Genomic DNA, 49,784 nt, shown 5'->3' with positions numbered 1-49,784 from the left:
AAGATGAGATTTCTTTTAAGGATCGTGGAAGATGACCACGTTGATAGGCTATAGATGTAAAGGCAGTAATGTCATAGTCGAGTAGTACTAATAATCCGTAAGCTTATGTACACCCTTTTCCCCACACTTTTGTGTGGGGAAGAAACTTTCTAAAATAAAATACTTTCTTTATCTCAGTATGTTAAGATATTGTTGCAATTATTTAATTATTAATATTAAATTTTAATTAATTGTACGTTACCTCAAGTAACAACGACCTTAAGGTGGTTATTGCGGCGGGGCTCACCTCTTCCCATCCCGAACAGAGTAGTTAAGCCCGCCTGCGCAGATGGTACTGCAGTTATGTGGGAGAGTATGTCGTCGCCTTTCTTTTTAAAACCCTGTTCTGAAAAACAGGGTTTTTTATTCTTTTTAGAAAATACTACTAATGCTCGGATGGTGAAATTGGTAGACACGCTGGACTTAAAATCCAGTGAACAGCAATGTTCGTGCGGGTTCAAGTCCCGCTCTGAGTACTAAAACTTCAATTGGCTTTTGCTGATTGAAGTTTTTTTTTGGAATAAATTAAAAAATTATTGGCCTCAGGCTCTGCTTCAGAATGGATCAACTCCAAATGTTGTGGAGAAATAAAAATTTTACAACTTTTGGATTTGATTCATTGCAAAATCTCTGGTTTTCTTTGTTACAAAACGGATAATATTTGGTCTATAATCATTAAGAAAAACCATGTACATGGGATCAAGACATATTGTTGTGGGGAAATATTAAAAACTAGATATTTGTATTTTGAAATTATATATAAATGCAAGATTCTTTTATCGACATCCTTAAGTTGTTATTGCCTGAGATAATAGTGGATTATTTTGAACTTACTTCTTATAAAAAGGGAGATGAAATACTTCACTTATATTTAAAAGAGATTAATTCGACACCAAAAGAATACAGAGAGTCAAAATTAAGTTCAAAAGGATTCTTCGAAGAGATAACAGTTCAGGATTTCCCTATCCGTGGACATCAGGTATATCTTCATATCACCCGCAGAAGATGGCTAAATGAAGATAGTGGAAAGATCGTTTTCAGAGATTGGAATTTAGTAGCAGACGGAACTCGTGTAACACAGGAGTTTGCGTCTTTTTTAAAAGAGATCAATAGATTCCAGTCCAAATGATTGTAATACCATTGCTTCTTTTTATGGGGTTTCGGGTAGAAATTTGCAATATCAATACAAAGATTTCTTAAGTGATTTCAAAGTTTGGGATCAAATATCACACGCTAAAAAGTGGGTTCTCTTTCCACAAAATATTGGAAAGCGCTTATCCATAGATAAAACCTCTCTCTCCAATGGTGAACTCTATACTATTTTAACCAACAAATCCGATAAAGGTAGAAAAGGCACTATAATAGCAATGATTGCAGGAACTAAAGCAGAAACAGTTATTGGTGTTATTGGAAAAATCGCTCTTAAACAGCGAAATGTAGTCAAGGAAATCACTCTGGATATGGCTGGTAATATGAGATTAATTGCTAAAAGATGTTTTCCTAATGCTACTCGCGTTACAGATCGATTCCACGTTCAAAAATTAGCGTCAGAGGCTTTACAGGAAATCAGGATTAAGTATCGTTGGGAAGCCATCGATCAGGAAAATGATGCTATTGAAAAAGCCAAAAAGTTAAAAGTAAATTTCGAAGCTATAATACTTTCAAATGGAGATACCCTTAAACAATTACTAGCCATAAGCCGCTATTTCTTGTACAAAACTAAATCGAAATGGACTCAAAATCAAACAGAACGTGCTGCATTACTATTTGAATTATATCCTCATATCCAAAAAGGATATAGTCTAACTCAGGAGCTTCGCAATATCTTCGAGAACACAAAAGATAAAATCATAGGCTTTGCTAAACTAGCCAAATGGCATGAAAAAGTAAATCAATCCGGGTTTAAGTCTTTTGGCACAATCTCTCGCACAATCATGAATCATTATCAAACTATATTGAACTATTTTGACAACAGAAGCACCAACGCTTCGGCAGAATATAAAAGCATTTAGATCAAAATTCAGAGGTTTTAGAAATATAGAATACTTCCTTTTTAGACTCACTAATATTTATGCTTAATTTTTCTACTCCACAGGTTTTATTGTTGATCCTGTACATGGCCGAGAATGATTTAAACATAGACAATAATAGCTCCTCTAGTTTTTTCGGCATACTCGATATCATTATCTGGGGAGCCTGAATTTATAGTTTGTATTGAGCTAGGAACTGTTATTGTACACCCTAGCTTAATGTTTTGAAAGATGGAATTATAAACAGGTGTTCCAATAGCATTAGCTTTGGGAGCATAGATAGTATTTACAGCAAAGTTATTTAGGAATGTATATGTTATTGTCGAAGCAGCTTGTATTGTTAAAAGTTCAGGAAAGTGGTAATCAGTTATTTTGTGGCAGTTATAAAATGCCTGAACACCAATAACAGTTACCTCAGGTGCAAAAATTGGACCTGTTATATTAACACAACCATAAAAAGCAGCTGCTATTATATTTGTTGCTTTAGATAAACCTACAATATCAGTCATTGAAGAGCAATTCTGAAACGCTGCGGAACCTATTTCATTAGCATGATCACAGTTAAAAGCAGTTAATTTTATACAATTAGTAAAACTTCCACTATTTATAGTAGCCACATTTCCAGTAGTTATATTTTCTAATGCTGAACATCCGGAGAAGGACCCATGTTTTATTACGTTTAACAAAGGGAAATCAAAGGAGGAGATTTTATTGCATCCAAAAAACATAAAATTTGCTGTTGACTCTAGTTTTACGGCAGAGAAAGAGACAAGATTTGAGCAATTACAAAAGACTCCTGTTGAAGTATAGTTACCTCCCTGAACAGTAGTTATAGAAGGAAATATTGCAGAAGTAAGATTTTTTGCACCTGAAAAAGCGGAATAACCAATATAGTTAATCTTACCATCTTGGTCGTGAAAATATGTAATGGCTGTATTATTGAAGAAAGCTGCTGCTGTAAGTGTGTACTTTACTTCTCCGGTCACCGAAAATTCAATATCATCTCCAATAATTTTAAAAACTTTGATTCTTGAGTTAGGGATGCCTATTTTACCAGCAACTAAGGCAGGAGTATTTAAATTACCAGAAACCCCGCCAATAAAGGTATTAGCCTTATACTTGGCCTTCCCAAAAACGATATTTTGTAACAAACTTCCCATAATTATATGCTTAATATTAAAATACTGTTTGTAGTTCTTCTTTTTGTAAAAGTGAAGATTTGTTTTTTCGTAATTACGGAGGATATTCCAAATAAATAGGTTTGTGGAGCTGTAATTGCCCGCGTTACTGTTAGTCCAGGCAGTGTAATCCCGTTAAAAATTAAACTTTCTGTTTGAGAGGCAGGAACTGTAATTGTAGAACTGGTATTAAATGCAACTGTTTTTCTTAATGAAGAGGGTGAAATAGTTTGGTCTGTACCTGCTTTGATTTGGTTGGCGATATCCTGTTTTCGGCTAATGTATTGGTTCACTTCTGTACTTGACTGAATTCCTAATAGTTTAGTTACGTCGACAGCGGTTATTGAACGATTTGCGGCAATTTTATCTACTATGTTAGTACCTAATAGGTCAATTAGTTCTTTTAGTATTTTACCTTTTTCGGCTGTTAAAACTTTTGTAGTTCCATCAACAATTAAATCATTAACCAATATTGTGTTAGTGTTATTAAATTTTAATTCTTGGGTAGTATTTGTAGTTAAAATTTTGTTTGGCCCATTTGTTTCTAAATTGGCTACTTTTATTCGGTTATGGTTTCTGTTCAATTTTTTATAGATTTTTTAAACATAAATTATATTAGCCCCTCTTGTGTTGGCAGCATAGATTAAATCTCCATCAGGTTCACCATTATTTGCTGTTTGGAGCGATGCAGCAACTGTTATAGTACAACCCATTTTTATATTATTAAAAATGCCATTGAGTAGAACAGAATTTCCTAATGTATTTAGTAATGGGGCGTGAAAGCTGATAATGGATGAGTTATTACTAAAGGTATTATTAAAAGTATTATTTCCTTTAAGAGAAGTTAGACTATTAAAGTTATAACCTGTTATTCCTGTACAGTTATAAAAAGCATTATCTCCTATCGACTTTATTAAATTAGCAGTTATAGTATTTTTTAATCCAGAACATTGGGAAAATGCTGAACTACCAATAGAGGTGACTGAATTCATATTTGTAATGTTATCTAATGATGTACAATTGTAAAATGCAGCATAATCAATTGAAATTACGGAATTTATATCTACGATATTGATTAATGATTCACATCTTTGGAATGCGGTACTACCAATTGAGGTTGCTTCCGATAAATCAATAGATTTTATTTTGGTACAATTGAAAAAAGTATTAACACCTATACCAGTTGGTCTGCCTATTATAAGCGTTGCTAGGTTATTGCAATTTTCAAAAACACTTTTGTTTAATGCGGTTAGTTTTAATAATGGAGCACTAAAGGACACAAGTGATGAGTTTTTATTAAAAGAATTATTTCCTGCAATGGATGTTAGCGTATCAAAATGATAGGCCGTTATTCCTGTGCAACCATAAAAAGCACTATCACCAATCGACTTCATTAAATTAGCTGTTATAGTGTTTTTTAATCCAGAACATTGATAAAATGCTGAACTAGCAATAGAGATAGCAGAATTCATATTTGTAATGTTGGTTAGTGATGTACAATTGAGAAATGCGGCATAATTAATTGAAATTGTGGCATTGATGTCTACAATATTAACTAATGATTCACATTCTTGGAATGCGGTACTACCAATTGTGGTAGCTTCCGATAAATCAATCGAAGTTAATTTGAGGCAATTGATAAAAGCATTGGAGCCTATACCTGTTGACTTACCTATTGTAAGAGTAGTTAGTTTAATACAATTTTCAAAAACACCTTTATTTAACTCTGTTAGTCTTAGCAATGGAGCATTAAAGGATTCAAGTGATGAGTTTTTATTAAAAGAATTATTTCCTGCAATGGATGTCAGCGTATCAAAATGATAGGCCGTTATTCCTGTGCAACCATAAAAAGCACTATCACCAATCGACTTCATTAAATTAGCTGTTATAGTGTTTTTTAACCCATAACATTGTGAAAATGCTGAACTACCAATGGAAGTAGCTGAATTCATGTTTGTAATATTGGTTAGCGATGTACAATTGAGAAATGCAGCATAATTAATTGAAATTGCGGAATTGATGTCTACAATATTAACTAATGATTCACATCCTTGGAATGCGTTACTACCAATTGAGGTTGCTTCCGATAAATCAATCGAAGTTAATTTGAGGCAATTAATAAAAGCATTGGGTCCTATACCTGTTGACTTTCCTATTGTAAGCGTAGCTAGTTTAATGCAATTTTCAAAAACACTTTTATTTAATGTAGTTAGTTTTAATAATGGAGCATTAAAGTTAACAAGAGATGAATTATTAGTAAAAACATTGCCTCCTGTAATAGAGGTCAGATTGCTAAAATTATATACTGTAATTTCTGTACAGCCACCAAAAGCAGCATCTCCTATCGATGTGACTAGTCCTGATAAATCATTATAACTTGTCAACGATGTATTGTTATAAAAAGCTCCCCATGGAATACTATAAGTACCACCTGTGATTAGACACTCAATATCATTGTTTATAACCCGAAAAAATTTGATCCGATTAGCATTGATTCCAAGTTTAGCAGCTAGTAATACAGGTGTGTTAATGGTAGCCCCAATGCCACCAATATTGGTATTTGCTTTGTATTTTAATTTTCCGAAAACGGTTTTTAGTAATAGACTTCCCATGATTGATTTTTAAATTAAAGATATTTTGTATTTATCAGTATATATTGTGATGATTGTTAAAGAGAGCACTTATTCTGGTGATTGTATTTCATTTTAAAGAATATACAATTTAGGAGGAGTAATAGTGATTTTATGTCGTTTGTAATGAAAGAAGTAGTTCTTCAGGTTAGTAATTTGAAAAAAAATGATCTACTGTTGCTTCAGTTTGAAGAATAATATTTTGTTAGATAAGTGTTTTAAATTAGTACAATGATTTTCTACTATCTTTATACGTAATTAACTATTGCACCTCTTATACCAGTTGCATAGACTAAATCTCCATCAGGTTCACCATTATTTGCTGTACGCAAGGCTAGTGGAAGAGTAATTGTAATCCCTTCTTTTACTAATTCGAAGATTAAATTGTTCGCATTTGTTGCCCCTAGGTTAAGTAAATTAGGTGCGCTGAATGAAGACAAAGAAGTATTTTTAGATAAAGTATATCCTCCATTTATATTTGTTAAATTTGGAAAACTGCATGTTATTAATGAGGTGCAATCTTGAAATGCGGAATTACCTGAAATAGTAGTTAGATTAGGAAAACTTAAAACAGTAAGATTTTTGCAATTTTGAAAAGCTCCTACGGCAATTGTTACTAATGAATTTGCAGAAAAATTTAGTAATGAGTTGCAATTTTTAAATGCATTTGCTCCCATCGAAGTAACTTGATTCATGTTTACAACATTGGACAATAAGGTACAGTTTTGAAATACACTTTCTTCGATAGTTGTACAATCTGATAAATCTATAGATGCAATTTTAGTTCCTGAAAATGTACTATGTCCTAAACTGGTTGGTTTTCCAATTGTCAAAGAGGATAAATTATTAGAATTTAAAAAAGTAAATTTATTAGAAGATGTCAAAATTAAATTAGGCGCACTAAATGAAGTTAAGGAAGTATTTGTGTCAAATGTGTAAGTGTTAGTAAGACTTGTAAGATTTGGAAAATTATATGATACTATTGAAGCACATCCTTGAAACGCAAAAAAACCGGAAATAGTAGTTAGATTAGGAAAACTTAAAGTAGTAAGGCTTTTGCAATTTTGGAATGTTCCTGCCGCAATTGTTAACAATGAATTTGCAGAAAAATTCAATAAGGAACCACAATTACTAAAAGCATTTGCTTCTATTGAAGTAACTTGATTCATGTTTACAACATTGGACAATAAGGTACAGTTTTGAAAGACACTTGCCTCAATAGTTGTACAATCTGATAAATCAATAGATGTGATTTTAGTTCCAGTAAATGTACTATGTCCTAAGCCAGTGGGCTTTCCAAGGATTAATGAAAGGTTTGTGCAGCCATAAAAAACAGCTATATTAGAAGATGTTAGAACTAAATTAGGTGCTGTAAATGAAATCAGGGAAGTTACTGTATAAAACTGTGAACTTCCAGTCATTGTTGTTAGGCGAGGAAAATTACATGTGGTTAATGAAGTACAGCCTAGAAATGCACCATTATTAAAAATACTAGTTAGACTAGAAAAACTTAAAGCAGTAAGGCTTTTGCAATTTTGGAATGTTCCTGCCGCAATTGTTAACAATGAATTTGCAGAAAAATTCAATAAGGAACCACAATTACTAAAAGCATTTGCTCCTATTGAAGTAACTTGATTCATGTTTACAACATTGGACAATAAAGTGCAGTTTGTAAAGACATTTGCCTCTATTGTCGTACAATCAGATAAATCTATAGATGTAATTTTAGTTCCTGAAAATGTACTATCTCCCAAACTGGTTGGTTTTCCAATTGTTAAAAAGGATAAATTGTTGGAATTTAAAAAAGTAAATTTATTAGAAGATGTCAAAATTAAATTAGGTGCACTAAATGAAGTTAGCGAGGTATTTGTGTCAAAAGTGTAATTGCTATCAAGGCTTTTAAGATTTGGAAAATTATATGTTGTTATTGATGTACATCCTTGAAAAGTGTAATTGCCAGAAGTGGTCATTAAATTGGGAAAATTAACAAATGCAAGACTTTTACAACCTTGAAATGAACTTCCTAAAATTGTAAGAACTAAACCGGAATAATCATTGTAATATGTCAAAGTAGAATTAGCAAAAGCTGATTTAGGTATAACATAATTACCGCCAGTAATTAATAGTTGAATATCATTTCCAACAATGGAAAATAATTCAATCCTGTTTATATTTATTTTTAGTTTCGAGGCAATTAAAGCGGGTGTGTTAAGTGTAGCAGAAACCCCACCAATAAAAGTGTTAGCCTTATTTTTGGCGCTTCCAAAAATAGTGTTTTGAAGTAAATTACCCATAATTATATTGATTATAAAATGTTATTTGTTCTCTCACTTTTTTAATAGAAGTATTTGCGGAGAGAATTTAAAGTAGTGATATGTTTTGTAATTGTCAGTTAAAAAGTATACCACTCTATATCAATTAAAGTATTCTTGATTAGAGTGGTATGACTTTTAGGGACTAAAAAAAATCAAGTTGCACGGTCACTAATAGAAAGGATTATGCATAATTAATTATCGCTCCTCTAACATTACCGGCATAAACTAAATCAGCATCAGGTATTCCTGAATTTATAGTTGCCATACTTGCGTGTATATTGATTGTACAGTCCTCCATGTGAAGTGGTTAGGTTACTCTAAATTAATATCATTAACTAAAGGACAATAAGCTAATAAAGAGTGACTTGCTGTTGTTAATTTTGGGACATGGCATTTAGTTAACTTAGAATTACGACTAAATAAATTGTGATTGCATCCCGTAAGCTTGGGGAAATAAAACTCGGTTGCTTGTGTGTTTGAAAGAAAATGATCTTGGTATATGTAAGTTAGCAATCCCTCGGGTCTTTGTAATATGTTAGAGCGGAATTTTTAAAAATTGTTCTGTTATAATGTATTTCATAATTGCCGTCAATGATTGCAAACTCTATATCATTTCCAATTGTTTTAAAAGCTTTTACTCTATTTGATGATACTTTTAAAAAGGTACTCAATGATGAAGTGTCAGGAATTAAATTTGCAACTCCACCAATAAAAGTATTAGCCTTATACTTGGTCTTCCCAAAAACGGTATTTTGAGATAAGCTTCCCATGGTTATACGCCTAATAATAAAATACTGTTTGTAGTTCCTCTTTTTGTAAAAGTGAAGATTTGTTTTTCTGCAGTTGCGGAAGGAGTTCCAAACAACCAGGTATGAGGAGCTGTGATCGTCCAGGTTACTGTTACTCCGGGAAGTGTAATTCCGTTAAAAATAAAACTTTCCGTTAGAGAAGCGGGAACTGCGATGGTACAACTAGTATTAAATACAACCGTTTTTCCTAACCAGGAAGAAGGAATAGTTTGGTTTGTACCTACTTCAATTTGATTAACAATATCCTGTTTTCCGCTAATGTCTGGGTTAACTTCTGCACCAGATTGAATTCCTGATAGTTTAGTGATTTCAGCGGCAGTTATTAAACGATCTCCGGCTATTTTATCTACTTTGTCAGTAACTAAAGAGTCAATTAGGTCTTTTAGAATTTTACCTTGCTCAGCTGTTAAGGCTTTTGAGATTCCGCCTGTAATTAGGTCATTAACCAATATCGAGTTAAGGTCACTAAATTTTAATTCTCCGGTAGTATTTGTAGTTAAAATTTTGTCTGGCCCATTTGTTTCTAAGTCGGCTACTTTTATTCTGTTGTGGTTTGTGTTCATGTTAGTTTGTATTAATGATTTGAATGTTAGAGATCAGGATTTATAATTTGTAATAGAAGTGTAAGGTTTTGTATGATGCTAACAAGAGTGTAGCAGCAGCAAAAGAGCAATTGAAAAATCAATACTGAATTTAATAAGTGGCAGTTTGCGAATTTAACATTGTAGTATTTCTTGCGTTTTCTTCGACTTCGATCAGGATGGCACGCAATACTATTCATTCTGATTTTTACTGCTCCATAAGTTTCAGTCTAGATTCCAATTGGTTTCGGAGCGTTGTTTGTATTTACTATTCCTTCACTAAAAATAGTTAGTGAAGGGAATAGGTTTTTGAATTTTACTAGTAGACTATTTTACGGTCTCCAGTTGTCGTTTTGTATTCGCAACCAACAGGAAGCCCGCCTGCAATGGCAGCAACGTTATCTGCATAAGTGGGCATATTGGCCCAAATCATGTAGCCATTCTCATTTATGTGAGCTCTAAGTGTTTCTGTTTGCATATCTGCGCCTGAAACTGTTTTTTGTCCAGTAAAAAATTGAACTTCAGAAGTTCCTGATCCTTTGCCAGTTCCCCCAATGAGTTTCAATGCACCTCCATTTAAGTTTGGAGCCCCTGTTTGTGATAAATTAAGATGAAATATACCGTCAAAAGTAGCTGCGTAAATATCACCTAAAGAATTAGAGGCGAGTGATCTCCACGATCTAGTTGTCTGGCCTAATGCTATAAAGTCGTTAGTTCCTGCCGTTTTTTTGTATACGTCGCCGCTAGTACCACCAATGTTATTATCACCGGAAATACCGGCATAAACATCGCCATTTGGAGCACATTTTACCGAAAACCAGTTTTTGGCTCCCTGATTAGTAGCACCGAAAGAGGAAGCTCCGTAAACTTTCTTGTGTATATCATTACCAAAGCCAGTCAGGTAAGCGTCGCCATTGCTTGCAAAATCAAGACCAGTAATTATAAAACCAAAACTTTGCCATAAAACAAAATCACCAACACCTGCAGTTTGTTTAAATATTGCACTTGGAAGAGCTAAGCAAACCGCATAAATATCTCCGTTGAGGTCTTGCGAAATAGAATTCCAGGTTCTAACTGCTTGCCCCAAAGGCATAAAGTCACCTGTGCCAGCTGTTTGTTTATAGATATCAGTTCTCCAACCACAAGCATAAACATCACCGTTTTGCATGCATTTTATAGAATGCCATGTTCTAGCTGTTTGGCCCAATGGTATAAAATTGCTGGTTCCAGCTGTTTTTTTATAAATATCACCATTATAAATACAAGCATATGTGTCACCATTTTTGTGGATATCTATACACGACCATCCGTAAGAATGGTCTTGTGTTTTTACAAAATTGGTTGAAGAAAAACTAGTATTAGAAGCTTTTCCTGCTGCTAGAATGAGTGATCTACCTTCTGTTTGGCTTTCTGAATTTTCGATATCTACTCGTCTGTTTTTTAACGACCCGAAAGAAAAATCTGAAAGGATAGGCCATTGATTATCTATTCCTAGATTAGTTCCATCATCGGTGATTCTGCTGTTTCCAATCGTCGATGTGGTTGAAAATTTTGAGATTTTATTTATAACTCCTGATGGAACATTCATCTTTCCTGCCAGATCAGTTAAGTCGGCTACTGTTCCGCTTTTGTCTTGAAATGTGTAAGTTCTGGATGCTGTATTAGTATTTGAAAAAAAAGAGGTGAAAGTATTTGCCGTATTTCTTAAACCTAGTTTACCGGCAAGAAACGTCTTAATTCCGGATACATTTTGATTGTTTGAAATGCCTAAGTAAAGCGTGTCAAAATAAGTTTTAAGCGTATCCTTACTATTGTCAATTAAATCTTTTAAAACCTTGCCTTGTCTGGCGTCCAGTACTTTGCCTTCCTGATTGTAATCTAATGCATTGTAACCATCAACTTTAATAGTATTGATGTTTGTAAACTCTAATTCGCCATTGGTGTTTGTTGTTAAGATCTTGCCGGACTCATTTTTTTCTAAGTCGGAGACTTTTATTCTGTTGTGGTTTGTGTCCATAATGTTGATTTATTAAAAATTGCATTCCAAATACACTTCTTCGGTTGTAGGAATCATAGATAGTGCTGGTATGCTGTTTGTTGTAGAGGCGGAATTATTCCCATCACCATTAGATATAAGAAAAACATAGGGTCTATAATAGTGTAATGAATCTATTTGATTAGTTGTTAATGGTATTTCATCATAGGAAGTCGAATCTATTAAAATGCCATTTTTGTATATCTCATGACCAACAATTCCAGCATTGCCTGTAGATGAAGTCTATGATAATGTCAACGTATAAAGAGTATTCAAAGACGTGTTTAAAGATGGACTTGTTGGTTAGACTTATTGAGGTCTACAGACTCCTGAATTATTTGCATAAATTTGAGCATTATTTTCCAGCCAGGTGGCGGCTTGATTATCTGCATCAGCTTGATTTATGTTTGAAACGAATTGGTTTGCGTAAACAATAAGTTCAACTCCTTCAGTAATTTCTCCTGGATTACAATTATCTTTAAAAACAGTCTTGGTTAATTGCGTGTTGTAATATCTTGCTCCCGAAGGACAGTTTGTTTGGTCTAAAACGGGTGCAATATAATCTGGATCTGTTGCCAAATTTGGTTTTAGAGCTTGTCCGGTTTTACTGAGATCATCTTGATAGTATTCTTCTAACCAAGCGAAAGATTTATATCCTGTATTTGCCATGTTTATAATTTAATAAGTTATTGCAATTTGTGCTTTTTTAGTATGTGTGGTGTAGGTAATGTATCCAATATGTGGTACGTTTTCGATATTATTTGACCATGTTGGTGGGCTTGGAATGTTTTTAGAAAAATTTAATTTTTGTACAATTGCACCTCCTGTATTAATAAAATCATTTCCGGAAGCGCTAATTTCTCCACCTGAATAAATAGCTATTTCGATATCAATATTTCCTGTTCCAATCTGTTTGTACCATGCAGCAGCCATTCTAATTTGTATCGTATTTAGGGATGCGTGGTCGCTAGCCATTTTAGTAAAATTGACAAAACAACTTTCAACCCCCACAGTTTCTTGATTATCTCCTGCCCACATTATATAGGAATCTTTAGCTTCAATAGTGGTAGAAGGCAGTTTGGTACGACCTTGGCCATGACCCAACCATTGTTTGTCATATTGTGTACCGGTATTTACAAATCCGGTAAATGTATCCAAATCCTGACCAGCTCCTAATACCCATTTATACCTGATAATCATATAATCAAAAGGCAGTAGTAATCTTGATGGCTCAATAACACATGAATGATCCACTCCTCTCCAAGCAGTTTGCCTGATAAGGCAGGATCCTGAATTATTCGCATAGGCCTGAGCATTTGCCTTAAGCCATGATTCGGCTTGTTCATTTGCATCAGCAATACTTATTGTCGATACAAATTTATTTGCTTCAGCAGTTAATTCAACTGAATTCCCTGTTGTTCCTCCAATGTGACAGTCATTTTTTTGGGTTGCTAAAGTTTTTTTGGTATTATAATAAACTGTAGTTCCTTCAACAGGAGTATATTGCTCTATAAAAGCAAAAGGTTTATATGCTGTGTTTTCCATATATTGTGTTTTAGTCAGTACTACTGATTTACTCATTAAAGTTGTTTTAAAAAGCAGAAATCAACTTATCGGGATTGCTTTCTGCTTTTTAAAACTGTTAAAGAGATTACATTGAATAATTTTTTATAATGGCTTTGTAGGCCAAATAACAGTTGCCAGGTTATCGAGAGTGGTTAAGTCTCTTAGTTCTTGTCTGTACTTTTGCCATTCTGCTTTTTTCTCTTCAGAAAGAGGAGAGTCGGGCACTTGTGACCAATCACTATCAGTCAATAATGTGTTTCTGGTTAATTTTACATTTTCGAGAATAGCATCATTACTTTTAATGAAAGGAGAGTAAGTATGGACCCCGTCAACTACCTTATAATCTTTTGATAAAGCCTGTTGCCATTCTTCTTTAGTCAGTTCAATATTTGGTTGCGGAATATTTTCATGTACTCCTTCAACATAAAAACCAGTGTACTCTCCTTTTTTGTTGTATGTTCCTTTATACATTATTTTTTATTTTTAAATTTTTAGTATTAATATCCGATTGCAAACATGAACCCATAATCTGAATCAATAATTGCGTTATATCCTGTAGTTGAAAGTCCAAAAACGTGATTATAACCTTTATTTCCTGAGGATTCCCTATGAGTAGACACCACGATACTGCCTATTCTGGTCGGAAAACTGATAGGAAAGTTGTAATAAGTAGAGCCATAAGATAGAAATGCCCATTGTAGTATTAAGCCATTGCTAAGTTTTTGATAACCACTTTCTGTCTCCAGAGTAAAAGGAGAATGCCCGGCATCATAATCAGAAGAAGTAGAGGAAGATACAGATCCGTCTGCCATAAGATATTGGTTGGCTGTTCCTCCGGTTTTAACAAAATTCTTACTTTCTGTAGCTGCGTCAAAAACTTTATTTCCTTTGATAGTTTGATTGGTCGTTAAATCAACATATTTGGTATTAAATTCGGGTTCTGCTATTGCAATTGAGCTTTTAAACCAATAATCTACCTCAATATTGCGACCACTTATCGGGGCAGAAAAGGTAAGTACAGAAGTATCATAATCTTGTACATAATCTTTACCTTCTCGCAGTAATTGACCATTTTTGTATACGATAACGCTCAGTTTAAGAGGAGGGTATTTTAGCGTGATGGTAGAATTGTTAAAGGTTTCTGCGCTAAAAGTCTCCTTGTAAGGGACAGATGAATTCCCAAAGATAGAATCAGAATTAGTTGCGGTAGGATCAAGATTTTGAAACCAATAGTTTATTTCAATATTTCGGTCCATAATGGCTCCTCTAAAACTAATTAAAGCCGTTTTATAATTTAAATCATAATCTTGTTTTTCTTCTAATAATTGTCCGTTTTTAAAAACTTTGACACTGTTTTCAACAGGAGGAAACTCTAATTCTATAGTTGATCCGCTAAAGTTATCCTGATATTCTTTGTAAGGAGCATAACAATTACCGGAAATGATTCCTGAATTTTGAAACACTGTTCTTAAAAGTGCCGGAGTAATATAACTGTCATGATCTGTACCGGTTTCGACCATTTTAAAGTCGGCCTTGTCTTCGTCTTTATGAACGAAACTATTAAAGATTTCTGCGAAGTCTTTTTCTGACGGAACTTCTCCGTTTAGAAATTTGCTGCCAATGTCAATTCTGCTTGTTGCCATGTTGTTTGATTTTATTTCTTGCTATAACTATTTATTTGATAGGCCTGGTTTTAAATACCAATGACCTAAATCATTGGTATTTGTTGGATTTTTTAAAGGGTTAGGATTTTCTCTTCATAACTGTACATACCGGATGAGTTTTCAGAAAGCATTTTGAAATGATGGTAGATTCTTTCTCCATTTTCATTTTTAATACGTAACTCGTCCGTTGCCTGTTTGGTTTTCAGAGGCAGTGTAACAGTAGTGTCGTTGCCTGCTTTCTCCTGAATTTTTTCCCAATTTCCCTGATTGTTCATTTTGTAGAGATGGTATTTCCCGTTATGAACAGTTTTCTCCCAGTTAAAAACAACAGATTTTAAGATTTCTCCATTTGCTCCTGTTGTATTTGCAGTGGCTTTTAGTACCGGTGATTGAGGAGAAACATTGTCCATAACCACTGTAGCCGTAATTTTTGATGGCTGAGATGGTGTATAATCAATAGTAATGATAGGACTTTCAATAGTTGAATTAGGCGCTTCGTAATCGATTTCTCGTGAAACCGTAATCCTGTAAAAAAGCCCGTCACCAAACGGAACAAATTCCAGATCTTCAAATTCATCATACACAGTCCAAACATTATCAAACGCATTAGATAACGTATTTTCATTAATTAAAACCTCTTTAGCAAGCTTCATTGTTCGTATCGATTGTGCTTCTTGCATTGAAGTTGCACGGTAGATATTAATTTTTCTGATCTTGTATTCCGGTTGGTATGCATTTAGTTCAATCTGAATGGCTGGTTTGATTCCTAAAATCGGATTCTCGAGAACCGGCATAATTCGCTTAATTTCTGGAGTTTGTGGAGGGTTTGAAGCAACTAATTTTACCGGACCAACAATATCACTAAATTTACTGAAGTTCATTTTAATGTCCATTTCACGAACCGCATAGAAATAAATATTTTGCGAATTTCCGTCCAGATTAAAGTCCGTAAACTGTGTTATATTATTAACCGGATCTACGATTTTCATCATTGGCGCAATGTCAAAAGCGGTATCAGTTGCTTTTAAGGCATTACCGTTATTGTCTTTAATCTTTTGCTTTTTGTTTGTTGGGACATAACTATTATCTTTAATATGTTCGTAAACAACAGGAACTTCAGTTAAAGGCACAAAAGTGGATTGAATAGCTTCTTCTATAAAATGAATCGCCAGTAAATCGTCTTTAAGTACTTGATCTTTAGGAATTAGGATTTTGTTCAATGCTGTTAAACTCTCGATTGTTTCAGCTTTAATTACCGGCTTTTTTGTTTCATTATGCCATTTGATAAAATCGTTTATTAATTTTATAAATTCTTTATTGTCCGGTAGTGGGAATCGGTAGCTTATTTCAGATTCATTTTCCGCAGGGAATGATTCATAATTAGCTGTTAAAGCAAGAGCATTAAAATCTAAAAAGTTCTTCCATCTTTTATTAAAATTAATTTCTTCATTTCCGCCAAGTTTTTTTAATTCTTCACGGATCGTATCTATGGTTGTTCTTTCATACAAAACATCAAAAATGGCTTCTTCATTAGTTCTATAATGTAAGGCAGCATAAGGTTTACGGTCTTTAGTGTATTGTGTTGTAAAAGTAAAAGTCGAACGATTGTAAAAATCGGGTCTTGTCGCATACAAACTACCAGCTGTTACTTTTTCGGGTTTTATAGGTTCTTCAATTTTAACGGCATACATCGGACTAGGAATACTAATCTTTGATTTGTACTCAAAAGTAGGTCGAACGGCATGTGTACTAATTCCGAAAATAGAGTAACGTGTACTTTCGTCTTTTCTGGGCTGAATATTTGCTTTCGTAACACCATCTGAAGGACTGGCATAGAGATACACTTTATAACTTGGATAGTAGTTTACAAGCTGTGAAACGGGAGTTTTAAGACATTTTGCTTTACGATGTTCATCAGCAGTTACATTAGGATCTTTATTGATAATTTCATCTATTGCGCCAATAATTTCATCATAGTTAGGATGCATATTTTGCGTAACATAATTTTCAAGTTTAAAATCAGTATCATTGATGTAAAGAATTAAATCTCCGGTTGTACCAATATTTTCTGTTCGTACGACTTTAAATTCTTTTCTGGTTTTTACACGTACAGGATTTCCTTCTTCGATAGCATTTCTTGTAAATAAACGAACAATACCATTAGTCCATTCCACTGAGTTTTCGCCTTCGGCTTTAAATTGGGGGTGCTGAGGTAAATTAAAGTTACAGAAAGTAATTTTATATAATCCCAAGTGTTTTTTCTCCGACAATTTTTTTGGATTTTTGTTTTCATCCAATATATATATTCCTTTTTCATCCTTCTCATAGGCGTCTTCCACAAGTCGTTCTATTATTGCATTTTCCCAGATTCCCCTCGTTTTTTCTACTTGTAAATCCGTTGTTTTTTGGTTCTTTTGCTCAATAACTTCTCTGTGAATAAAATTAAAACGGGCCGGAATTTCAACTTTAAAATTAAGCGGATCGGGTTTATACCAGTTTGAAGCTGTCTGCATGTTTTGTACCAGGGCGCATAGTCTGTTCTCGGGGATTTTTATCGCTTTAATTTGTTCAGAATCTATAGTTGCCTCTCCACCAGCGTGAACACTTTCGCTGACTTCTTTTTTAAGCACTGTTATAGTAGCATGATCAAATTCGTCCGGATCCCCGGATACTTTTTTCGATTTATTAACAACAGTAATATTATTAACGATGTAGTTTTGATCTGCAATTGTTAGAATTCCTCCGATAAATCGGTTTTTGTTCCCTTCGGTCAGTGTAATTTTAATTTCTTCGCCGCTACTAAGAATTTTGTACTCTTTTATTTTAATAATTGAGGTAAGGTTATCCGTTGGGCTATCCTCAATACTATCAATTTTTCCATACTCAGCTTCAGGTAGTCCGTCTTTATAGTACAGTCTAAAATGATCGGCAAATACTTCATCACTATCAGGATAAATGGTTTCAGGATCTCTTGCTTGTTCAACAGACATTCCCTGCGGAGCGGTATAATTTACCAGTTCCTGAGAGGAATAGTAATCAAACATAATTCGAACTAATGTATTATCAGAATCAGGAGTGCTTGGGAGTTTACCCAAACGTTCTTGTTCAGATTGTGATGTAAACATCAAAGGGCTTTCTTTTGTAATCAAAAGTGAATTAATACCTGTTGGAGGCATTAAGTTATTTGCCGCTTTAATGTGTGATCTAATATTTATTTCCCTTCCTGCTGAAGCTCTCGAAAAAATGTTAATACCATATCCCTGATAGATATATTTTTTGTCACCTACCATTTCCTGACGAATATTCAAAACAGATTTTCCGGATTCCGGGATAATAATCGGAACGGGTTCGAAAGAAGGTTCTTCCCGAATGGTATTGATATTGTAATATTCCAAGTCTGAAGATAATTCGGGTTTTATCCAAATCTTGTCTGACTCTGCCGCCTTTTTCGGGTCTACAATTTTATGATTAACTCCTAAATAAATAGGGAATGTAAAAGAACTTCCGTCGTATTCTAAAGAAGATTTAAAGAATTCAGTCTTAGTTTCATCAGTAGTATCAATAACAGCATCATAATCCGAAACATCATCCATAAAGATGCTGATAAATCTTTTCTTACCATCAAAGCTGTATCCCTCAGAGTCTGTAATTTTTGCAGTCTGTTTTTCATCGGAGGTTACATTTAAACCGGGTACAATTTTACTTAACTGAACCGGCAGAGGAAGACGTTCTGTTGTTACAGCTGTAGGAAGACTCATAGAAAGATGCTCAACTTCTCTTGCTCCTTTGCCGTCCTCCAGATCACCAAAAGTGGTGTATGCTGTAAGATAGACAAAGTCTCCCGAAAGAACTTCGTCATCAATATCGATACAACCTAAACCTAACATACGCGCAACGTGATAATCATTTGCAGCAATGTTTAATAAATCCAAATGGTGAACGTCAGTTAAATTTTCGGCATAGAGTTGTTCCTCGCCCTCTTTTGGGTCGTTTATCGGAACCTTATCTCCAAAAGGAATCGTTTCTTTTGCAGTTGGATTCTTTGGGTCTATACTTTTTAAAATATACGATTCGACAATTTGCAGGATGTTTCTATCCTCTTTGTTGGCCGTTGGTTTATTCCATTTGTCCTTGTAATTCGCAATATTTACACACTCGCCATTATTGTATTTTAACCATTTTCCGTGTACAGCATTCAATTTTGGCTCTAATTGCTCAAAAACCTGCGTATCATTTTTACTTAATCCATATTTTCCTTTTAAGTACCATTTTCCGTTGTTATTGACGTGTGAGATGAAATCGGAATAAAATTCAAAAGTAACTTTACCCAAAAGACAATTATTCGCCTTAAATTGAATACTTCTTCCGTTTTCGGCAAGTAATCGAATTGGATTTAATTGTGCCGAAGAATACGTTTGACGATTGGAAACTCTCTTAGCGGCGGTAAAGGTATTTTCGGCAACAGATAAAGTCTCTAATCGCACTATACTTGAGGTAGTTACGGATGTAAAGTCTAATTCAGCAGCAAAAAACAATTCGGTTTTGTTTTCAATTTTAATCAGATTGTTTCCATAGGCCTTTATAAATGCTGCAGGATCTGTCAACGGATCTGTCGTACGTTTTACTAACGCATACTTTTCTATATTTTGAAAAGAAACATAAATGGATCTTGTAGCATTATTTGTTTTATAAATCCATAATCCTTTCAGATTATCGACAACGCTTGGTGGTTCGTGTAAATTTAGTGTATGACTTACTTTGGTATAAGGGGCTCTGTACACTTTTACGTAGTCATCCGGTTTATTATGACCCAATTTTTCACCGGTATATAAATCTCCTTTCGGAAGGTGTTTATCACCTAATTTACCGGCAAGCATCCAACGCAGGTGAATTCCTTTTGTACTGTCAACACCTCTTGAACCAGCGGCTGCAATTTGTAAATAAGTAGACTGAAGACTGGTTTTTTCAGGAGAAATATCAACTACAGCTGTCCCATTACCAATACTAAAATTAATGCTTAAGTCTAAAGGATTTTTAACACTGTTTAAAGTAATCGGAGAAGAAAAGGGCCCAATATTTACTGGTTTTCCTTCTACGCGAATGGCGGCTTCACTTACAGATGAACCGGGAATCGTAATGGTGTCTTGAATTGTAAAAATCAATCCGTTTAGATCGCTTTTACTATGGATTTTTGTCCCGGCGTTTAGCGTAAGAGCAACGCGGCTTTTGTTTCTAAAAACTAAAGTTCCGGTTGATTTTCTTATTCTTGCCCCTTTTTTTAAAGCAGGGTAAACTAATTTATTTTCAATAATACGCACATTAGGAATACAACCGGTCTGAGCAGTAGATAAAGCGATAGTAAGTTGATTTAATTCATCTCTCAGAGTGCTAAAATCAGGAACTCTGATATAATCAGCATCTAATGCCGAAAGACTGCCGTTTTTTACTACCGGTGTGTTACCCAAAAAAGTAGTTAGTGGTGTGGTTAACTCGCTGACATTGTCTGCTGTACTGGTGACACCGTAAACAAAAACTCTTGACCTCTGATTTAAATCAGTGAATAAACCTTTTAATAATTCAGAGTTGTTTACCTGAATACCATCTGTTACAAGAAAAACAATATCTGGCGCTATTGCCAAAGCACTGGCAACATTTAAACCGGACGCCCAATAATCGGATTGGGTGCTGACTCTGTTTGCACCAAATGAATTAATCCAATCGGAAAATTCTTGGTGATTGCCTGATACTTTTTTTTGAATAACATTATCGGTTCTAACAGCGTTATCGCTGTTAGACATTCCGATTAATGAAAGTGTAATGTTGCTTTGAGATTGAGAATTGATAAATGAAGTCAGCCCTTCTCTGATTTGCTGCGCTTCATTGGCGTTAATTGAACCTGATTCGTCAACAACGATTGCTATATATTTTTCGCAGCCTGAGAGTTGGCTTTCCTGAAGATTTATAGAACTCATTTTTCTTATTTTTTTAAAGATTTATATTTTCTGATTTTAATGCTGAGCCTAAGTTTAACTGTAGGTCTTGTTTGTCAGCAGATTTAGTCAAGGGTGTTCCGTCGGTATTCCAGATTCTGTAATCAAATGCAATATCCAGTGGCGTTTTTGGAATAACCTTACTAGCATGCATGATCAGTACCTGTGAATAATCTTTGGAGTACAGTACATGGTAATCCTTCTTTTTAGTATATACTTTCCCGCTACTGTTCTGTGTAATATCTACAACTGCGATGGTGTCTTTGATTTCTTTCAATGGCATTTTTGGAATATTGAACGGCTCCGGATTACGAATTAAAAGGGCTACAATCGTATTGGTAGTAGTATCAATAATTTTATTTACCTCGGTACTTTGAGCCGGATCAAGAGGAGACATTTTCAAGATTCCCTGGATTGCACGATCAAACGAATGCTGGTATTTTAAGATAAGAGGGTCACTCAAAGTCTCAGGACTATTCGAGATTACACCATATAAAGCGTTAATTTGATCCGGAACTAAAGCAAGATTGATGTCATATAATGCCTGGTGTGATGGATCATCATTTAAATAATAACTTTTTATCTGTTCTTTAAAATCTTTGAAACGAGAGGTCTGGAACCCGAATTGATGTACCAATACATTTTTACTCTTGCTGACATTTTCTTTTTTCGTGTCATCAAAGAAGTTATTTACTAAAACCGTATAAAGCTTAGAAGGTTTTAAATTAGTTAAGACGGCATTATAACCATAAGACTTCGGTTTTATAGCTTCTCCAATTGTAATTTGACATTGCATTACAGGATTTCCGACGGTAGGGATTTCATTGGCAGGACTTCCTTTGATAAGATTTCTCAGTAATTGAATGCCCACGGGAATTCTCGGATCATTATCATCAACCCATTCTGTTTTAGCTTCATCTGGCATTGGGTAGGTTGTGATTTCATCTTTAAACGGATATTCAATAAGAACATCTGTAAGAGGATCTTTGATAACAAGATTTATTGCTCCGGCAATTGCATTATCGTTACTGCCATATTGCTCCCAATTTTTAAACAAATGATAGACATAAGGATTTGAGAAAAATAGCGATATCTTACATTGTTCATTTCCGTAGAAAACAGGTTTAGATTGTAATAAACTTCCATCAGCATAAGGGTAAGAACGGTTATAATCGATGTACTGTCTTAACGAAGTCAGCGGTGATTTAGACAATTCGGTCAGCTCATTTTTTACCGGTGCTTTTTCACCCTCAGCAAGTATCGGATCCGGAACAGGGTAGTGTCCAACTGGACCTAAGGTTTTAAAACCATAATAATAGTTAAAGTCTGTTGTTTTATCATTATTTACTGTATCTGTTAAGACAAAGTTTAAGTAATATGTTGTGTTAGGTCTCCAGATTGGCTGAACAGTCTCTTGTATCGCTTTTTCCATGGCTTTGTTATCCTTTCTAATCTCCTCGATCTGTGGAATAGTGGTGTTGTGGAAATAACTTTCTTTACTCAGCCATTTCACACTATGGAGATATGTGGCATAATCTAACTCAGGATCCTCTACACCATTTCCTCCATTGTTACAAATGGTATCATTGACCGTAATTATTTTAGAATTCCTGACTCCTCTGTTATAATCCAACTGTTGTGCAGCTGCCAGTGCTGTTAAAAGTGTCGTTTCAGTTGTTAAAACAGAAGCAGAAATAGTTACATCAACAGTTTCTTCAGGATACAAAGTGCAATTCTCAAACTGATCGGTAAACAAGGAGACATAAGCCCCTTTTTCATTCGGTTTAGAAGAGAGCATTATAATTTCGTTCGCAGTAGATGCTTTTTGAATATCAATAATCGATGTGTTATCTTTCTCATCTGTCTTATCTCTTCTTGAAATTAATCGGGTAAGCTTTAATTCTGAGTTGAATACAAACAAATGTTTTTCGCTATAGGCAAAAACAGAACTATTGTTGATGGCCTTGTCAGTTAAATAAACGGCAGAATCAAAAACGGTATCGTGTTTCACAATAGTTACTGAATTTTCTGCAATTTGAGCTAAACCAAATTTTTCGTTGGAGAATTTAACCGTAACAAAAGCTTCCCCGTTTACAAGTGCCGCATCAATAATTTCAGAAATGGCAGTATCCGAAAGTACTTTTGTGTCGGTTACAACAATTGAATATGGAGCAGTATCCAGGCGGAAACGGATAATTTTTTTATCTTTTGTAACCAAACTAAATTCAGTAGCATTATGCTGAAGAAGTTTAATTGCGGCTGCATTAATTTTTACACGTTGCACCAAGGTACGATCGTTTCCTTTTACCCAATTGATCTGAGTTTCGTTTTCTACAGTGTTGATCCAAAGCAATTCATCGTTAGCCAACGGTACTACTTTATTAAAACCTAGAGAATAATTGTTCAGATATTGTACACCGGAATGTAAATTCAAGTCTTCATCAAATTCAGCAAGCGCCATTGCCGCAATTGGCGATTGACAGCCTACAACAAAATCAAGATCGATAATGGCTTCCCCGATTGTTTTGCATTGCGCAGCATTCAGAGCCAAGGTTACCAACAAATTGTCGTTTACCACCTGCATTGACGTAACAGCACCATTTACAAAACGTTCTCTGATTATAGTACCATCCGGATTGATCTGTAACAGAATAGTGGTGGCACTATTCGCTTTCGGATGGAACGATACAACATAGGCGTCCTTGTACTTAATCACTTTGTCAAATACATAAGCGTTTTTTCCGCTGTATCCGTAATATTGTGTGAAAGTAAGCGTACTTGGTGTTCCCGTTGCCAGATCATCATTTCCTGCATCAGCTTTTAAGGTTTTTAATTCAGCCAATAACGTATTGTAAAGCGGGATGTTACCCGGTAAATTGATTGAAACGTTACCTCCTTCGCTGTTATAGCTATCCGTAAATAATTTGGCGATCTCATTTCTGATTTCATAAATACGTTTTCCCTTAGCAGATAAAGGAACGATTACAATCTTATCTATTTTTGTTTTTGAAAGAGGGTTCTCTTCTTCGCTAAATAATTTTATCGGTTGTAGCAATTCAGCTTTAGTATAGATCAGACTATTTTCAATCGTTCCATCTTTAGCTTTTCTCAAATTAATAGGTTCGTAAACAGCTGATTTTGCTCCTGCTACAAGAACAGTTGTAAAGGCTTTAATCATGACCTCTTTCGCTTGAGTGGTTATTTCTAAAGTTGGCTCGACAGCAGATTGTGGGAAAATAACTTCCAGCTGATTTTTATTTTGAAAGGATAAAGATCTTCTGTACCTGTGTGGATTTCTCTTTCCGGTGATGTGCATGAAATCACCATTTGCAACTTTATTTTTTTCCACAATTTCCGGAGTATCTCCAATCAATTTAAAAAATAATCCGTTGATCTTTTCTGCTTCGTACTGGGTAGGAACATAATAGCGCTGCCCAATTAGTTTGTTGCGGAAATCAGTAGACTCCTCTTCGATACTCTGCGATTGACAGAATAATTTAGAAGGTGTAATTCCGAATTGCTCAGGAATATGCCATCCAGGTTCTCCGCCACTTAAAAAAGAGAATGGATTGGTTGCTAAAACACGAATACTGTCATATTGGTCAATTGCTTTTTGCCATTGTGCCCAAGGTAAATCCTTAACAGAATTTCGGGCTTCTGTCGTATTTTTGACAACTGCTTCAAAAGGATGGTATTCTTCCCAGGCAACACCATTCCAAAATTTTATTCCAATAGATTCAATTGCATATTGATGTTTAACCTGACGTAACGGCCTGCCGGCTATCTTTTCGATTGGAGGCATCATATCGGTATAATTTTTAGCATCGCCTGTGTAACCTCCGATTTTTGCAGAAAGTTCTTTGTTAGGCAGCAAGCCTTTTGCCATTTTAATATCGATATAAGTATCTAACGGAATTATATTTTGAATGGCGCCTTCAGTAGGTTCACTATTGAAATAATGAAGTGGGAACGCCTGATTTGTTAACATATGAACTCCTTTCACATTTTCCAGTGTTCTATTGTCAGCTCCGTCTCCATGGGTTCCCATAGGAAGTGGACTATACGGCGTTGTATCAATAATTCGGTTAATATCCCATTGAAGTTCAACTGTGAACCTCTTGCGAACTCTGAAAGGGCCAATCTTAACACGTACGCTTAGATCCAGTCTGGCATAAATTAAGAAGGGTTTAAAGGATTCAACCGAGAATATGGTATCTAAAACAATTTCTATGTTAATGATCCAAAGTTTAATTTGAATTCCTCCTCCGGCACTGATATAACCACCCATTTGAGGACGTTTGAAAGAAATTTTTCCGCCTAATTTCAGATAAGCCCATAATCGGACTCTTGCCGGACCGAACCTTTGCTCTACGTTAAAATCCAATTGGGCACCCGCTTCAATTCCTTGGGCAGAAATCATAATAAAGGCCCTGGCAGTAAACATCTTAAAAATTCTCGCTGTAATAGGGGCTTTTTCAGATCCGATATTGACATACCATGGTCTTTGATTTTTAAAGAAAAACCCTGCTTCTAATAAGGCTTGAAGCTGAAAAATTTCTCCACTGTCTTTAGGAATACTAAAATCGGCACCGGCAGCTAATTCTAAGGAATCGTCACCAAATGCTACCATAGCAAAGAAAGGTGGGTTGCTAGGATCATCTTCAATAAGTCCTAATCGTCCTGCGACCACATTTAATCCTGCTTCAATATAGAATAGAGTAGGCAGCGATAATAATAACATGGCTCTTAGTGATAATACATGTCCACCATCAGCAACGGTTCCAAATGTGGCTCCGGCACCAATAGAGAATGGTGAATTGTATTGCATAGAATCAGGTGGCCCGCTGAATTTTCCAACATTTATTCCCGGCTTAGGAGTTTTGTAAAACGAGTACCAGGAATCGTCTTTTGTTAACCCCGCAGCTTCTTTGGTGGCAACATATCGGAATCCTAATAAACCTCTGAAAGCAGAAATAGCAATAAATCCAAGCGGAATAGGAGTAGGCAGTTCAATGTGAGCGTCTATTAAAAATGCCGGATATTTAGGCATGAAACGCATATCTACGCCTCCCGAAATTTTTGCTTGTGGAAGTTTTAAAGAAACCTTCCCTTTAAACTCTTGATCCACACCAGGATCAGGAAGAGTCAACATTCCATTGATAATAGCGACGGCAGTTTCTTCTGTCGCTGTTCCCGGAATCATCAAATCCACCTCGATGGTTTGAATTCTTAAGAAACTGTCTTTGTGACCTTCTTCTGTACAATAATAATATTTTACACCCTCACCACGAGCATCAACTCCAAGAGGATTGATACTGATGGCTCCGTCAAATCCCCAAAAGTTGTATTTACGACCATTAATTTGGGTAGCGCCAAAGTTAATGTTAGACACACTCATTTTTACAGGACCAAGATTTAAAGAAATATTCAGCGGAATCGGAATACTTCCACCTTCAAGTTCGATATTTCCATCACTGTAAATACGAAGTTTCTCCAGAATAATCTTCTGGTCTCCCATAAGACTTTTCATTGTTTTATTTAGGAAAGATACCTCACATCCCGTTCCGATGTAATAATCATCGTCTTCCTTTCCTAGTTCGAAACTGTTAAATTTAAAATTCACAAAATCAAACAAGGTAGCTTCCGGACCACCTGCTTTAGGGAATGATGCCGTAAGATTAAAGTCGCCATCATCGTACAAGTGACCTTCGACCCCTACTTGTATCGGTTGACCCGCTTTAGTAGGATGGTTGGATGGATATTTGAATTTATTAATTTCTAATGCACCTTTTATGTTGGAACCAATTACCTTGTTTTGTTTGAACGAAATGTCAAATTTGTTGAAACCGACTTTGAAACCTTTGCTTTTAGATCCAATGGTTTTCCAAAGGGTATTATCGTATAATTCCGAGAGGAAGTTTTGGTACTCTTTAGGACCGGTAAAAATATAGGTTGTTGAAGGTTCAACAGTACTTGAACCTATTGAAGGAAGTGTTGTTAACGATAAAGGATACTCAAAAGCATAAGGTACACCCTTACTGTTTAATTTTTGTAAAAAGACAAGTAGAGATTGATAATCAGCAATTTCTTTTTTGTTTACCACATCACTTTCATCGTTTTTTTCAAACATAGTGATCGGGTAATTGAAATTGAACTTGTCGTTAAAATAATTAAATGCCCCCTTTGTACTTGGAACGGTCTCCAGATAAATGTTTCCGGAAAGACCACCTGAACCTACTAATAAATCAGAAGCACCAATTCTTAATGTTGGAGTTGTGTTTTCTGGATTTTCTTCCAGGTTATGAAACCATTTTGAAGGCAAAGTAACCGAAACTGCACGAGCATATACTCCGACAAAATCAGCAGGACGCCCATCAGCATCAGCCTCGGGGATATTTGTTTTTTTACTTAAATCAACTTTTAAACTATCCAATTGGAGTATTAAACCCGTGTTGGCAATCATGGCATAATTTGGTGCCTGTAACGAACCACCCAGTTCAAGTTGATAACCAATTCCGGCTTCAGTATCAGCATACAATTGTGCTTTACCAAATACAAACATTGACTTTTCGCTGCCATCGCCGTATGGAGAACCGTCTCCATAAACTGGTCTTAAAATGTTTCGGGGGAATTCAATACCGGCACTCAGGGCCAAAGAGGCTTTGGCTTTGGGTGTGATAATTTTTTTAATATAAGCTTCGATACCATCGGGAGCAATGATCGCATAGAACTCCTGTAGTTTTTGTTTCGTTTCGTTTAAATCGGATCTTAAAATGTAAACCGCAAACAATACTAATGAAGCCGATTCTGTAAGCGCTGTATTGTTTTCAATGAGTGTAATTACAGTAGAAATGGATGGTTCGACACCCTCAGGGAATTTTAATTTTTGTTCTCCGGAAAGATTCTGAAGTGTATTAATATCTTCTAAAAGCTGTTCGAATTTGGTTCTTCCTGTCTCAGCCTCGACAAAAATGTTCAGCATGTGGGCTACAACTTGCACTTCACTAATGCGGAAAACTTGTAAACCTACAGTATAAAAATCCTGTACAGAGAAAGAGAAATTGCTTGAACTGAACGTTTTCAGGAAAGCTAGAATTTCCCATTGATACTCTAAAGTAATTGGAAAAGAGGAGATCGAAGTATCTTCGATAAGATTTGGATTTAGTACAAGGCCTAAATCAAATGGCAAAGGAAGAGCCAGTTTTTTGCTCGTTACAATATCAAGACTATAAAAAGCGGAATCACCACGATATCCTTTTGAGTATTGCAGGTTTTTATAATGTATCTTATCAAAAATGGAATTTAGACCGTTTTCGACAAATGACAAAAACTCGGGTAAATCATCTACAGTGATTATCTCAGATAATCGCGGATAATACCTCGGCGTAGGAACCGGAACCGCTGGAATTGGATTAGTTGGCATATTCTAATTTGTTTTTGACTTTAATTTTGTTCGTATGTTGTAGGATTAAATTCGGGTTGCTGCAACCAAATAAAGCATTCAAAGAAGCAATCCATTATTTGGATTGCGATCGATGGGTTTGCTACTTTTTTGTTTTAAATAATAGCCCAAAAAAACAGTTGAATTGGATCAGTTGCGAAGTCTTTTTCCCTTTTGATAGTGTAAAGGTGAGCCTAAATTTAGACTTTAAAGAATTTGTGCTTAGCGCTCTGACATTGCTGTTCTATGACTTTACAAGGTTGTAAAGCAAACGGATATTGTTGAGGTTGGGAGTATACTTTTTGAAGACTAATTAAAGAGAGAAGACCTCTGTAGTTTTAAGTTTTGGGATGGTATCGTCTCTACCTTTTTTAAGGAATTGGTTGAAAGGAACAATGCACGAGAGACGGTTGTACTTGAGGGAATAGTTGCTAGTATAAGACGATTTTTAAAAGTAATTCCGGTATCGTCTATCTAAATACAATTGTTGACGCATCTTGCTGCACCTATTTAAACTGTTTTTCTTTAATTTCTGCTCTTGCAGTTGTAGTTATCTGTGGCAAGATACCCACAATTTCCAATCTTTAGGATGTAGTGAAAAGTCCAGTTATCGACTATTATTTTACTTTGTTTTTTCACCCATTCGTAACAATTGAAAAGTTCCAATCGGCCGATTATTTTTTGATGTGTTGTTACTTTAATTCGATTGTGATTTTGGCTCATTTTTGGAGTAGTTTTTTTGGATTTTAAATATGTACAGGCGTTTAATGAGCTCATAAAAGGGATCGCCATCGCTATCCTGGCGAATCTTGGTGTTCAGATAAGCAAGTTTTAGTAAATGCATTCCTCTAACCAAAATGAGTTGCTTAAAAATGGATTAGTGGCATGACAATGGGGTTTTATTTTACAATGTTGTAAAACAAACGTATACCAGGTAAGTCTGACTTTAGAAAAAGTCAAATAGAGTAGGGGAACTTATGGTTATGAGGTGCCAAAAAGGGGGGCTATAAATCTAATTTTTTTCAAGTTTTTTTAGATTGTTTTTTTTTGGAGAGAAGAGTAAGTGGTAAAATACCTCTCAAAGATTTTTGTCTTTGAGAGGTGTTTTAGATTTTGTGCTCAATCTGGATACACGATTTAAGAAGTGTAAATAAGTTGTGTATAATCAGAGATATTTGTAAACTTTTTAGAAGAATATTTTTGGAGCCATACAACAACCATGATAAAAGGGAACATTTTAGAGTGGTGTCATAAATTCTCTTTTTTGTTTTTAAATTTATATACCTCTTTATTTAACATAAACTATGTTAGGTTGATTGATGTATATCGAATGTTGCAAAGCTGTTTTTAAAAGCCCCATATAATGAGCTAATGATTCTCCATCACTTTCAGAAAAATCGTTTTCAAATATTCCGTAAAATCTTAAAAATGTAGTGGTACTATCATGTAAATTGATAAAATTTGATATACCTCCATATTGATTTAATAGATCTTGCTTTTCATTATTCAGAGCGGGTATTAAATCATCTTTTATAAAAGCGATAGCTTCTTGTATTTCAGAAACTACAAAATGGGCTTCTTGGTTATCGGATGTCAAATTACCTTCGGGTAAATCATAATCTACTCTATACGTCCATTCTGACAGAGTAGCATCAAATAATTTTTTAGCCTTTACTATATCTAATTGTACAGCATAATACATACACAACGCAAAAGTGCCTAAATCAAAATGAATTTCTTCATCATTATATTCAAAAAATATTGCTCTTGATCTTACCATGGTTTTAAAATTTATTTTTTAGTGATTGATATGAACTTTCTATTAAAATATCTTTAGTAGTATTAAGCGTTTCCGGATGTATTTTTAGAAATTCATCGATATTATAATCAGGTTTTATTTTTAATCTAAATACTGAAGGCAATTCACTTTCTTTAATTCCGGTCCTTAAATTAGTGTAAGTTATTTCTGCTCTAAATGCATTATTTTTAATTTTAGATGGCAAGTTATTTAATGCAGGAGTATTTAAAATATAATTTTTAAGATCAATACCTTCGTCTGGCAAGTCTCTCATGTATTGCACTAATTTTATTTTATCTTTCCCAAACTTATGCTGATCTGAACCTAACTTCATACTAATTATTTTATCAATTTTACCAGTACTGGTATCAATTAATAGTCCATCTAATTCCTGCACAGTTTTGGGAGTAATTTTTACATTTTTAATATCGTAAAATGCAAGATCAACACCCAAATATACATTTTCAGTACTACTTACGGTTTTTTTTAGAAATGGTATTGCAGGTATTTCTACTAATTCGCCATTAGACCAGCGACCACCATTAGCCAAAAAACTGACTGCTTTCACTTTTTTTGTTGGATCTGTAATCAAACTTGCTCCGTCAGAACTGTTGATTATTTTAATTTTACCTGCTTCTAATGGGACTTGTAATTGTGTTATAGTTTTATTATCAAGGTTGTTTATTAACCAAAAGTCTTTGTTATTTTGTAACATTAATCTTTTGACTCCATCTACGTTTATTATTTCAATTATTTTTTCAGGATTTTCGACAAATCTATTAAAATAAATCCCTTCTTCATTTACAAATGTATCTAAAAACCAAGCTCTACTATTAATTTTTGCTCTTTCTAAAATTTCTCGTGCCGGAATTTCAGTGTAATACTTTTTATAAGCATTTGTTCTAGCAGTATTTGAAATAAAAGATATCTCATTTCGTTCTATTACGTTTAACTGTTTTAAGGTTTCCCAATTGTCAAGAGTACTTGTTTTGTTTAAAGAGTTCCAAAATTTAGTTTCAACATCTTTTATCTGACCAAAATCTCTATAGAAAGCTCTTTTTAGGTCATCATTATAGTTGGCATATCTAGTTGTTATTACATTTATGTTTTCAAGTTGAGGTAATGTCGATAATTTTGTTTCAAAAGAAACTACATCTTTAGCCTTTTCACCAAGAAGTGTTTGCATTACAGATTTTATTTCTGCAGGCATAGCAATTGTTCCGGCGGCATCGATCAAAGCATACTCAGCTGCAGACGCTGCTTTATATCTACAATAAATAGTTCCTCCGCCAAATGCTAAAGCAATATAGAGGAAGGCTTTATTTGTCTCTTCACGTGCTTTTCTTTGTTCTTCTGTGGGTAATAATGTAGCATTATATTGACCCAAAGCATATATTGTTGAGGCTGTAATTGACGTCGTAAATGAACCAGCTTCAAGGCCTGTCCAGACTAAAACCTCTTCTGATGCAATTAGTTCTCCACCTAAAGCAGCACGAATTTTTGTAAAATACTTTAAATGTTGTAAATGTTTTAGTTGCGTAATACCTCCAAAAGTAAAAAACAGGACAACTTCTATTCCAATGGTTACAGCTAATGCTATTTTAGTATCAATTTTTAATAGTCTTTTATAATCATCTGAATAGTAAAACAAAAATGCAGGAATTGGTTGGTTATTTGGCAATAATGTTCTATCGTCTGTTTGATGTCCAAGAAGCGTTATTGATTGATATAAATGATATTGAGTAGGAATTGATTCATTTTTATCTAAACTTGGAGCGTCTCCTAAATAATGGCCATCACTACCCAAGTATAAATTGGTAGTACTAACTTTTTTATTAATAGTTACTAGTTCTTTTTTTAGTGTTTTATCAGTTATGTAATTTATCCACGTATTAGTTTGTAATGGCATTGCTTCATCACCAGAGTTGACAGATGAAATTCTGCCACATTCTAGAACTATTGATTTTAAATGACCATCTTGATGTTTATAATAATTATTTCCATCTGTAAAAAAGAAAGATTCTGTATTTACATCATCAGATGCATTAAGCAAATTATATTTTGATACTTTCCATAATTCATAAATACCATAAATAAATGCCATTCTATTTGTCTTTTCATCTGCAATCCAACTCGCAATTGGTATTCTTTGGATTCTAGCATCATCTAACATGTGAAATAAACAATCAAAATTTGTATTTACACCATTCTCCATTTTTAGTAGAAAATCTAAAAAATCATTTGCTTGATTTTGTACTACAGATAAGATCAACCTTACAATAAACTGCTCTTCAGTTTCTGTAATATTTCTTATTTTTATAAAAAACAATAATGTTTTTTTTATAATCTGAATTGGCAATGCAGAAAGAGCATTAATAGGAAGTACTTCTAGTAAATATTCGTATTTTATTTCTTGGGGAAATGTTGATAATGTATGTGGTATTTTATAGGTTTTGTTGTAGAAACTTACTAGTGCAATGTAATAATATTCTAAATCTGAATAAGATGGTTGCTTGTTAAACATTGGAGATAAAGTACTTCTATGTGGTAAAGTAGAAGTAGAATCATAATAATATCCCCAACTTTTTTTCAATAAAAACAACATTTGCTCAAGATCAGATAATTTGCTTAAATCGGGATCAATATCATTGGCGGTAGCTTCTAAAACTGCTTCAGAGGTACTATTTATCAATAAATTTGGAAATATATCTTTGACGATTTCTCTAATTTTAAAAATAATCAGTATGGTTATTTTTTTTAACTTTCGCTTGTCATAATTGCTAGAATGTTGATCAATAAAATCACCTAAGTTTTTAGCATAAAAATGATAACCTGGCGTATTTATTTGACTTGTGACATCAATAGTTGATGAAGTAAAGTTAAGAGGCAATCTTAATTTATAGTCAATTTTTTCAAAACCTTCTGTTGTTGATTCGGCATAACTTCTAATTCCTTTTTTATCTATAGTACTTTCAATAGTAAAATTGTATTTTTTTCGATCATAAAATAGATTGTAAGGTGCATCAAAATTGGTAACATTGACAGAAATGGAGTTTCCTGCTTTAGCAATAAATTTATCAAAATTGAACTTATGCTTATAAATCATATCGTTTCCAAGAGGAATATCTGGGCCAGTATTTTCAATATATTTTAAAAATTGTTTTTCGTCGTAAAAGCCGTCGATTAAATCGGATCTTTTTCTGTCAGCCGTTTTAAACTTTGACTTATTATAAAAAACATATTTTTTTGAAACAGTATTTTTTTGGTTATTAATTGTTTTATGTGTGAATTCAATTAAAAAACCTTCAATATCGAACCTGATATTATTGAAATCATCGGTAAGCATTACTGGTATGCCTGATTTGTATAAAAGTACTACCATTATTCTATTTCTTTATTTATAATTAAATATGTGCTTTCTAATTCTTGTTCTGGCATATACTCACTATACCCCTTACTAAAATGATAGTATCGATCAATTGAATACACAAAAACAGGACTTTCTGGTTCAGACAATTCATTTTTGCCTTCAGTGTTCTCCGCTACGATTGCGACTTTGTATTTCTGATATTTGATGTTCTCCGGAGAAACCAATTCATTTCCATCTGCAAAAAGATCAATTAAAAACAGACGAGGATTCTTTTTGTCGCCGGTGATTAATGTTTTGATGCTATTGTTTTCATCCTGGGTTAATCCGAGAATAATTTTGTTTGGGGTAGAACCATCTAAGGTTTTTAGTTGCAGTCCTGTAATGGTTTGGGTACTGTCGGTAAACAATTTCAAATCATAGTAATAAGGCTCCGGTAGCTCATAAGTTTTAGTCTTTGTTACTGTGCCACTTGCAGAAGCTGTTGTTTTCGTATCCGGAGTTGTGCTTCCGGTGGCAGAGATGGCATTGTTCATCACATCGCCGGCTTCAGTAAGATAGGTTACACGCTCAACGACAGGCTTTTCGGTAATTCCGGTTTCAATCACATCATTTACAGTCAGCGTCTGTACTATCGAAATGCCTTGTTGCTTTTTATCGTAAAAGGCATTGACAATGTTCAGTTTTTCAGAAGTCATTCTCGAATAACTTTTATCACCGCTTAGGGTTAATAAAGGCTCCGAATGGATCAAACTAAAGACATCATCAAAAAAGTTAGTCTGTCCGTATAAAATGACAAGACCTCCATTTTCATCTTGTGTTGTTCCGGCGGTGTACAGACTCACTTTTCCGTGATAAAGTAAGATACTTAGTGCAGCAATATTTTTGCCTTGCACAGCAGGAGTAGTAAGCTGAATTGTTGAAGTCAGGTCACCATAATTCCCTTCTTCATCAGGTGGTAATCGCAGACCATCGGCATTAATAAAATTGTCTTTTTGAGCATTGGCAACTTTGGCGATCTGTCCGTAAAAAGCAGCATTATTATTGTTGTCGGTTGAAAGTTGGAAATAAAGACTATTAGTTGCAACTGTGTTGGCTTGTGTTTGGTCGTTGATCAAAACAGGCCAGTCAAATGTACCATAAGTACTTTCAGTCATCGGAACAACTTTTGTTGTCGGATCAGCTAATAATCCTGTTTTAAGGTTTCCAGTTCCCTCTTTGATTTTGTAGTTTTCGTAGAAATCATAACTGCGCGTTCGATCGCTCTGGATATAAACGTACCAGTTGTTTTTGGTGTAAAAGTTACTGATGATACTATTGTAAATTTCAGTACCCTTTTTACTAGTTTGTGCTCCGGCTGAAACAATACTTACCGTATTTTCGGGAACAAACAAACCATAGAAAGCAGCAATATCAATAAATTGTGTGCTTTGTTCGCGCTCTAATTTTTGTTTGTAAGGAGTTGTTCCTGTAACGGTGATCGTAGCAAATGGTTTACGAGCATACCCTAAATCAAAAACAAATTCTCCATTATCAAAATTATGCTGATAATCTCCGTAATTTAAGACAACGTCAATTCCACATTCTCCGGATGCAAAATTCCCCAGTGATTTTCCGATATCAATTAACGGTAATTCAAAGTTGTTTTTTTCGGTAAGATTACCATTGACATCTTTAAATTCAGATTCTTTAAAAAACAAACTGGAAAGCAAAGTACTGTCCGGAATTGCTGAGTCAAAACCGATATGTTTGGCAAGAAAGGCAGGAGGTGGAATTGGTGTGGTGGTGTCCCCGATTTTTTCCACACGACCTTCATGAAAAGCGATAAAGTCTTCGTTTATTTTAGTGATAAAATCAGAGTTTACAGCTTTGTTGTGGGGAATAATTTTGGGTTCAGAATCTGTTGTAAAGAAATCAGTTCTTTGCAAACCTCTATAGACAAAATACTTTACATTCAATCCCGGAAATGGCTGTTTGTAAGGGCGAAGTACAAGGTTTACTTTGTCGGTAGCCGCTCCGGTTTCCGGATTGATTTGTGGCTGAATCAAAACAACTCCTTTACAAATGGAATATGCTTTTTTGGGAGCGTTTAAAGTAAATTGAGAAGTTAGGTTGAATTTGGGGCTTGAGAGCGGACCAAAAGCTTGTTGCTGACTTTGCGTAAAGCCTCCTGACTCCACGAAAAAATGAGACTGTGCTGACATATTGTGAGGTGTTATTTTAAAAGTTTATCTATTGAAACCACAAAGGCTTGTAAATTTTGTAGACGAATCTTATGACTAGAAAGAGTACTACTATAAAGAGCAGTCTCCCCAGCCAGATTTGTAGTTTTTGCCAGGAAGTCAAATGATTGACAAATTTTGTCGTTCGGATTGTTTGTACCTCTGTTTCTTTTATTTGCTGTGATTTCCAGCGGGCGTAGAGTTCCTGCTCTTTCAGTTCACAGTCTATGGCGAGTTTATTGTTATCGAGACGAACCTTTGGGCTTTTTAAAGTGCGCCCCGGTTCGGCCTGAGTAACATTCTTAAAAACGACTTTCCCGTTTTGGCATTCTAACAATGCTTTGAAGGAACTGCTGTCTTTTTGAATTTTAAAAAAAGTATCGTGTACCGTTTCTTTAAGGGTTATGATTTTTGTTTTTTCTTCACTCAGAACTGGCTTCGGGCTCTTGCACGAAACCAGCACTAAGATTGAAAAAAACAAAAAAACAGTGCGGTTTAGTTTTTGGGTCATGTTGTGGTTTGGGTTTGATTAGTGGTCTTTACAGTCTTAAAAAGCCTTTAATGCTTTTGATTTCTCTTTTTCTTTTAGAGACTTTGTAGCCTTCGCGTCCGCCAATATCGTTGGTGTTGCCTTCAATAGTAAAAATGGCAGAAGCCGTTACCCGGTCTACGATTCCGGTATGTCCCGTTCCGTTTTTAAAATCGATAATAAAAACATCACCGGGTTGAGGTTTTGTTTGTAGTAGTAGCGGTCTGGAATTGTATTGGTCTAATACGCCTGCTGTTTTTTTGAGCGGATTTTTCATTCCCAATTGCAAAGCTGCTTGTTGCGTGCTCCAGTAAACAAAAGCCATGCACCACGGATATCCTTTTCCGAGACCAACACTTCTGAGGTAAATTTCTACTTCCGGTCCGGAATTGCTGTTTCTTGGCATTTCTTCAACACCAACCTGAGCAAGAGCAATTTCTAAGGTTTTTTGAGCTAGTGTCATTGCTGTTTTCCGTTTAGTTGTTTAAATTTTTGTAATTCATCTACCAGCTGCTGATTGATCAGCATTAATTCTCTGTGCTGTGTTTCCATATTTTTTATTGTTTCGGTAGCAGCGGTCAGTCGGGCGGTAATGTCGTCAAGTAAGTCACGGTAATATTTTACGGCACTTACGGCGTTGTCAAGTTCGGCAGCTCGGTCTTGAGCTAATGATTTTCTCATCGAGAAAAACCAGGTAATAAATGCGGCAAAAAATGCGGTAAGAGTGGGGTATAAAAACGGCTCCATTAAATGTTTGTGTAAAATTTTGTACTAGGTTAGAAAGGTTTTTGGGGAAACAGCTGTAGTGTTTTTTAAAGAATATACAGCCTGAATTTTCCGATCTAATTTCGACAGCTGTTTCCTTTTGAGACTGCAAATATTGACTAAAAAAAGACCTTAAAAAAACGGATGCCAGGCTGTCGGACATTTGTATTCTAGGACTTTACAGAGTTGTTTTGCAAATGAGAGATTGTCTTTGTTTAAAAGCCTGAACTCGATTAAAATTCAAAATTTAAATTATTGTTTGTTAGCATTTAATATCCGTTGGATGCAATTAATTTTAACACATAGAGACATAGTTAACAAAGCTTAAAAAGACGTTTTACTTTAAATAAATCACATGAGACTATGTGAGAAAATTGTGATTTTCATAAAACTTCTCTAATTGTAACTTCCAAATCTATGTTTCTATGTGTTAAAAAATATTTAGGTAAAGTACCCCAACGGATTATTTAATAGATCTATTTGTTTCCTTTAAGGTCTTTTTTGACCTTGTAGGAAAACGACAATACATAAAAATCAGTAACGTAATAATCGAACTCAGGTTAAAAGAAAAGGAGGTCGTTTTAGAAAGGAAAAAAAGCGGAACATTAGAAATTTAGAATCGGACGGATTCTGATTTCTATGATTTATTTAAGAAGGCTTGATTTGGCTTTTCATGAGCTCTTCAATTTTTTTAAGCTCAACGGTTACCGACGTACAAAGCACTTCATACAATGTGGTACGTGATATTGGATAAACTGGATAAACATATTTACGCCAGACTACAGTTGTCGGAATATCTTCTGTTTTATGTTTTAAGTACAATTCTTTGATAAGCTTATAGCGTAGTAATTTATTTTTTTGAATGCCGAGACTTCTGTTGCTTGATATAGACATGATAATAGGATGTGGTATTAGTGAAAGAATAAGAGAAAAGAAATATTTTTAGACAGGAACAATTCTGCCTTGTCTTTTGAAGGAGAATAGTTTACTAAATGTGTACTGATTTTGTTGAGATCAGAAACCATTTGATTCTTCTTTTAAAATCAAATGGTTTCTGCTTTTTCTGATGGCGAAACAAATAGCCCAAGTTTGTAAATAATTTGAGGCCGTAGTTTAGGCATGACAATTCTGTTCTGTAGTCCGTTAAGACATAGAGCAGTCTGAAAATAATAGTTTTGTATGTGTTGTTTTTAAACAGCGAAACACTGTTTTTTTATAGCACCAATTCGTAGTTTAGAGGCAAAGTGACGGTGCGTTTTTACAGAATTTTGAATTCAGGAAAGAGCTCATTGTTAACCTTTATAGGTCGCTTTAATGTGTTTTTTAAATCTTGGATTTTTAATAACACTAGTTTCATACTGATAAAAAGCCTCACGCTCCTTGACGGACAAAGCATTTTTAGAATTCCAGTTTCCAAAGCTGTCCTTAAACACGGTATGAGTATTTACCTCATAGCTTTCATGATCCGTTATTGGTTTTATTTTTACGCTCATTTCTGTATTGTTTAAAAGTGGTGTTTATTTTAAAATGAAACCAGTCACGAAATATAAGGATTGGTTTTAAATTGGTTGCAATTAGTAAAAAAGCTAAAAGCAACGATGCATAAATGTCATTATTAGGCAGCATTTGTTTGTTCGTTTTGTTGGTTAAAGAAATTAAAAGCGTATCCGTGTAAAAAATCGACAGCAGACATAGAGAGTGGAATAGTAGTTCTTGTACCGTTTTCGTTAATGGTATTTGCCTCAATGAACCAGCTTGAACGCACAGGTTTAAAGGACGATGCAATGATTTCTACACCGTCTGTAAATTCTTCATTATTAAATTCTTTGGTAAGTTTCTGAAGTTCGAGAACTCTGGAACCTTTTAAATTTCCCTTTGCATCTTTTTTAAGCAGATTGAAAACAATTTTGACAAGAGAAGCGGTTTCTTTGCTTGTAGAAAGGGATGAAATGTAATTTTAAACTTTTTCGATTCCAATTGTTGCGGTATCGTCCCAGCCTTCATTAATGCGATATCCAATTGTAATTTCTTCTTTGTCACTAGAAAAAGTATGTGACATTTGTTTTTCCTTAAAACCGTAAACCTGATTTTTTAAATCCAGAATGGTTTCAAAAAGCTGAAACGTTTCTGTTTTTACTTTGCTGATCATTTCAGAAGTTTTGTACAATTTTAAAAGTGCTTTTGGGATTGTTTCAGCCACTAGTTTTTTGTACGCTTCTCTTTCTTCATTCTTCTTATTTTCGATTTTTATTAGGGCTTCTTTTAATTGTTGAGCAGAAAATTGAGCTAAATCGATGGTTTTATTGGTCGCAATAGTTGAGGTGTTCATAGTTTCTTTAGGTTTTAAAATTTTAGGATGCGATTTCAGTTTCTTCTTTAAACGGATCTTCGTAATACGGTTTGAAATGGTACAGTAATGTCTGTTGTGAAATGTATTTTATTTTGCTTTCAATTTCCTTTGAAACCGGTCGGGGAGTTGCCCTTTCATTTTCCAGAATGTGCATCAATTGAAAACGTTCTTGATTAATGCAGATTCTTTCTCCCGATGTAAATGTTTTTTTTCTTTCTGAACAGAACTGAAGAGCCAGATATAACAGCGCAATACGTTCTTCGATTTGTTTTTTACTCATGATTTTTTCTCTAAAATGGTTTTTAATTTTTTTATATCAGATTCTATTAAATTTCTTTCAACACTGTTTGGATTTTGAATCAGCCAATTTTCCAGTTCGTGGATTTTTTCTTCAATTTGATTAGTATTCATTGTATAGGATTAAGAATTAAGTTGCTTTTTTTGTTTTGAATGTTCTTAAAAGTTTTACTTTATTAAAATCGGTTCTCATTTATGGTCACTTTTATGTTACTTTTATTTTAATGTTTTTTGAAGACTATTATTTTTTTGCTGAAATATTTTATTTTCATTCTTTTATTTCTTTACTTTGCAAATGTAGTGTAAAATAATACATCAAAACAAATAATTAACGTAAAATAATACATCTTTTTATGGGCTCTACTGAAAGAATGAAAGAATATCTTGATTATAAAGGGGTTACGCGCTATAAGTTTTGCAATGATTTGGGCTTTTCTAATAAGTTTTTAGACAATAGTAGTAATATGGGAACCGATAAAGCGTGTAAAATATTACAGCATTATCCGGAGATAAATTCGGAGTGGCTGCTTACGGGAAACGGACCAATGTTAAAAGAAAGTAACACAGATATCGTTATTATGAACAATAGCCGAAAAACCATTGATTCCTTGCATTTGAGTCAGGAAATACCATTGTATGATCTTGAAGCTGTTGCCGGCTTAAAGGAGTTGTTTAAGAGTGGAAAACCACAAAGAATTCTGGATACAATTAAGATTCCGAATCTTCCAAAATGTGACGGAGCTATTTCGGTGACCGGAGACAGTATGTATCCGTTACTGAAATCGGGGGACATTGTATTGTATAAAGAAACTGAATTTGAGAATATCTTTTTTGGAGAAATGTATCTTTTAAGTGTGAAATTAAATGACTGGGAAGAATACATTACCGTAAAATATGTTCAAAAATCAGAAAATGGACAGGATTTTGTAAAACTTGTAAGTCAGAATTCACATCATCAGTCTAAAGATATTCATATTTCAAAAATTTCAGCTTTGGCACTTATTAAAGCAAGCATTCGTATCAATACGATGATGTAACGCAACTTTGTTTTCTCAATTGAGTATAAAAAAATCGCAATTTCATTTATTTGAGATTGCGATTTTTTTATGCGAATTCACTTTTTAGGAGTACAAATAAAGCAAGTTTAAAAGTTGTAGTGAAATTTGTAAAACTGCTATTCAGCAAAATTAACAGATCTTGTGTTTTGTTTTATTATCGGTTTTCAAGTCTCTATTTTTCGCCTTTTCTCTTTGTACCTCTGTCTCTTTGAACCTTTGAACCTGATCCATAAAATCTGGAATAAAAAAACACAAAAAAAAGATTGTGAATGACTGTCGGACATCAGTATTCTATGACTTTGCATAAGTGCAAGGACAGTGAACAGTTGTCTTTTTTTTAATGATAATTGACTCATCTTTGTTGTGAAACTTGGGCTACATCCGGATCATTTGTTTTGTGAGATAAAAAACGATTGTGATTTACAACAAAGAAGTAGTGCTTTGTAATTCATTTTTTATCAATGGCTTTTAGTTCTTTTAAGTCTTATTTATTTCTATACTTCTTTCTGAAGTTTTGGGTCGGCAATCTTCGCGCGACGATTTTATTTCATAGTCTTCATTGACTTGGAGTTAAAGTGGAATTACTTTTGTATCAACTTCTTTTTACGGATAATGTCCCGCGTTTCAGGCTGCTATTTTCTTAAGGTAAGAAAGTAGCAGCTTTTTGTTATTTTTTCTGTTGTGTTTTGAATGCTGTATAAAACGAATTTTGATCAAGCCCTAAAGTTTTAGATTAGTAAAAATCTCGCAAAGCCACAAAGTTTAAAAAGGTTACGTATTCCGTTTATTCTTTCGTCTATAAAAAAACTCCATTATTTCTAATGAAGTTCTTTTACAATTAATGAGTATAATTTTTTGTCGTGTAATTTTATGAAAAGAATCTGACAAACATTGTTCTTTATGTGGTGTGGATTAGTGTTTAATGCTAAAATTTATTGGTGTCAACATCAGTAATGAATTGTGTTACTCCTTTCATAAATACTTGCTGATCATCCCACATGGCAAGATGACTTCCGTTTGGACAATATAAGTATCGTCCTTTTTGAACTAATTTACTTTGCTCTTCCATTGCTTTTGGATCCATTGTATCGTATTTTGCTCCAATCATTAGGGTTGGAATTGTAAGTTCATGTAAGCGATTTTTAATATCCCATTTTGCCAGACGACCACTTATTCCAAATTCGCTTGGACCTTGCATTATCGTGTATATTGCTCCATTGGTGTGTTTGATGGCACGGTTTAATCCGTCTGGCCATTCTTTTAATCTGCACAAATGTTCTTGGTAAAAATTAGGGATAAGAAGTTCCATGTATCTTGGGTTACCAAAGTCTTTTTTTGCTTCTAATGCTCTTACTTCTGCCAGAACTTCAGGTTTCATTTGCTTTGCCAGAACTTCATCTGCGTATTTACCATATTCCGGGGCGCTGGCCATCATATTAGAAATAAGAAGACCTTTTAGGTTTTTCTGATACTTTAATGCATATTCCATTGCCAGAATTCCGCCCCAGGAGTTTCCTAAGACATAAAAGTTAGTATGGTCGGCATTAATAGCTTTTCGAACTTGTTCTACTTCTTCTACGAAACGTTCTGTTGTCCAAAGAGTGCTGTCTTTAGGTTGATCACTGTAGTAAGAACCTAGTTGGTCGTATTCATAAAATTCGAAACCTTCGCGTTGAAAAAATGTCTCAAAGCATTCCATGTACTCATGTGTCATGGCTGGTCCTCCATGTAGTAACAATATTTTTATTTTTGGATTGTTGCCAAAACGTTTTGTCCAGACTTTAAATTCTCCAACCGGTGTTTTTATCGGAATCATTTTTACACCTGCGGTTTCTATTGATTCGTTAGTTTTGTATGTAAAATAATTGGCGAGAGCATCTGATTTGCTTTCGTTTTTACAGGAAGCGAAAAGGATAATCGTCAGTAAGAAAAGGATTGAGCGCATAGTTCTAGAGTTAAAAGGTTATGGTAGCGGATAAGTTTCTTTACGCTAAAATACGAATTAAATTTAGATGTTGACTGTGTATCAAGTGGAGTGGAATTAGTTCTACTGGGAATAAATTATTTAATTTCCAATATCGGAGCATCAGTAAAATTAGCTTTGAGTTCTTCCGGTAAATAGGGTCTGCCTCCGGTAGCTGGAATACAGGTTCCGGTAAATAATGCGGAAGCCATTATTTTTCCATTTTTTAGGATTGATTGTTTAAAATGCAATTTTGGTAGTCCACTAGGATCTGTAAAAACAGCACAAGTCACGTAAAAATTATCGTCTTTTTTAAGTGAACGAATAAACTTAATGCTGTATTCGGATAAAACCATAAATACGCCGTTTTCTGCCTGTTGTACAAAATCAAAACCTAATACCTCTTTGATGTAAGCGTGACGACATTCTTCCATATAAAAAGGATAGTACAAACCATCCATGATTCCTTGAACATCTATGTGTTCGCCTGCAGCAGTGTAATTCTTTGAATATTCCATTTTTTGTAAAGTTAAATTTAGTTTGAAACGTATTTCTGAAGCGTTTATTGTAGAATAATACTACTAAAAAACGCGTTGTTTAGTTTGTAAAACGGGTATGTTTGAGCGCTAATTTAAAAATTAAAACGCTTTAAATGCAATTATTCTTGGTTTTTTGCCGCTAATTACACGGATTTTCGCTAATTTCTTTGTGTGCCGGAAAATTAAATCATCTTACCTCCTTAATTTTTTATCCAACTTTTTTTAAGTCACAGTAAAAAAGTAATTCGTACCCCGTATTTTTTAGTTAGCCACAGATTTAAAGGATTAAAATGATTTTTTTAATCTGTGAGAATCCTTTAAATCTGTGGCAAAAAAAGCCACGAATCACACCAATTATCCCGAAAATAAATTCGCGAAAATTCGTGTAATTCGTGGCTAAAAATTTTCCTAAACTCAGAACCTTAGCAGCTCAGAATCTTAGCACCTTCTACCTAGTAATGCCATCTCACAAAAGCTTCCATCGCCGCATAAGTCGCTAAACCTAATTGCTGATACAAAGCTGCTGTTTCGTGGTTTCGGTCTTCGGCTCTTTGCCAAAATTCTCTGGCATCGGTTCCCTGAAAAACAACACCGTCTTTTTGTGATTGATGTTTGAAGATTCCATGACGTTTTGCCAAAACCTGATCCGGACTCATAGGTACCGCCATTTCTACTTCGTCAATACCCCATTCCTGCCAAGCACCACGGTATAGCCATAACCAACAGTCGTCCATAAATGATTTTGGTTTTAAGGCTTTCACGGCTTCAAAAATAGCATCTAAACATACTTTGTGTGTTCCGTGTGGATCTGCTAAATCTCCTGCAGCATAGATTTGATGTGGTTTAATTTTTTCAATTAAATCCATCGTCAATTGAATGTCTTCTTGTCCGATTGGTTTTTTCTCGATAGTACCCGTTTCATAAAATGGAAGCTCCATAAAATGAATCTGATCGTCGGTCAAACCAACAAAATGACTTGTTGCTCTTGCTTCTCCTTTTCTGATTAGTCCTTTGATATAACGCACTTCAGGGATGTCAATTTCGCTGTTCTTTTTATTTTTTAAGAAGTTAACTGCTTTTTCATAAATCGCATCGGCTTCTGGGCTTTTGATTCCGAATTTCTCATTGTAATCAATTACGAAACTTGCAAAACGCAAGGCTTCATCATCGGCAACGGCAATATTTCCTGAAGTCTGGTAGGCTACGTGTACTTCATGCCCTTGCTCTTGCAAACGCATAAACGTTCCTCCCATACTGATAATATCATCATCCGGGTGTGGACTGAAAAGCAATACACGTTTTCTGGCTGGCTCCGCTCTTTCAGGACGGTTAGCATCGTCTGCATTTGGTTTTCCACCTGGCCAACCTGTAATTGTGTTTTGTAATTTATTGAATATCTTAATATTAATATCATAAGCAGGACCTGAATCGGCCAATAAATCACTCATTCCGTTTTCGATATAATCGGCATCGGTAAGCATTAAAATTGGTTTTTTAAGATCAAGCGCCAATCCTAAAACAGCTTTACGGATTAGTTTATCACTCCAGGTTACTTTTTCTACCAACCAAGGTCTGTTGATTCGGGTTAGTTTTGAAGATGCTTCTTTATCTAAAACAAAAACAGCATTATTGTGTTCCTGTAAAAACGAAGCCGGAATCTGATTGGTCACCTCATCTTCAACCGATTTTTTGATCACATTAGATTTTCCTTCGCCCCAAGCCATTAAAATAACTTGTTTGGCTTCCATGATTTTTTTAACTCCAAGTGTAATTGCAGTTCTAGGCGTATTACTTAATCCGGAAAAATCTTTACTTGCGGCAACTCTTGTAATATGATCTAGAGCTACCAAACGCGTTTTTGAGTTTTGAAGTGAACCAGACTCGTTAAAACCAATATGTCCGTTTCCTCCAATTCCAAGAATCTGCAAATCGATTCCACCTAAAGCTTCAATTTTAGCTTCGTAATCATGGCAGTAATCTGCAATTTGTTCTTTGGTTAAAAGTCCATCGGGAACGTGGAAGTTTTCAGGTAAAATATCGACATGGTCAAACAGTAATTCTTTCATAAAACGAACATAACTGTTGATAGAATTAGGTTCCATTGGATAATATTCATCCAAATTAAAACTAATTACGTTTTTAAAACTCAAACCTTCCTCTTTATGAAGACGTACTAACTCTGCATACAATCCTTTCGGAGAAGAACCGGTTGCCAGACCCAGAATACAAGGTTTGTTTTCTTTTTGTTTGGATTGAATTAAAGCTGCAATTTCCTGAGCAACCGCTTTAGAAGCTTCATTAGAATTTTCAAAAACTACTGTATTGATGTTTTCAAATCGTTTTTCGAAGCCTGTTGCTTTGTCTACTATACTTTTTATCATTTTATATTTTTTGGATCAAGGAATAATAAACTAGTTTTCATTAGATGGTTTTCCTATAGTAGCCAAAATTCCTCCATCAACATAAACAATATGACCATTAACAAAATCACTTGCTTTTGAACTTAAAAATATGGCAGCACCTTGCAGATCATCAGGATTTCCCCAGCGTCCTGCAGGTGTTCGCTGCATGATAAATTCATTAAATGGATGTCCGTTTACTCTAATCGGAGCCGTTTGGCTGGTAGCAAAATAGCCGGGACCAATTCCGTTGATTTGAATATTGTGTTTGGCCCATTCTGTAGCCATATTTTTGGTTAACATTTTTAAACCTCCTTTAGCAGCTGCGTATGCGCTAACGGAATCTCTCCCAAGTTCGCTCATCATAGAGCACATGTTTATAATTTTGCCTCCTCCTCGGGTTATCATTCCTTTAGCAATATTTTTAGAAACTATAAACGGTCCGGTTAAATCTACTTTAATTACAGCTTCAAAATCGGAAACTTCCATGTCAATTATTGGAGTTCTTTTGATAATTCCGGCATTGTTTATTAAGATATCGATTGGACCAACTTCCGTTTCGATTTTATTAATAGCGTCGATAACCGCCTTTTCATCAGTTACATCAAATAGATAGCCATAGGCTTCGATACCTTCTGCTTTATATTCGGCAATTGCATGATCAACCGCTGCTTGCGAAGAATGATCGTTTACAACAATTTTTGCACCGGCCTGTCCAAGACCTTTGGCCATTGCCATTCCCAAGCCATGAACTCCTCCCGTAATGAGAGCTGTCTTTCCTGTTAAATCAAATAAATTAAATGACATTTTTTATATTTTATAGTTAGTAATTATTGTTTGTTTTGGCGAATAGTAATAGTCAACGGATTTTTTAATTGTTCTTGAAAATTATTTAAGTAGTCAAACCATTGCTTCGAATTAGTGATTTCTTGCGCCTTATCCCAACAGGCACCGGTATAATAGACAATTGGACTGTTATTTGTAACGGTAGTTTTGGCTAATATTTGGGTTTTATCAATCCACATGGTGGCGGTTGGATTGCTAAATAGGGAACCTACCCCTGTAGTACCATCCTGAGCAAAAGTGGGTTCCCAATAGGCAAGAATACCTTGTTGTTCGTTTAAAGAAATTACACCTGCCTCAGCTCTTTTTATGATTCCTATTACAACAGGAATTGGTTTATTATCGTCAAAAGTGTAGACGTTTTCTATTCGGTTAAGTTGTGATCCGGCATCTATAGAAATGGTTTTTGTAACTTTAATTTTAATTTTGCCGGCCTCCCAAGTGTCGTAAATAAGTTGAAAAGTGGAGCGTAAAGGACCATTGTCTAAAACTTTGTATTGATGATAATTTGCCGAATAACGAATCGTATCGTTTATATAGGGCGCCATATTGCCTGCACCTAAGGAATAGCCGACATGGTAATAATCCATTCCGTTGCCGCTGTCTACATGATAATTTCCTGTTTTATAGCGTTCATTAAGAACCATTTTTTTGGTTCGTTTTACCCAAACATCAAATCCATAGGCATCTTCATTTGATTTTTCTATTGCTTTGCCATAAGCGCGAAAAGCAATTTTATCGTTCTCCCATGCAAAGTCGTCTTTGCGTTCCGGCACATAACGGGCATAGGTTTTGGTTTCAAATAAATTGGGTTTGCCTTTTTGGAGCATAAGATTTAGAGATGATTTTGGCTTCACATCGATTTGAATCAATACATTTTGAATTGTAGATTTACCAAGATGTTCCAACTGGTACGGAACCTGTTTTTTTGTATTTTGATTAATAATCACAAAATTTGCGGTGTCTATCTCGGGAAATGCAGTTGTAATGTTTTCCCATTTAATGGCGGTCACAGCTTCTTGTCTTGCTATAGTCGAATTGTTTTGAATCGTAATAATTGCCTTTGCTTGCCCAAAAAAGAGCGTAGGAAAAAGGAAGATCAGGCCTATCAATTGAATGGATTTCATATGGTTTGTTTTTATTTATTTTTAAGTTTTTTTAGATGAAAATCACTTCTTTAGCAGTTCAAATACAGCACGAGAGAGGGTACTCGTTTCCAAATGATTTGCCATTTGGACGAGATTAAACTTCGATAAATTTGAATTTACAATTAAACGCTTCGTTGCCGGAAAGTGTTTAATGACGAAGGGAATAGTATATTATTTTTTTATGTTTTTAGTCACTTTCATTTATGTCATCTGTTTTTGCTAAATATTCGCTTGGCATACAGCCATAGTGCTGTTTAAATGCTGTCGAAAAGTAAGAAGGAGAATTAAAACCACACATATAGGTAACCTGAGCAATGGTATAACGCCTGCTTTCCATTAATTCTACCGCTTTTTTGAAACGGATTCTTTTTATAAAATCGATTGCTGACTCTCCTGTAATAGCTTTGAATTTAAGGTACAGATTGGAACGGCTCATACCTATTTCTCTACTGAACTGATCTACCGAAAATTCTGAATTGGCCAGATGTTCTTCGACGATGTTGATCGCTTGTTTTAGAAATTCTTCATCAAGAGGGTTAAAGGCAATGTTTTCCGGAATCATTTCTTTACCAATTGAATAATGTTCTTTCAACCTTTTACGGGAACGAAGCAGGTTTGTTATTTTTGCAGCTAATAAAGGAGTTGAAAAAGGTTTTGTAACATAATCATCTGCGCCCATTTCTAATCCTTTGATTTGTTGGCTGGTTTCGGTACGTGCTGTTAATAAAATCAAAGGAATATGAGAGGTATTGATGTTCTGTTTTACTCTCTTGCAAAAATGCAGACCATCAAGTTCATGCATCATAATATCGCTTATAATCAAATCAAAAGGATGTATTTCCAGTAATTCTAGGGCCGCTTGACCATTTGAGGCTGTACTTACTTCATAGATTGTACTAAAATAGTCCCGCAGATAATCTAAGATTTCGTCGTTATCATCAACAATCAATAATTTTATAAGCTGTCCGCTTTCCTTGATTTCATTTTCCTCCGGAAAAGTATCATCTTCACCATCAACTTCACTATCATTGGTTATTGATAATTGATATAAGGAATCCTCTGCTTGCGAATCGTTTTTATAAATGAAATCTGCTGTAGGTATAGAAACTGTAAAAGTACTGCCTTTGTCTTCTGCACTTTCGACCGTAATTTTACCGTGATGCAGTTCTACCAAACGTTTGGTAAAAGCCAAGCCAACACCGGAACCCAGATTCATTTCGCGATTGTTTACCTGATAAAAGCGATCAAAAACTTTAGATAAATCCTGTTCACTTATACCAACACCGGTATCGGTAACTTTTATGGCTATACTATCAGTAACTTTTAAAAGTTCTATCTGTATGGTTTGGTTGCTTTTGGTGTATTTGAAGGCATTAGACAAGAGGTTAAATAAAATTTTCTCCATTGCATCCTTATCAAAGAAAAAGGTAAGGTTGGTTTCGTTGGTATGAAAAGTATAATGAATGTGGTTTTTTTCTGAAAGTGGTTTGAAGGACTGATAGATTTCATGGGTAAAACTTACAATATCACTTTTGCTTACTTTAAGTTGTTTTGTCCCCATTTCGGTTTTTCTAAACTCAAAAAGCTGATCTACTAAATTGTACAATCGTTTTGCATTGATAAACATCAATTCGTGTTTCTTTTTTGTGATTTTATCGGTAAAAGGCATTTTTAATAATTCTTCTAAAGGAGCCAAAATCAAAGTTAAAGGTGTTCTAAGTTCGTGTGATACATTGGTGAAAAAATCCATTTTAACCTGATTAATGTAATTGGCTTTTTCCTTATCAATGCGCTCTAATTTTAACTGCTGTAAGGCTTTTATCCTTTCTTTTAGTATTCGAAAAGCGATATAAGCGGCTGCGGATACTACTAGTAACAGCAATAAAGAAAACCAGAATGTTTTATACCAAGGTGGTAATATTTTAATTTTTAAAGTTCTAATCGAACTCATTTCTCCATTTGGACCAACGGCTTTAATTTGTAATTTATAATCGCCGGCCGGTAAGTTGCTATAGCTGATTTTTAATTCTTCAGTACGTTGCCAATCTTTATCCTGACCTTCTAACTTGTAATAATAATAAGTACGATTAGAAGAGATATAATTAAAAGTGTTGAAAAAGATGCTGAATTGCTTGTATTCAGGTCCAATTTCCAACACATTTACCTGATCGATATGCTTTTCCAGAATGTCAGTTTCATCTGCTACCGCAACAACTTTATTTAAAACT

General features: G+C 34.6%; 32 protein-coding genes, 1 tRNA gene, 2 rRNA genes and 1 pseudogene (1 of these 36 only partly in view). 6 read left to right on the top strand and 30 right to left on the bottom strand.

Annotated features, from left to right (window positions below):
* The 5 genes and pseudogenes from ACHRV3_RS06430 to ACHRV3_RS06410 all read left to right on the top strand — a co-directional run.
* Positions 1-111: ribosomal RNA gene (locus ACHRV3_RS06430) — 23S ribosomal RNA — on the top strand; the annotation flags it as partial.
* A gap of 148 nt (positions 112-259) precedes the next feature.
* Positions 260-369 (top strand): 5S ribosomal RNA (rrf, locus tag ACHRV3_RS06425).
* A 60-nt stretch (positions 370-429) separates the two neighbouring features.
* Positions 430-515: transfer RNA gene (locus ACHRV3_RS06420), tRNA-Leu, on the top strand.
* 287 nt (positions 516-802) lie between these two features.
* Positions 803-1,168 (top strand): transposase, encoded by a 366-nt coding sequence (locus tag ACHRV3_RS06415; protein ID WP_230003532.1) that lies wholly within the window; start codon positions 803-805, stop codon positions 1,166-1,168.
* Between the two features lie 43 nt (positions 1,169-1,211).
* Positions 1,212-2,118, top strand: a pseudogene (locus ACHRV3_RS06410) (transposase).
* A 52-nt stretch (positions 2,119-2,170) separates the two neighbouring features.
* Here the strand turns inward: ACHRV3_RS06410 and ACHRV3_RS06405 are convergent.
* The 24 genes from ACHRV3_RS06405 to ACHRV3_RS06290 all read right to left on the bottom strand — a co-directional run bounded on the left by ACHRV3_RS06405 (position 2,171) and on the right by ACHRV3_RS06290 (position 39,720).
* Positions 2,171-3,229, bottom strand: a complete 1,059-nt coding sequence (locus tag ACHRV3_RS06405; protein WP_395433695.1) for a leucine-rich repeat protein — start codon at positions 3,227-3,229, stop codon at positions 2,171-2,173.
* A 2-nt stretch (positions 3,230-3,231) separates the two neighbouring features.
* Positions 3,232-3,831: a hypothetical protein gene (locus ACHRV3_RS06400; RefSeq protein ID WP_395433693.1), complete on the bottom strand. Its 600-nt coding sequence runs from the start codon at positions 3,829-3,831 to the stop codon at positions 3,232-3,234.
* A 15-nt stretch (positions 3,832-3,846) separates the two neighbouring features.
* Positions 3,847-5,859, bottom strand: a complete 2,013-nt coding sequence (locus tag ACHRV3_RS06395) for a leucine-rich repeat protein (RefSeq protein WP_395433692.1) — start codon at positions 5,857-5,859, stop codon at positions 3,847-3,849.
* A gap of 266 nt (positions 5,860-6,125) precedes the next feature.
* Complete coding sequence (locus ACHRV3_RS06390; protein WP_395433691.1) at positions 6,126-8,171, bottom strand: leucine-rich repeat protein; 2,046 nt, start codon at positions 8,169-8,171, stop codon at positions 6,126-6,128.
* Between the two features lie 527 nt (positions 8,172-8,698).
* A complete protein-coding gene (locus tag ACHRV3_RS06385) occupies positions 8,699-8,962 on the bottom strand; it encodes a hypothetical protein (RefSeq protein WP_395426699.1) in 264 nt (87 codons plus the stop codon).
* A gap of 2 nt (positions 8,963-8,964) precedes the next feature.
* Positions 8,965-9,564, bottom strand: coding sequence for a hypothetical protein (locus ACHRV3_RS06380; protein WP_395433690.1), 600 nt, complete (start codon positions 9,562-9,564; stop codon positions 8,965-8,967).
* 337 nt (positions 9,565-9,901) lie between these two features.
* Positions 9,902-11,599: a hypothetical protein gene (locus ACHRV3_RS06375; RefSeq protein WP_395433688.1), complete on the bottom strand. Its 1,698-nt coding sequence runs from the start codon at positions 11,597-11,599 to the stop codon at positions 9,902-9,904.
* 327 nt (positions 11,600-11,926) lie between these two features.
* Positions 11,927-12,286 (bottom strand): DUF5977 domain-containing protein, encoded by a 360-nt coding sequence (locus ACHRV3_RS06370; protein WP_395426702.1) that lies wholly within the window; start codon positions 12,284-12,286, stop codon positions 11,927-11,929.
* 9 nt (positions 12,287-12,295) lie between these two features.
* Complete coding sequence (locus ACHRV3_RS06365; RefSeq protein ID WP_395433687.1) at positions 12,296-13,198, bottom strand: DUF5977 domain-containing protein; 903 nt, start codon at positions 13,196-13,198, stop codon at positions 12,296-12,298.
* An 87-nt stretch (positions 13,199-13,285) separates the two neighbouring features.
* Positions 13,286-13,654 (bottom strand): tail fiber assembly protein, encoded by a 369-nt coding sequence (locus tag ACHRV3_RS06360; RefSeq protein WP_395433685.1) that lies wholly within the window; start codon positions 13,652-13,654, stop codon positions 13,286-13,288.
* Positions 13,655-13,680: 26 nt separating this feature from the next.
* Positions 13,681-14,826, bottom strand: a complete 1,146-nt coding sequence (locus tag ACHRV3_RS06355; protein ID WP_395433684.1) for a hypothetical protein — start codon at positions 14,824-14,826, stop codon at positions 13,681-13,683.
* A 92-nt stretch (positions 14,827-14,918) separates the two neighbouring features.
* On the bottom strand, positions 14,919-20,819 hold the full coding sequence (locus ACHRV3_RS06350) for a vWA domain-containing protein (RefSeq protein ID WP_395433683.1): 5,901 nt from the start codon (positions 20,817-20,819) through the stop codon (positions 14,919-14,921).
* A gap of 13 nt (positions 20,820-20,832) precedes the next feature.
* Positions 20,833-28,260 carry a hypothetical protein gene (locus ACHRV3_RS06345; RefSeq protein WP_395433682.1) on the bottom strand — a complete coding sequence of 2,476 codons (7,428 nt, stop codon included), beginning with the start codon at positions 28,258-28,260 and terminating at the stop codon, positions 20,833-20,835.
* Between the two features lie 1,306 nt (positions 28,261-29,566).
* The gene (locus tag ACHRV3_RS06340; RefSeq protein ID WP_395433681.1) at positions 29,567-30,058 is read right to left on the bottom strand and encodes a hypothetical protein; all 492 of its coding nucleotides are present in this window, start codon (positions 30,056-30,058) and stop codon (positions 29,567-29,569) included.
* Between the two features lie 4 nt (positions 30,059-30,062).
* Positions 30,063-33,458 (bottom strand): hypothetical protein, encoded by a 3,396-nt coding sequence (locus tag ACHRV3_RS06335; RefSeq protein WP_395433680.1) that lies wholly within the window; start codon positions 33,456-33,458, stop codon positions 30,063-30,065.
* A complete protein-coding gene (locus ACHRV3_RS06330; protein WP_395433679.1) occupies positions 33,458-35,647 on the bottom strand; it encodes a hypothetical protein in 2,190 nt (729 codons plus the stop codon). Before ACHRV3_RS06330 ends, ACHRV3_RS06335 begins: the two co-directional genes overlap by 1 nt.
* A gap of 28 nt (positions 35,648-35,675) precedes the next feature.
* Entirely contained in the window at positions 35,676-36,176 is a 501-nt protein-coding gene (locus tag ACHRV3_RS06325) for a hypothetical protein (RefSeq protein ID WP_395433678.1), read from the bottom strand.
* Between the two features lie 28 nt (positions 36,177-36,204).
* Positions 36,205-36,657, bottom strand: coding sequence for a CHAP domain-containing protein (locus tag ACHRV3_RS06320; protein ID WP_047779225.1), 453 nt, complete (start codon positions 36,655-36,657; stop codon positions 36,205-36,207).
* Entirely contained in the window at positions 36,654-36,941 is a 288-nt protein-coding gene (locus tag ACHRV3_RS06315) for a methyl-accepting chemotaxis protein (protein ID WP_047779224.1), read from the bottom strand. The genes ACHRV3_RS06320 and ACHRV3_RS06315 overlap by 4 nt, the downstream gene beginning before the upstream one ends.
* Positions 36,942-38,251: 1,310 nt before the next feature.
* A complete protein-coding gene (locus ACHRV3_RS06310; protein ID WP_395426713.1) occupies positions 38,252-38,452 on the bottom strand; it encodes a hypothetical protein in 201 nt (66 codons plus the stop codon).
* Between the two features lie 122 nt (positions 38,453-38,574).
* Positions 38,575-38,724, bottom strand: coding sequence for a hypothetical protein (locus tag ACHRV3_RS06305; protein ID WP_395433677.1), 150 nt, complete (start codon positions 38,722-38,724; stop codon positions 38,575-38,577).
* 192 nt (positions 38,725-38,916) lie between these two features.
* Positions 38,917-39,288, bottom strand: a complete 372-nt coding sequence (locus ACHRV3_RS06300; protein ID WP_395433676.1) for a hypothetical protein — start codon at positions 39,286-39,288, stop codon at positions 38,917-38,919.
* A gap of 22 nt (positions 39,289-39,310) precedes the next feature.
* Positions 39,311-39,589, bottom strand: coding sequence for a hypothetical protein (locus ACHRV3_RS06295; RefSeq protein WP_047779220.1), 279 nt, complete (start codon positions 39,587-39,589; stop codon positions 39,311-39,313).
* Positions 39,586-39,720, bottom strand: coding sequence for a hypothetical protein (locus tag ACHRV3_RS06290; RefSeq protein ID WP_395433675.1), 135 nt, complete (start codon positions 39,718-39,720; stop codon positions 39,586-39,588). Before ACHRV3_RS06290 ends, ACHRV3_RS06295 begins: the two co-directional genes overlap by 4 nt.
* Positions 39,721-39,977: 257 nt before the next feature.
* Between ACHRV3_RS06290 and ACHRV3_RS06285 the strand changes: the two genes are divergently transcribed.
* Entirely contained in the window at positions 39,978-40,643 is a 666-nt protein-coding gene (locus tag ACHRV3_RS06285) for a S24 family peptidase (RefSeq protein WP_053004348.1), read from the top strand.
* 946 nt (positions 40,644-41,589) lie between these two features.
* On the opposite strand, the gene ACHRV3_RS06280 is transcribed toward ACHRV3_RS06285, so the two are convergent.
* The 6 genes from ACHRV3_RS06280 to ACHRV3_RS06255 all read right to left on the bottom strand — a co-directional run.
* Positions 41,590-42,609: a proline-specific peptidase family protein gene (locus ACHRV3_RS06280; protein ID WP_395433674.1), complete on the bottom strand. Its 1,020-nt coding sequence runs from the start codon at positions 42,607-42,609 to the stop codon at positions 41,590-41,592.
* A gap of 116 nt (positions 42,610-42,725) precedes the next feature.
* The gene (locus tag ACHRV3_RS06275) at positions 42,726-43,145 is read right to left on the bottom strand and encodes an acyl-CoA thioesterase (protein ID WP_395433672.1); all 420 of its coding nucleotides are present in this window, start codon (positions 43,143-43,145) and stop codon (positions 42,726-42,728) included.
* Positions 43,146-43,618: 473 nt separating this feature from the next.
* Complete coding sequence (gene nagB / locus ACHRV3_RS06270; protein WP_230004785.1) at positions 43,619-45,547, bottom strand: glucosamine-6-phosphate deaminase; 1,929 nt, start codon at positions 45,545-45,547, stop codon at positions 43,619-43,621.
* Positions 45,548-45,577: 30 nt separating this feature from the next.
* Positions 45,578-46,372: a gluconate 5-dehydrogenase gene (locus ACHRV3_RS06265; RefSeq protein ID WP_047778140.1), complete on the bottom strand. Its 795-nt coding sequence runs from the start codon at positions 46,370-46,372 to the stop codon at positions 45,578-45,580.
* 23 nt (positions 46,373-46,395) lie between these two features.
* Positions 46,396-47,535: a DUF4861 family protein gene (locus ACHRV3_RS06260; protein WP_395433671.1), complete on the bottom strand. Its 1,140-nt coding sequence runs from the start codon at positions 47,533-47,535 to the stop codon at positions 46,396-46,398.
* A 208-nt stretch (positions 47,536-47,743) separates the two neighbouring features.
* A protein-coding gene (locus ACHRV3_RS06255; RefSeq protein ID WP_395433670.1) for a two-component regulator propeller domain-containing protein crosses the window boundary here: on the bottom strand, positions 47,744-49,784 show its 3' portion. 2,009 nt of this gene lie beyond the right edge of the window; 2,041 of the gene's 4,050 nt are visible here — the last part of the coding sequence; its start codon lies off the right edge, out of view — the gene reads right to left on this strand; it ends in the stop codon at positions 47,744-47,746.

This window comes from Flavobacterium sp. FlaQc-49 (genome assembly GCF_044005985.1).
Taxonomy (GTDB): domain Bacteria; phylum Bacteroidota; class Bacteroidia; order Flavobacteriales; family Flavobacteriaceae; genus Flavobacterium; species Flavobacterium cupriresistens.
Note: the sequence above shows the minus strand (reverse complement) of the source record. Positions and strands in the feature narration are given on the sequence as shown.

Bases quoted from the DNA above. Each gene is read 5' to 3' on its own strand.
- ACHRV3_RS06415 (WP_230003532.1), top strand. From the start codon at position 803: ATGCAAGATTCTTTTATCGACATCCTTAAGTTGTTATTGCCTGAGATA.
- ACHRV3_RS06405 (WP_395433695.1), bottom strand. From the start codon at position 3,229: ATGGGAAGTTTGTTACAAAATATCGTTTTTGGGAAGGCCAAGTATAAG.
- ACHRV3_RS06395 (WP_395433692.1), bottom strand. From the start codon at position 5,859: ATGGGAAGTCTATTACTAAAAACCGTTTTCGGAAAATTAAAATACAAA.
- ACHRV3_RS06390 (WP_395433691.1), bottom strand. From the start codon at position 8,171: ATGGGTAATTTACTTCAAAACACTATTTTTGGAAGCGCCAAAAATAAG.
- ACHRV3_RS06385 (WP_395426699.1), bottom strand. From the start codon at position 8,962: ATGGGAAGCTTATCTCAAAATACCGTTTTTGGGAAGACCAAGTATAAG.
- ACHRV3_RS06380 (WP_395433690.1), bottom strand. From the start codon at position 9,564: ATGAACACAAACCACAACAGAATAAAAGTAGCCGACTTAGAAACAAAT.
- ACHRV3_RS06375 (WP_395433688.1), bottom strand. From the start codon at position 11,599: ATGGACACAAACCACAACAGAATAAAAGTCTCCGACTTAGAAAAAAAT.
- ACHRV3_RS06370 (WP_395426702.1), bottom strand. From the start codon at position 12,286: ATGGCAAATACAGGATATAAATCTTTCGCTTGGTTAGAAGAATACTAT.
- ACHRV3_RS06365 (WP_395433687.1), bottom strand. From the start codon at position 13,198: ATGAGTAAATCAGTAGTACTGACTAAAACACAATATATGGAAAACACA.
- ACHRV3_RS06360 (WP_395433685.1), bottom strand. From the start codon at position 13,654: ATGTATAAAGGAACATACAACAAAAAAGGAGAGTACACTGGTTTTTAT.
- ACHRV3_RS06355 (WP_395433684.1), bottom strand. From the start codon at position 14,826: ATGGCAACAAGCAGAATTGACATTGGCAGCAAATTTCTAAACGGAGAA.
- ACHRV3_RS06350 (WP_395433683.1), bottom strand. From the start codon at position 20,819: ATGAGTTCTATAAATCTTCAGGAAAGCCAACTCTCAGGCTGCGAAAAA.
- ACHRV3_RS06345 (WP_395433682.1), bottom strand. From the start codon at position 28,260: ATGCCAACTAATCCAATTCCAGCGGTTCCGGTTCCTACGCCGAGGTAT.
- ACHRV3_RS06340 (WP_395433681.1), bottom strand. From the start codon at position 30,058: ATGGTAAGATCAAGAGCAATATTTTTTGAATATAATGATGAAGAAATT.
- ACHRV3_RS06335 (WP_395433680.1), bottom strand. From the start codon at position 33,458: ATGGTAGTACTTTTATACAAATCAGGCATACCAGTAATGCTTACCGAT.
- ACHRV3_RS06330 (WP_395433679.1), bottom strand. From the start codon at position 35,647: ATGTCAGCACAGTCTCATTTTTTCGTGGAGTCAGGAGGCTTTACGCAA.
- ACHRV3_RS06325 (WP_395433678.1), bottom strand. From the start codon at position 36,176: ATGACCCAAAAACTAAACCGCACTGTTTTTTTGTTTTTTTCAATCTTA.
- ACHRV3_RS06320 (WP_047779225.1), bottom strand. From the start codon at position 36,657: ATGACACTAGCTCAAAAAACCTTAGAAATTGCTCTTGCTCAGGTTGGT.
- ACHRV3_RS06315 (WP_047779224.1), bottom strand. From the start codon at position 36,941: ATGGAGCCGTTTTTATACCCCACTCTTACCGCATTTTTTGCCGCATTT.
- ACHRV3_RS06310 (WP_395426713.1), bottom strand. From the start codon at position 38,452: ATGAGCGTAAAAATAAAACCAATAACGGATCATGAAAGCTATGAGGTA.
- ACHRV3_RS06300 (WP_395433676.1), bottom strand. From the start codon at position 39,288: ATGAACACCTCAACTATTGCGACCAATAAAACCATCGATTTAGCTCAA.
- ACHRV3_RS06295 (WP_047779220.1), bottom strand. From the start codon at position 39,589: ATGAGTAAAAAACAAATCGAAGAACGTATTGCGCTGTTATATCTGGCT.
- ACHRV3_RS06290 (WP_395433675.1), bottom strand. From the start codon at position 39,720: ATGAATACTAATCAAATTGAAGAAAAAATCCACGAACTGGAAAATTGG.
- ACHRV3_RS06285 (WP_053004348.1), top strand. From the start codon at position 39,978: ATGAAAGAATATCTTGATTATAAAGGGGTTACGCGCTATAAGTTTTGC.
- ACHRV3_RS06280 (WP_395433674.1), bottom strand. From the start codon at position 42,609: ATGCGCTCAATCCTTTTCTTACTGACGATTATCCTTTTCGCTTCCTGT.
- ACHRV3_RS06275 (WP_395433672.1), bottom strand. From the start codon at position 43,145: ATGGAATATTCAAAGAATTACACTGCTGCAGGCGAACACATAGATGTT.
- nagB (WP_230004785.1), bottom strand. From the start codon at position 45,547: ATGATAAAAAGTATAGTAGACAAAGCAACAGGCTTCGAAAAACGATTT.
- ACHRV3_RS06265 (WP_047778140.1), bottom strand. From the start codon at position 46,372: ATGTCATTTAATTTATTTGATTTAACAGGAAAGACAGCTCTCATTACG.
- ACHRV3_RS06260 (WP_395433671.1), bottom strand. From the start codon at position 47,535: ATGAAATCCATTCAATTGATAGGCCTGATCTTCCTTTTTCCTACGCTC.